Source organism: Arachnia sp. (genome assembly GCF_057238465.1).
Map to the genome: position 1 here is coordinate 201,314 of NZ_DBHHFZ010000004.1, position 55,528 is coordinate 256,841.

At 67.4% G+C, this 55,528-nt stretch carries 57 protein-coding genes and 1 pseudogene (2 of these 58 cut by a window edge); 27 read left to right on the forward strand and 31 right to left on the reverse strand.

Features of this window, described 5'->3' with window-relative positions; all coding sequences use genetic code 11:
* Together ACO6D6_RS06340 and typA are read left to right on the forward strand one after the other, a co-directional pair.
* Positions 1-629, forward strand: partial view of a hypothetical protein gene (locus ACO6D6_RS06340; RefSeq protein WP_484784187.1) — the 3' portion only. The gene continues 73 nt to the left of window position 1, outside the view; the window shows 629 of its 702 coding nt (coding positions 74-702); its start codon lies off the left edge, out of view; its stop codon occupies positions 627-629.
* Positions 630-745: 116 nt separating this feature from the next.
* Positions 746-2,596 (forward strand): translational GTPase TypA, encoded by a 1,851-nt coding sequence (typA, locus tag ACO6D6_RS06345; protein ID WP_484784188.1) that lies wholly within the window; start codon positions 746-748, stop codon positions 2,594-2,596.
* Positions 2,597-2,710: 114 nt separating this feature from the next.
* Here the strand turns inward: typA and ACO6D6_RS06350 are convergent, their stop codons facing one another.
* Both ACO6D6_RS06350 and ACO6D6_RS06355 read right to left on the reverse strand, forming a co-directional pair.
* Positions 2,711-3,604, reverse strand: coding sequence for a DUF4862 family protein (locus ACO6D6_RS06350; protein ID WP_484784189.1), 894 nt, complete (start codon positions 3,602-3,604; stop codon positions 2,711-2,713).
* Positions 3,605-3,710: 106 nt separating this feature from the next.
* Complete coding sequence (locus ACO6D6_RS06355; RefSeq protein ID WP_484784191.1) at positions 3,711-4,136, reverse strand: hypothetical protein; 426 nt, start codon at positions 4,134-4,136, stop codon at positions 3,711-3,713.
* Positions 4,137-4,265: 129 nt separating this feature from the next.
* On the opposite strand from ACO6D6_RS06355, the gene fucP reads away from it, so the two are divergent.
* Positions 4,266-5,546, forward strand: coding sequence for an L-fucose:H+ symporter permease (gene fucP / locus ACO6D6_RS06360; RefSeq protein WP_484784193.1), 1,281 nt, complete (start codon positions 4,266-4,268; stop codon positions 5,544-5,546).
* A complete protein-coding gene (locus tag ACO6D6_RS06365) occupies positions 5,543-6,538 on the forward strand; it encodes a substrate-binding domain-containing protein (RefSeq protein WP_484784195.1) in 996 nt (331 codons plus the stop codon). Before fucP ends, ACO6D6_RS06365 begins: the two co-directional genes overlap by 4 nt.
* A 325-nt stretch (positions 6,539-6,863) precedes the next feature.
* Here the strand turns inward: ACO6D6_RS06365 and ACO6D6_RS06370 are convergent, their stop codons facing one another.
* Complete coding sequence (locus tag ACO6D6_RS06370) at positions 6,864-7,046, reverse strand: hypothetical protein (protein WP_484784196.1); 183 nt, start codon at positions 7,044-7,046, stop codon at positions 6,864-6,866.
* A 76-nt stretch (positions 7,047-7,122) separates the two neighbouring features.
* Here ACO6D6_RS06370 and ACO6D6_RS06375 point away from each other — a divergent pair, with 76 nt between their 5' ends.
* Both ACO6D6_RS06375 and ACO6D6_RS06380 read left to right on the forward strand, forming a co-directional pair.
* Complete coding sequence (locus tag ACO6D6_RS06375; protein WP_484784197.1) at positions 7,123-8,028, forward strand: LysR family transcriptional regulator; 906 nt, start codon at positions 7,123-7,125, stop codon at positions 8,026-8,028.
* 24 nt (positions 8,029-8,052) lie between these two features.
* Positions 8,053-8,685 carry a SatD family protein gene (locus ACO6D6_RS06380; protein WP_484784199.1) on the forward strand — a complete coding sequence of 211 codons (633 nt, stop codon included), beginning with the start codon at positions 8,053-8,055 and terminating at the stop codon, positions 8,683-8,685.
* Positions 8,686-8,736: 51 nt separating this feature from the next.
* On the opposite strand, the gene ACO6D6_RS06385 is transcribed toward ACO6D6_RS06380, so the two are convergent.
* Complete coding sequence (locus ACO6D6_RS06385) at positions 8,737-9,366, reverse strand: hypothetical protein (protein WP_484784201.1); 630 nt, start codon at positions 9,364-9,366, stop codon at positions 8,737-8,739.
* 102 nt (positions 9,367-9,468) lie between these two features.
* Positions 9,469-10,404, reverse strand: a complete 936-nt coding sequence (gene ppk2, locus ACO6D6_RS06390) for a polyphosphate kinase 2 (protein ID WP_484784203.1) — start codon at positions 10,402-10,404, stop codon at positions 9,469-9,471.
* 87 nt (positions 10,405-10,491) lie between these two features.
* Between ppk2 and tpx the strand changes: the two genes are divergently transcribed.
* Entirely contained in the window at positions 10,492-10,986 is a 495-nt protein-coding gene (gene tpx / locus ACO6D6_RS06395) for a thiol peroxidase (RefSeq protein ID WP_484784205.1), read from the forward strand.
* A 200-nt stretch (positions 10,987-11,186) separates the two neighbouring features.
* Here the strand turns inward: tpx and ACO6D6_RS06400 are convergent, their stop codons facing one another.
* The 4 genes from ACO6D6_RS06400 to ACO6D6_RS06415 all read right to left on the reverse strand — a co-directional run bounded on the left by ACO6D6_RS06400 (position 11,187) and on the right by ACO6D6_RS06415 (position 14,643).
* On the reverse strand, positions 11,187-12,047 hold the full coding sequence (locus tag ACO6D6_RS06400; RefSeq protein WP_484784207.1) for a ribokinase: 861 nt from the start codon (positions 12,045-12,047) through the stop codon (positions 11,187-11,189).
* A gap of 140 nt (positions 12,048-12,187) precedes the next feature.
* A complete protein-coding gene (locus ACO6D6_RS06405) occupies positions 12,188-12,658 on the reverse strand; it encodes a peptidoglycan-binding protein (protein WP_484784209.1) in 471 nt (156 codons plus the stop codon).
* Between the two features lie 537 nt (positions 12,659-13,195).
* A complete protein-coding gene (gene ygfZ, locus ACO6D6_RS06410; RefSeq protein WP_484784211.1) occupies positions 13,196-14,131 on the reverse strand; it encodes a CAF17-like 4Fe-4S cluster assembly/insertion protein YgfZ in 936 nt (311 codons plus the stop codon).
* Positions 14,128-14,643, reverse strand: coding sequence for a heme-binding beta-barrel domain-containing protein (locus ACO6D6_RS06415; protein ID WP_484784212.1), 516 nt, complete (start codon positions 14,641-14,643; stop codon positions 14,128-14,130). Before ACO6D6_RS06415 ends, ygfZ begins: the two co-directional genes overlap by 4 nt.
* Positions 14,644-14,809: 166 nt before the next feature.
* Here ACO6D6_RS06415 and dtd point away from each other — a divergent pair, with 166 nt between their 5' ends.
* Positions 14,810-15,247, forward strand: coding sequence for a D-aminoacyl-tRNA deacylase (dtd, locus tag ACO6D6_RS06420; RefSeq protein ID WP_484784213.1), 438 nt, complete (start codon positions 14,810-14,812; stop codon positions 15,245-15,247).
* A gap of 196 nt (positions 15,248-15,443) precedes the next feature.
* Here dtd and ACO6D6_RS06425 read toward each other — a convergent pair whose 3' ends face one another.
* Entirely contained in the window at positions 15,444-16,157 is a 714-nt protein-coding gene (locus ACO6D6_RS06425; protein WP_484784215.1) for an NADase-type glycan-binding domain-containing protein, read from the reverse strand.
* A gap of 385 nt (positions 16,158-16,542) precedes the next feature.
* On the opposite strand from ACO6D6_RS06425, the gene ACO6D6_RS06430 reads away from it, so the two are divergent.
* The 5 genes from ACO6D6_RS06430 (at position 16,543) to ACO6D6_RS06450 (ending at position 22,382) form a co-directional block, all read left to right on the forward strand.
* The gene (locus ACO6D6_RS06430) at positions 16,543-17,199 is read left to right on the forward strand and encodes a winged helix-turn-helix transcriptional regulator (protein WP_484784217.1); all 657 of its coding nucleotides are present in this window, start codon (positions 16,543-16,545) and stop codon (positions 17,197-17,199) included.
* On the forward strand, positions 17,192-18,007 hold the full coding sequence (mshD, locus tag ACO6D6_RS06435; RefSeq protein WP_484784219.1) for a mycothiol synthase: 816 nt from the start codon (positions 17,192-17,194) through the stop codon (positions 18,005-18,007). Before ACO6D6_RS06430 ends, mshD begins: the two co-directional genes overlap by 8 nt.
* The gene (locus ACO6D6_RS06440; RefSeq protein ID WP_484784221.1) at positions 18,004-20,088 is read left to right on the forward strand and encodes an RNA degradosome polyphosphate kinase; all 2,085 of its coding nucleotides are present in this window, start codon (positions 18,004-18,006) and stop codon (positions 20,086-20,088) included. The genes mshD and ACO6D6_RS06440 overlap by 4 nt, the downstream gene beginning before the upstream one ends.
* Complete coding sequence (locus ACO6D6_RS06445) at positions 20,085-20,954, forward strand: NUDIX hydrolase (protein ID WP_484784223.1); 870 nt, start codon at positions 20,085-20,087, stop codon at positions 20,952-20,954. Before ACO6D6_RS06440 ends, ACO6D6_RS06445 begins: the two co-directional genes overlap by 4 nt.
* Positions 20,955-21,047: 93 nt before the next feature.
* Positions 21,048-22,382, forward strand: a complete 1,335-nt coding sequence (locus ACO6D6_RS06450; protein ID WP_484784225.1) for a hypothetical protein — start codon at positions 21,048-21,050, stop codon at positions 22,380-22,382.
* A gap of 277 nt (positions 22,383-22,659) precedes the next feature.
* On the opposite strand, the gene ACO6D6_RS06455 is transcribed toward ACO6D6_RS06450, so the two are convergent.
* The gene (locus tag ACO6D6_RS06455; protein ID WP_484784227.1) at positions 22,660-23,883 is read right to left on the reverse strand and encodes a cytochrome P450; all 1,224 of its coding nucleotides are present in this window, start codon (positions 23,881-23,883) and stop codon (positions 22,660-22,662) included.
* Positions 23,884-23,980: 97 nt separating this feature from the next.
* On the opposite strand from ACO6D6_RS06455, the gene ACO6D6_RS06460 reads away from it, so the two are divergent.
* Genes ACO6D6_RS06460 through ACO6D6_RS06475 form a run of 4 tightly spaced genes read left to right on the forward strand, consistent with a single transcriptional unit; the run spans position 23,981 to position 26,991 of the window.
* Positions 23,981-24,367 (forward strand): lycopene cyclase domain-containing protein, encoded by a 387-nt coding sequence (locus ACO6D6_RS06460; RefSeq protein ID WP_484784229.1) that lies wholly within the window; start codon positions 23,981-23,983, stop codon positions 24,365-24,367.
* Entirely contained in the window at positions 24,360-24,689 is a 330-nt protein-coding gene (locus ACO6D6_RS06465) for a lycopene cyclase domain-containing protein (protein WP_484784231.1), read from the forward strand. Before ACO6D6_RS06460 ends, ACO6D6_RS06465 begins: the two co-directional genes overlap by 8 nt.
* The gene (locus ACO6D6_RS06470; protein ID WP_484784232.1) at positions 24,686-25,414 is read left to right on the forward strand and encodes a class I SAM-dependent methyltransferase; all 729 of its coding nucleotides are present in this window, start codon (positions 24,686-24,688) and stop codon (positions 25,412-25,414) included. Before ACO6D6_RS06465 ends, ACO6D6_RS06470 begins: the two co-directional genes overlap by 4 nt.
* The gene (locus tag ACO6D6_RS06475; RefSeq protein WP_484784234.1) at positions 25,411-26,991 is read left to right on the forward strand and encodes an FAD-dependent oxidoreductase; all 1,581 of its coding nucleotides are present in this window, start codon (positions 25,411-25,413) and stop codon (positions 26,989-26,991) included. Before ACO6D6_RS06470 ends, ACO6D6_RS06475 begins: the two co-directional genes overlap by 4 nt.
* Before the next feature lie 15 nt (positions 26,992-27,006).
* Here ACO6D6_RS06475 and ACO6D6_RS06480 read toward each other — a convergent pair whose 3' ends face one another.
* The 6 genes and pseudogenes from ACO6D6_RS06480 to ACO6D6_RS06505 form a co-directional block, all read right to left on the reverse strand.
* Positions 27,007-27,897: a phytoene/squalene synthase family protein gene (locus tag ACO6D6_RS06480; RefSeq protein ID WP_484784236.1), complete on the reverse strand. Its 891-nt coding sequence runs from the start codon at positions 27,895-27,897 to the stop codon at positions 27,007-27,009.
* Positions 27,894-29,363: a phytoene desaturase family protein gene (gene crtI, locus ACO6D6_RS06485; protein WP_484784238.1), complete on the reverse strand. Its 1,470-nt coding sequence runs from the start codon at positions 29,361-29,363 to the stop codon at positions 27,894-27,896. The genes ACO6D6_RS06480 and crtI overlap by 4 nt, the downstream gene beginning before the upstream one ends.
* A complete protein-coding gene (locus ACO6D6_RS06490; RefSeq protein WP_484784377.1) occupies positions 29,360-30,313 on the reverse strand; it encodes a polyprenyl synthetase family protein in 954 nt (317 codons plus the stop codon). The genes crtI and ACO6D6_RS06490 overlap by 4 nt, the downstream gene beginning before the upstream one ends.
* A 138-nt stretch (positions 30,314-30,451) precedes the next feature.
* Positions 30,452-31,018: pseudogene (gene idi / locus ACO6D6_RS06495) on the reverse strand (isopentenyl-diphosphate Delta-isomerase); the annotation flags it as partial.
* A 350-nt stretch (positions 31,019-31,368) separates the two neighbouring features.
* A complete protein-coding gene (locus ACO6D6_RS06500; protein WP_484784239.1) occupies positions 31,369-31,542 on the reverse strand; it encodes a hypothetical protein in 174 nt (57 codons plus the stop codon).
* Between the two features lie 154 nt (positions 31,543-31,696).
* Complete coding sequence (locus tag ACO6D6_RS06505) at positions 31,697-31,828, reverse strand: hypothetical protein (RefSeq protein ID WP_484784241.1); 132 nt, start codon at positions 31,826-31,828, stop codon at positions 31,697-31,699.
* Between ACO6D6_RS06505 and ACO6D6_RS06510 the strand changes: the two genes are divergently transcribed.
* The 7 genes from ACO6D6_RS06510 (at position 31,827) to ACO6D6_RS06540 (ending at position 38,290) form a co-directional block, all read left to right on the forward strand.
* A complete protein-coding gene (locus ACO6D6_RS06510; protein ID WP_484784242.1) occupies positions 31,827-32,081 on the forward strand; it encodes a hypothetical protein in 255 nt (84 codons plus the stop codon). The genes ACO6D6_RS06505 and ACO6D6_RS06510 overlap by 2 nt on opposite strands.
* A 289-nt stretch (positions 32,082-32,370) precedes the next feature.
* Positions 32,371-33,474 carry a phosphate ABC transporter substrate-binding protein PstS gene (pstS, locus tag ACO6D6_RS06515; protein WP_484784244.1) on the forward strand — a complete coding sequence of 368 codons (1,104 nt, stop codon included), beginning with the start codon at positions 32,371-32,373 and terminating at the stop codon, positions 33,472-33,474.
* The gene (pstC, locus tag ACO6D6_RS06520) at positions 33,471-34,469 is read left to right on the forward strand and encodes a phosphate ABC transporter permease subunit PstC (RefSeq protein ID WP_484784246.1); all 999 of its coding nucleotides are present in this window, start codon (positions 33,471-33,473) and stop codon (positions 34,467-34,469) included. The genes pstS and pstC overlap by 4 nt, the downstream gene beginning before the upstream one ends.
* Positions 34,469-35,632, forward strand: coding sequence for a phosphate ABC transporter permease PstA (pstA, locus tag ACO6D6_RS06525; protein WP_484784248.1), 1,164 nt, complete (start codon positions 34,469-34,471; stop codon positions 35,630-35,632). The genes pstC and pstA overlap by 1 nt, the downstream gene beginning before the upstream one ends.
* Positions 35,633-35,663: 31 nt before the next feature.
* On the forward strand, positions 35,664-36,440 hold the full coding sequence (gene pstB, locus ACO6D6_RS06530) for a phosphate ABC transporter ATP-binding protein PstB (RefSeq protein WP_484784250.1): 777 nt from the start codon (positions 35,664-35,666) through the stop codon (positions 36,438-36,440).
* Between the two features lie 443 nt (positions 36,441-36,883).
* Positions 36,884-37,816, forward strand: coding sequence for a trypsin-like serine peptidase (locus tag ACO6D6_RS06535; protein WP_484784252.1), 933 nt, complete (start codon positions 36,884-36,886; stop codon positions 37,814-37,816).
* Between the two features lie 75 nt (positions 37,817-37,891).
* Entirely contained in the window at positions 37,892-38,290 is a 399-nt protein-coding gene (locus ACO6D6_RS06540) for a hypothetical protein (protein ID WP_484784254.1), read from the forward strand.
* Positions 38,291-38,635: 345 nt separating this feature from the next.
* Here the strand turns inward: ACO6D6_RS06540 and ACO6D6_RS06545 are convergent, their stop codons facing one another.
* Positions 38,636-40,045, reverse strand: a complete 1,410-nt coding sequence (locus ACO6D6_RS06545) for a mycothione reductase (protein ID WP_484784256.1) — start codon at positions 40,043-40,045, stop codon at positions 38,636-38,638.
* Between the two features lie 489 nt (positions 40,046-40,534).
* Between ACO6D6_RS06545 and ACO6D6_RS06550 the strand changes: the two genes are divergently transcribed.
* Positions 40,535-41,293, forward strand: coding sequence for an SDR family NAD(P)-dependent oxidoreductase (locus ACO6D6_RS06550; RefSeq protein ID WP_484784258.1), 759 nt, complete (start codon positions 40,535-40,537; stop codon positions 41,291-41,293).
* 30 nt (positions 41,294-41,323) lie between these two features.
* Here the strand turns inward: ACO6D6_RS06550 and ACO6D6_RS06555 are convergent, their stop codons facing one another.
* The 9 genes from ACO6D6_RS06555 to ACO6D6_RS06595 all read right to left on the reverse strand — a co-directional run bounded on the left by ACO6D6_RS06555 (position 41,324) and on the right by ACO6D6_RS06595 (position 50,049).
* Positions 41,324-42,772, reverse strand: coding sequence for a hypothetical protein (locus ACO6D6_RS06555; protein ID WP_484784260.1), 1,449 nt, complete (start codon positions 42,770-42,772; stop codon positions 41,324-41,326).
* Positions 42,773-42,918: 146 nt separating this feature from the next.
* Entirely contained in the window at positions 42,919-43,578 is a 660-nt protein-coding gene (locus ACO6D6_RS06560) for a histidine phosphatase family protein (RefSeq protein ID WP_484784262.1), read from the reverse strand.
* Complete coding sequence (locus ACO6D6_RS06565) at positions 43,578-45,158, reverse strand: uroporphyrinogen-III synthase (protein WP_484784264.1); 1,581 nt, start codon at positions 45,156-45,158, stop codon at positions 43,578-43,580. Before ACO6D6_RS06565 ends, ACO6D6_RS06560 begins: the two co-directional genes overlap by 1 nt.
* A gap of 53 nt (positions 45,159-45,211) precedes the next feature.
* The gene (locus ACO6D6_RS06570) at positions 45,212-45,313 is read right to left on the reverse strand and encodes a 30S ribosomal protein bS22 (protein WP_042842924.1); all 102 of its coding nucleotides are present in this window, start codon (positions 45,311-45,313) and stop codon (positions 45,212-45,214) included.
* 295 nt (positions 45,314-45,608) lie between these two features.
* Positions 45,609-46,391 carry a pyrroline-5-carboxylate reductase gene (proC, locus tag ACO6D6_RS06575; RefSeq protein WP_484784265.1) on the reverse strand — a complete coding sequence of 261 codons (783 nt, stop codon included), beginning with the start codon at positions 46,389-46,391 and terminating at the stop codon, positions 45,609-45,611.
* Complete coding sequence (locus tag ACO6D6_RS06580; RefSeq protein ID WP_484784267.1) at positions 46,388-47,407, reverse strand: aspartate-semialdehyde dehydrogenase; 1,020 nt, start codon at positions 47,405-47,407, stop codon at positions 46,388-46,390. The genes proC and ACO6D6_RS06580 overlap by 4 nt, the downstream gene beginning before the upstream one ends.
* Before the next feature lie 60 nt (positions 47,408-47,467).
* Positions 47,468-48,238, reverse strand: coding sequence for a CPBP family intramembrane glutamic endopeptidase (locus ACO6D6_RS06585; protein WP_484784379.1), 771 nt, complete (start codon positions 48,236-48,238; stop codon positions 47,468-47,470).
* Positions 48,239-48,331: 93 nt separating this feature from the next.
* Entirely contained in the window at positions 48,332-49,240 is a 909-nt protein-coding gene (locus tag ACO6D6_RS06590) for a proline dehydrogenase family protein (RefSeq protein WP_484784269.1), read from the reverse strand.
* The gene (locus ACO6D6_RS06595) at positions 49,240-50,049 is read right to left on the reverse strand and encodes a sugar phosphate isomerase/epimerase family protein (protein ID WP_484784271.1); all 810 of its coding nucleotides are present in this window, start codon (positions 50,047-50,049) and stop codon (positions 49,240-49,242) included. Before ACO6D6_RS06595 ends, ACO6D6_RS06590 begins: the two co-directional genes overlap by 1 nt.
* 151 nt (positions 50,050-50,200) lie before the next feature.
* Here ACO6D6_RS06595 and ACO6D6_RS06600 point away from each other — a divergent pair, with 151 nt between their 5' ends.
* Positions 50,201-50,839, forward strand: a complete 639-nt coding sequence (locus ACO6D6_RS06600; RefSeq protein ID WP_484784273.1) for a VOC family protein — start codon at positions 50,201-50,203, stop codon at positions 50,837-50,839.
* Between the two features lie 203 nt (positions 50,840-51,042).
* On the opposite strand, the gene radA is transcribed toward ACO6D6_RS06600, so the two are convergent.
* The 3 genes from radA to ACO6D6_RS06615 all read right to left on the reverse strand — a co-directional run bounded on the left by radA (position 51,043) and on the right by ACO6D6_RS06615 (position 53,656).
* Positions 51,043-52,446, reverse strand: a complete 1,404-nt coding sequence (gene radA, locus ACO6D6_RS06605; protein ID WP_484784274.1) for a DNA repair protein RadA — start codon at positions 52,444-52,446, stop codon at positions 51,043-51,045.
* Between the two features lie 458 nt (positions 52,447-52,904).
* Entirely contained in the window at positions 52,905-53,192 is a 288-nt protein-coding gene (locus ACO6D6_RS06610) for a transcriptional regulator (RefSeq protein WP_484784276.1), read from the reverse strand.
* Positions 53,189-53,656, reverse strand: a complete 468-nt coding sequence (locus tag ACO6D6_RS06615) for a hypothetical protein (protein ID WP_484784278.1) — start codon at positions 53,654-53,656, stop codon at positions 53,189-53,191. Before ACO6D6_RS06615 ends, ACO6D6_RS06610 begins: the two co-directional genes overlap by 4 nt.
* Before the next feature lie 92 nt (positions 53,657-53,748).
* Between ACO6D6_RS06615 and disA the strand changes: the two genes are divergently transcribed.
* Positions 53,749-54,810: a DNA integrity scanning diadenylate cyclase DisA gene (disA, locus tag ACO6D6_RS06620; protein WP_484784280.1), complete on the forward strand. Its 1,062-nt coding sequence runs from the start codon at positions 53,749-53,751 to the stop codon at positions 54,808-54,810.
* 352 nt (positions 54,811-55,162) lie between these two features.
* Here the strand turns inward: disA and ACO6D6_RS06625 are convergent, their stop codons facing one another.
* A protein-coding gene (locus ACO6D6_RS06625; protein WP_484784282.1) for an ATP-dependent Clp protease ATP-binding subunit crosses the window boundary here: on the reverse strand, positions 55,163-55,528 show its end. The gene runs 2,130 nt beyond the window's last position; the window shows 366 of its 2,496 coding nt (coding positions 2,131-2,496); the start codon falls outside the window, past its right edge; the stop codon is at positions 55,163-55,165.

A 55,528-nucleotide genomic window follows, 5' to 3' on the forward strand; every position in this document is an offset into this window, starting at 1 on the left:
GTTCCACACCCGCCGAGCAGCAGACAGGGTCGCAGGACTCGAAGACCTCCGAGACCACTCAGAACTCCGCCGCCCCCGCTCAGAAGAAAGAGGCTGATCCCGATCTGGCCTCCAAGATCCTGACCGGTGAGGTCGCGGGGGTGACTCTCAAGGAGATGTCCGAGATCCCGGACTTGGACAGCATTGCCAAGGGTGCCGATGCCCAAATCGAACCCGCCGAGTGCTTCAGCACGAGTATCACGCAACTCGTGGCGGGCGCCTCGGGGGTCACCCAGACCGGGGGCGCGTCGCTCCTGCTGAGCTCCGATTCCGAAGCCCCCGGCAAGTACAAAGAATACGCGCAGAAGTGCTCCTCGATCAGTGGAACCGCGGCCGGAAACCCCTTCAAGCAGAGCATCGAGATGCAGCAGGCGCCCGCAGTCGAGGGCGTGAACGACCTCGTCGCAGTGATAGTCACCTCCGATTCCACCTTCGGCGGCAAACCGGTGAAAACCAAGGGCTACCTGCTGATCGGCAGCATCAATGGCAACACCATCATTACCCAGTCGCTGAATCTCAACGACAAAGAACCCCCCTCGGAAATCATTACAGAAATTTTCAAGGCCCAGGTCGAGAAACTCAAGGGCTGATTCCTCCTCTTCCCGGCCCCGGGCGCGATCCGCCCGGGGCCGTTTCGTGCCAAAACACTGGTTCCCGGGGCGTACACTGTCCCGCGGCCCTGCCACCGAACCTCCTAGGAGCCCGTATGCCCATTCGTCATGACCTGCGCAACGTTGCGATCGTCGCCCACGTCGACCACGGGAAGACGACGCTCGTCGACGCCATGCTGTGGCAGTCGGGTGCCTTCCGGGAGGGCGCCGACGTCAACAAGCGGGTCATGGACTCCATGGACCTGGAACGCGAGAAGGGCATCACGATCCTGGCGAAGAACACCGCCGTGCGGCACCGGATGCCCGACGGCCGGGAGGTGACCGTCAACATCATCGACACCCCCGGTCACGCCGACTTCGGCGGTGAGGTGGAGCGGGGCCTGGAGATGGTCGACGGCGTGGTGCTGCTGGTCGACGCCTCCGAGGGGCCGCTGCCGCAGACCCGGTTCGTGCTGCGCAAAGCCTTGGCGAAGAAGCTGCCGCTGATCGTCGTGGTAAACAAGGTGGACCGTGCCGACGCCCGGATCTCCGCGGTGGTGGACGAGACCTACGACCTGTTCATGGATCTGCTCGACGACGACGCCTCCGACGCGCTGGACTTCCCGATCGTCTACGCCTCCGCGAAGGCGGGGCGCGCATCCCTGAACCAGCCCGCCGACTCCGAGATGCCGGACTCGCCGAACCTGGAACCGTTGTTCGAGACGATCCTGGAACACGTGCCCGCACCCTCCTACGAGGAGGGCGCCACCCTCCAGGCGCACGTGACGAACCTGGACGCCTCCCCCTACCTGGGAAGGCTGGCGCTGTGCCGGGTGGTGGCGGGTGAACTGAAACGCGGCCAGCAGGTGGCGTGGTGCCGCCACGACGGCAGCGTCCAGAACGTGAAACTCACCGAGCTGCTGGTCACCGAGGCCCTGGAACGCGTCCCGGCCGAATCCGCCGGTCCCGGCGACATCGTCGCCATCGCCGGCATCCCGGAGATCACCATCGGAGAGACCCTTTCCGATCCCGAAGACCCGAAACCGCTGCCGCTGATCCACGTCGACGAACCGTCGATCTCCATGACCATCGGCATCAACACCTCCCCGCTGGCGGGCAGGTCGGGCAAGCACCTGACCGCTCGGCTGGTGAAGGCACGGCTGGAGCAGGAACTGATCGGCAACGTCTCGATCCGGGTGAAACCGACCGACCGTCCCGACACCTGGGAGGTGCAGGGCCGCGGCGAGCTGCAGCTGGCGGTGCTGGTGGAGATGATGCGGCGCGAGGGTTTCGAATTGACCGTCGGCAAACCGCAGGTGGTGACGAAGATCATCGACGGGAAGGTGCACGAACCGATCGAGCGCCTCACGATCGACGCCCCCGAGGAGTTCGTCGGTGTGACCACACAGCTGATGGGGTTGCGGCGCGGCCGCATGGAGCAGATGGTCAACCACGGCACCGGCTGGGTGCGGATGGAGTTCCTGGTTCCGGCGCGCGGCCTGATCGGGTTCCGCACCGAGTTCCTGACCGAGACCCGCGGCACCGGGATCATGAACCACGTCGCGGAGGGCTACGAACCGTGGGCCGGGGATTTCCGCACCCGCCCGACGAGTTCCCTGGTGGCCGACCGCACCGGGGTGGTCACCTCCTACGCGCTGTTCAACCTGCAGGAGCGGGGCATCTTGTTCGTTGGCCCGGGGGCCGAGGTCTACGAGGGCATGATCGTCGGCGAGAATCCCCGCCCCGAGGACATGGACGTCAACCCCACCAAGGAGAAGAAACTCACCAACGTGCGTTCCTCCACGGGTGAGGAGCTGGAACGCCTCATCCCGCCGCGCCTGATGTCGATGGAACAGCAACTCGAGTTCTGCGCCGCCGATGAGTGCCTGGAGGTCACCCCCGCGGTGGTGCGGATCCGCAAGGTGGTGCTGGGACAGAAGGACCGCGCCCGCCTGAAGCGCGGCTGACCAGCCCCTTCCCAAGTTGGTTGAGCCAGCACCTGAGCTTCCTGTCCTGAAACTGGAAGATTTTCGAGTCTGCTCAATCCGCTTCGGGGCGGGAGGTTTCGACGCTGACCGCGGTCAGTCCTGGGGTTTCAGCAGATCGACCACGGAGGCCACGACCTTGAGCCGGGCCTCGACGTCGGCCTCGGCCGGGGCCTTGACCCTCGCCCCCAGGTAGGCGACCCGGTCCCCTGCAAGGGCCAGGCACTCGGTCACGCGCTGCGGGGTCATCAAGGATGCGGGCTCGTCGGTGGACAGGGGCAGTTGGAGGTCGGCCCACGCCCTCCCCCAGCGGGTGTCGACGGCCGCGACCCCGGAGAAGATCAGGCCGCGCAGCCGCTCGGCCTCGGCGAGGATCTCGACGTGCTGGCGCGGGCGGTTGGGGTTCTGCCATTCGAGGGCGGAACCACCCCAGTTGATCGCGAATCCGCATTCATCCGCGACGGCGAGTTCGGTGATGAGACTCAGGAATCGTTTGTCCCCGGGAAAAATCGGCGAATAGGCGTCGCAGTGCTCAATCACGATCTCCGCCAGGAATCCGTCATCGGCTTCCAGATCGGCCAGGGAACGCCGAAAGGCGTCGGCCGATGCCCTGACCCCCGGGGCCGAATGGATGTGAACAAAAGAAACGGTTTCCTCCCCGGTCAGCTGGTTCAGTTCCTCGGCTGCGCGACGCACACCGGTGACCCATTCGACCGCCGCCCGACGCCCCTCGTCGTCGTTGGATGCCAGCCCGAAGGAGGGTTCCTCCGCGAACCGTTTCATCGTGCCGGGGAGGGCCGTGACGACGCCGCGGTGGAACCGGCCACGCACTTGGGCGACGAACCAGTCCGGGTCCTCGTGAATGGAATCCGTGAAAGGAATTTCGAGAGCGGTGGCCAGGTTTCGTTCCGCCAGTTCCGCGTAGAATTTTTCCTGGTCTTCTTTTTCGAACGGCATTGCCGCGTAGGCGCCGACGATGATCTCCGGCATTGGTTCCTCCCCCTCATCATGAACAGCCCGAAGGCTACATCACCCAACTGATCGGGAGCAGCATCGGAGGGGGCGTTTCCACGCCATTTCAGCCAGCTTTGAGAGGTCAACGAAGCAGCAGCACCGCCCCCGCCCACAGGGTCGCCCACAGCAGGCTGGCAAGGGTTCCTATGATGAACCGCTCCCCCTTGGCGGCGTCGGGGGTGCGCAGCTCCGGGTAGCGACCGAACCCCTTGACCGCCATCACAACCGCAATCCCGGCGGGAAACCCGGCGACTATGCAAGCGTAGGTTGCGGCGCGTTCGAGCAACCCGAGCCAGCGTCCCCCGGGCAGCTCTTTCCCGGCCCTGACCAGCCTGAGGTCTATCAGCTCCGGACCGCCCTCCCCCGCCTCGGCGGCCTCACGCCGCAAGGCCTCGCGGCGGGTCTGCCAGTCCACCAGCCGGAACAGCCCGCGCACCACCGGCGTGCCCGCCAGTGTCGCCAGCAGGAATCCCAGCACCACCACCCCGGCCCACGAGTACGTTTCCATGACACCAGCCTCCCACCCGCCACCGACATTTGCTCCACGGATTTTCACGGACCATGGGATGATCACCCCGCTCCGGAGTTAAACTGACGGGACCCTAGAGGGCGAAGACGCCCGGAAACAGGAGGTCACATGACCGCCCCGTCACCCCAGCAACGTCCCGCGCTAGTAGCAAAGGAGTTGCGTGTCCCGTTCTTGCTGCTCCTGCTGTGCTTCGCCGCCTGGGGCACGGCCGCCAACCTGACCGATGTGCTGGTCGGCGTGTTCCGGAGCATCTTCACCATGACCATCCTCGAGTCATCACTGGTGCAGTTCGCCTATTACGGTGCCTACTTCCTGTTGGCCATCCCGGCCGCGATGATCAACCAGCGGTTCGGTTTCAAGGCCGGTCTGCTCACCGGTCTCGGCCTGGCTGCGGCCGGCGGTTTCCTGTTCATCCCGGCGGCCAAGACCCTCACCTACGCCATGTTCCTGCTGGCGTTGTTCACCCTGGCCGCAGGGTTGTCCATCCTCGAAACCTCGGCGAATCCCCTTGTCATCGCGATGGGTGAGGAATCCACCTCAACCCGGCGATTGAACCTGGCGCAGGCCTTCAACCCGATCGGCGCCAACCTGGGTGTGCTGATGGGCGCGGTGCTGATCCTGCCCCACCTGACCCCCGAGACCGCGAAATCCATCATGAGCGAGGAAGAGGCCCTCGCCGCACAGGAAGCCGATCTCGGCCTGGTGCTCGGCCCCTACCTCGGAATCGCGATGGCTCTGGTGATCATCTGGCTGCTGATCGCGTTCCGCAGGCTCCCGTTGCCCCCGCAGGAGGCCGTCGCCGAGGGCGGACACGGGCGGTTCGGGCGCCTGTGGGGAAACAAGCTGTACCGCTACGGAGTGGGTGCGCAGTTCTTCAACGTGGCCGCCCAGACCTGCACCTGGACCTACACCATCATCTACGCCCAGGACGTGGTGGGCACCTCCCCCGAGGCCGCCGGTTGGTGGCTGCAGGGCAGCCTCCTGCTGTTCCTGGTGGCCCGGTTCGTGATGGTCTTCGTGCTCGGTATCGTGCGTCCCGCGCTGCTGCTGCTCGCAATGGCGCTCTTCGGGGTGGCTTGCTGCCTGACCTCGATCTTCGTGCTTAACATCATCGGCCTGGTCGCGGTGGTGTGCATCTCGGCGGCGCTGTCGCTGATGTTCCCCACCATCTACGGCATGGCCCTCCATGGCCTCGGGGACGACGCGAAGTTCGGTTCCGCGGGCCTGGTGATGGCCATCCTCGGTGGCGCCCTGATCCCGATGGTCCAGGCCCGTGTGATGGATGTCGCGGGTTCGGCGGTCGGTTTCATCGTGCCGGCCGTGTGTTTGGCGCTCGTGGCCGCCTACGCCGCCTACGACCTGCTCCACACCAGGAAGGAAGCATCATGAAAGCCCTGTCCAAGTGGCTGGCCGCCGCCCTGACCGTCATCATCACCGCCGCCCTGGGTGCCTGCTCCGACAACCGGCCACCGGTCAGCATCGGGCTCATCACCAAACAGGAGACGAACCCCTACTGGGTGACGTTGCGCAAGGTTGCCGAGGACTCGGCCCGCAAGGCCGGTGCCACGCTCACCACCGCGACGGGCAACAGCGATGTCGACGTCGACTCGCAGCGAACCGCCCTGAAGGAGATGGTGGACAAGGGCGTCAACGGCATTCTCATCGCCCCGACGAACTCGACGGCCCTGGCCCCCGACATCCAGGCGGCACGCGACAAGGGCATCACCGTGATCGCCCTCGACACCCCCATGGAGCCGCAGGAGACCACGAACGCCTACTTCGGCACCGACAACAAGCGGGCCGGGGAGCTGATAGGGCGTTACGCCCGGGCGAAGATCGACGAGCTCGGCCTGAGCCCGCAGATCATGATGCTGAACCTGTCACCCGGCATCACCTCGGGTGAGAACCGGAGCGCCGGTTTCCAGGAGGGCTTCGGTGTCCAGTCAGGTTCGGGCTGGGTGGTGGACCAGGCCAACAGCGAGGGGGACCGGGACCTGGCGCAGCAGGCCATGGCGGAGGCCCTGACGAAGAACCCGGACATCAACGTGGTCTACGCGGTCAACGAACCCGCCGCTCAGGGTGCCGTCACGGCGTTGAAATCGGCGGGCAAGGACCTGTCGAAGGTTGTGGTGGTGACCGTCGACGGCGGTTGCGAGGCCATGAAGAACTCGGTGCGCCCCGGCGACATCGACGCAACGGCCATGCAGTTCCCGCAGAACATGGCGCGGGAGGGCGTCGAGGCGATCGTCACGAAGGTCCGGGAGGGAAGGGAACCGTCAGGCTACCTGGCCACCGGCACCGAGTTGGTCACCGGATCACCGGCACCGGGCGTCACGTCGAAGAACGTCGAGTACGGCGTGCGCACCTGCTGGGGTGGTTAGGACACATTGCGAACGCCATGACCAGCCGCGGCCCCGGGCCGAAACCGTCTCACATCAAGTTGGTTGAGCCGGCCTGCGAGCGGCAGCGAGCTGGTCGCGTCGAAACCATCGTGCGCCCGTCCGGGGTCCTGTGGTCAGGTTTGTTGTTCGGCTGCCAGATGGTTTCGACACGGGCCGCTCGTCCCTCGCGGCCCGGCTCAACCAGCTCCACACGACCCGGCTCGATTGGCTCCGGGAGGATGGCTTCGGCCCGCGAGCCTTCCGGGAAAAGGTACGGGGTCGGATCGCATTCACGATCCGACCCCGGACGGGAAAACCGAGGAGGTCAGTGGGCGGTGGCCCAGTCGCGTCCGGGCCAGCTCACCTCGGCGTGCTCGACGTTCTCGGAGGTGCGGATGATGGCGGGACGGGCAGTCAGGGTCGGCATCACCACCACGGCGCCGCGGGTGGCGGGGTAGATGCCGAACTCGGAATCGAGGAAGCGGTTGAGGAAGTCACGGATGCTCATGACTCAATGCTGCGCCGGGAGATCCCATGCGTCCAATACCTGTTTGCAAGATAATCCATGCAGCTAGGTTATGAATATGGATACGAATGTCCTCCGCTGGTTCCAGCTCGTCGCCGACGGCGCCACCGTCACCGAGGTGAGCGAGCTGGAGTGGACCTCCCAACCCGGGATCTCGCGGGCCCTGGCCAGGCTCTCCGAGGAGGTGGGCACCCCCCTGTTGCGGCGCGAGGGGCGCGTCCTGCGCCTCACCCGCGCCGGGGCGACGTTCAAGCACCACGTAGACGCGATGCTCCACCAACTCGACGACGGCCTGGCCGAGGTTGCCCAGCTGATGGACCCGGAATCGGGGTTGGTGACCCTCGCCTTCCCGCACTCGCTCGGGGAGTGGCTGGTGCCCGGGATCGTGGCCGGGTTCCTGCAGAGACATCCCGACGTGCAGCTGGATCTGAGCGCCAGGCGCGACGAGACCATCCCGGCCACCGGGACGGACTCCGATGTCGACCTGGAGCTGACCACGCTCAGACCCCACAGCCGGGCCCACCACTGGCGGGGGCTGCTGCGCGAACCGATCCGGTTGCTGCTGCCCGAGGGACATCCGCTCGCCGCCACCAGGAACCCGGTCCCCATCACCCGCCTCGGAGGGGAACGCCTCGTCGCGATGCGCCAGACATCACAGCTGCGCATCGTCACGGACTCCCTGCTGTCCCGCCACGGGGTTGAACCCGAGGTGGGGCTCGTGGCAGACGACCTGCCGACGCTCTACGGCTACGTCGCAGCCGGCCTCGGGGTGGCGCTGGCCCCCGGCCGCAGCGTCCCCGGGGTGCGGCTGCAGGTCCTGGCCGAGGACGACGCCTTCCGCGACATCGGCCTCAGCTGGGCGGCGGGCCACCGCATGCTGCCCTCGGCCACGCTGTTCCGCGACCACGTCCTGGGCCTGGCGAAATCGCGGCGACTACCGAGACCCCCCGGGAACATTGAATGAAGAGCATCCCTTAAAATCATTCATATGAAGGGTTTTCCTGAATGTGTGGCGTTGTTGGGTGACGTGGTGCGCTCCCGCAGCTCCGACCGGGCACACGTCCACAGGGCTCTGCTGGCGGCCATCGACTCCTGCAACAAAGCCCATCCGCCCCTGGATCCGCTGCGCGTGACCGTGGGCGACGAGGTCCAGGGCGTCTACGCCACCCTCGGGCAGGCGGTGGCGGTGATGCTGCGGCTGCGCGACGAGCTGCTGGGGATCGCGGAGGTGCGTTGCGGGCTGGGCGGCGGGGAGGTGCGGATCATAGACGCGAAACGCGGCATCCAGGACGGATCGGCCTGGTGGCGGGCCCGGGAGGCCATCGAACGCGCGGAGACCCTGTCCCGGCAACCCGGGAACCGCACCTCCCGCACGGCGCTGATCGACGCCCGCGCCGTCGCGAATCCCCTCGTCGACCCCGTGCTGCGCGTGATAGACGCCCAGCTGGCGGCCCTCAGCCCGGGGGCCCGGAGAAGCTGGGTGCATCTGCGGGCGGGGCTGGACAACGCCACGGCGGCAAAACTCGAGGGTGTCACCCCGTCGGCGAACTCCCAGCGCATCAACGACCACGGGCTGCGTCCACTGGCGGCGCTCATCAACGCCCTGACGGAACTTCCGTGATCCCCACGCCGACCCCGGGGCCCCCGCAACGGCCGTGTGCGGTCCGGGGGTTCACTTCCAGGCCTCGTAGAAACTCCTGCTGATCTCCGCCAGCTCGTCCAGCGTTCCGCTCGGCCCCATGGTCGTCCTCCCGACGCCACCGTGCACCTGGGCGAAGCACTCGTATCCCCCGAAATCATTGGTTCCGCAGGCGGTCTTCCCGATGGTTCTCACACCCTTCAGGCCCTTGGTGTACGAGTCGACGGAGCCACCCGACAGGTGGGCGACTATGAAGAACTTGTCCTTCTTCGGCGTCCAGTAGGTGACATAGGCGTCGCTTTTCCCCGCGCCCTTGGCCTCGAAATCACCGAACTTCCTCGGCATGGCGGGAACCGGCTGCTTGCTGCTCACCCGCGGCAGCGTGGGTGTGACCGACCCCTGGGGCCCACTGGTGACCTGCGTGGGTGTCGTCGGTTCCAGCGGCTCGCTGGCGGCCTGCGTCGGAGTGGGCTGAGGAGGCGGGGCGGATGCGCTGGCCTCGGGGCCGAGGGTCTCCTGTCCATTCCGGAGCACCCACCACACGCCGGATCCAATGCCCACCGCCAGGATCAGGAACAGGACGACGATCAGGCCGATGTTGCTCTCCCTCAATGACTGCGGAGAGGTGTCCTGGCCGGGGTCGGGCCACTGGTTCTCGCTCATCTCCTCCTCCTGCGAATCATGGTAGAGGCCGAGCCGGCCTGATTGCACTCCGGAACGGTTTCCGCCGCCCTCCGCGGGCGGCGGGGCGTCTGGTGCCCCACATCAGTCCTCGTTCTCGTCGGGCTGGACGATCTCGCCGTCGGCGTTCTTCTTCGCCCATTTCTTGCGGCCGCGTTGCACGATCAGCGGGTCGGTGGGTTTGATCGCCGACGGGTCCTTGCCGTCGTAGTCGTGGAGGTCGAGGAAGAGGCGCATGGCGTTGAGCCGGGCGCGTTTCTTGTCATTGGACTTGATCCGGTACCACGGCGCCATCTCGGTGTCGGTCTGCTTCAACATGGCGGCTTTCGCCTGGGTGTAGTCCTCCCAGCGGTCGAGGGATTCGAGGTCCATGGGCGAGAGTTTCCAACGCCTCACCGGGTCGAGCTGCCGGATCGCGAACCGGGTGCGCTGCTCCCGCTGGGTGACGGAGAACCACAGCTTCGTAACGGTGATCCCGGACTCGATGAGCATCCGTTCGAAAACCGGCGCCTGTTTCATGAAAATGCGGTACTCCTCGTCGGTGCAGAAACCCATCACCCGTTCGACACCGGCGCGGTTGTACCAGGAACGGTCGAACAGCACGATCTCCCCGGCGGTCGGGAGGTGCTCGATGTAACGCTGGAAGTACCACTGTCCGCGTTCCTTCTCGGTGGGTTTCGTCAACGCCACGACCCGCGCCCCGCGCGGGTTGAGGTGTTCGGTGAAGCGTTTGATCGCCCCACCCTTGCCGGCGGCGTCGCGTCCCTCGAACAGGATGATGTGTTTGGTGCCGTTGTCCTGGGCCGAGTACTGGAACTTCAACAGCTCGATCTGCAGCTGGCGTTTCTCCGCCTCGTACCTGTCGCGCCCGAGGAGGGTGTCGTAGGGGTATTTGTCCCGCCAGGTCTCGACGGCGTCACCGAGCGGGTCGATGAGGTACTGGTCCTCCCCGTGAACATCACCGACGGTGTACCCCTCGTTGCGCACCATGTCGATGAATTCACGCAGGTTCTGGCTCATGCACCAAGCTTGTCACGCCACAGCAACCGTTCCATCCCCGGCCGGTTTTCCTTTGATCCGGGGACGGGATCGGCAATGATTCATTACATGACTGATATCACCCTGGACGGGACCCCCGTCCACACCCACGGCTCACTGCCTGCCGTCGGCGCCAAGGCCCCGGGGTTCGCCCTGGTCGGCAACGACCTCTCTCCCGTCTCCCTCGCCGATTTCGCCGGCTCCCGGTTGATTCTCAACATCTTCCCGTCCATCGACACGGGCATCTGCGCCATGAGCGTGCGCACCTTCAACGAGCGCGCCGCCCAGCTGGAGAACACCAAGGTGCTTTGCATCTCCCGCGACCTGCCGTTCGCGCAGGCCCGTTTCTGTGGTGCCGAGGGCATCGAGAACGTGACGGTCGCCTCCGATTTCCGCACCACCTTCGGTGAGAACTACGGAGTGACCATGATCAACGGTCCCCTCGAAGGTCTCCTGGCCCGCGCCGTCGTCGTCCTCGACGAGAAGGGCAACGTGGTTCACAGCCAGCTGGTTCCCGAGATCAAGCAGGAACCCGACTACGAAGCCGCCATCGCCGCCCTCTGACCCGTTTCAGAGGGCACCGCGGGCAGCGAAACCGGTTTAGCCGACACCATTCGCCGGCGGTCCGAGAACACCTACCTCAACTCTCCGGACACCACCGCATGGTTTCGCACGTCCTGCTCGCTGACGTTCGCGGGTCGGCTCAACCAGCTTCTGGGAAATGCCCTCCCGCGAAATCCTCGCCCCGCCCGTCGGCTGCGCGTTCAGCCGGCGGGCGGGCGGGCTCCCGGCCAGGTGACGGCCTCCGCGGCGGACCCGTTCGCGGCGCAGGCCGCCGCCACCAGTTCCTCCCCCCGAGCCAGCTGGGCCGCCAGGGCACCGACGAAGGTGTCCCCGGCGCCGGTGGCATCGACCACCCGTTCCACGACCACCGGCGGGATCACGTGCACCCCGGTCCCGTCGTCGACGAGGGCCCCGCGGGCCCCCAGGGTCATCACGAGGCTCCGGGCCCCGGTGCGTTCCCGCAGCCGGCGGAGCAGTTCGGCACCGACCTCGTTCGATGCCGCCAGCTGCGCGGCCTCGTGTTCGTTGACCACGAGGGGATCCGCGTTTCCGTACCAGGATGGCGGGCTCCCGGGCGCAGGGGCGGCGTTGATCACCAGCCGCGCCCCGGTGCGGACGGCGAGTTCGCCCGCCTCCCGCTGGACGGCCGGTGGTATCTCGTTCTGCGTCACGATGACCCGGGCCTCGATGTCACCGGCCGGGAGCGACACCCGGGCGTTGGCCCCCTGGGCAACGACTATGGTGTTCTCCCCCTGGGTATCGACCTGGATGAATGCCGTGCCGGTGGGTACACCGGTCAGCCGCTGCAGCCACCGGATGTCCACGCCCGCCGCTTCGAGGGCCTCGGCCTGCCGGTGTCCCGCCTCGTCGTCGCCAACGGCACCGGCCATTGCCACCCGGACCCCGCTGCGGGCCGCGGCGACGGCCTGGTTGGCCCCCTTGCCTCCGCAGGCGATCGCGGAGCCGGAGGCCAGGAGCGTCTCCCCGGGATCCGGGAGCCGTTCCACAAAGACCACGACGTCCTCGTTCACGGACCCCACGACCAGCACATCAATGTCCATGTCCCGCCTCCCGTCTCCCTGGTGGGTGTGTGCGGGCCGCATCCCGGAATGGTGGCCCGCGCCGTTCGCGTGTTCCTAGGATGTCACGAGAACACGAAAGGGGTGGTGTCCCGACCGGGACACCACCCCTTTTCGGCATTTCAGAACCTTCCGTAGCTCAGCATCTGCTGGACGATCTTGATGGTCTGCGAACCGGCCTTGAGAACACCGGTTTGTGGTTGGCTCTCGTGCGCCTGGATGGCGCTGATGGTGGTGGGGCCGATCAGCCCGTCAACCGGGATCCTGAGGTTCTCCTGGATGGCGCGGATCACGGCCGATCCCTCCGCGTTGGCGTCCGGAACCCACTCCCAGCCTCCTGCCAGGCCGGTGTTGGGTGCCGACTGGGATGCGAGCTGGCTGGAAACCACGCCGTCCTGAACGGTTCCGAAGAGCCACTGGAACGCCGTGGTTGTCTGCGGACCCCAGTAGCCGTCGACGGTTACCGGGGGAACCGCTTTCGCCGTGGCCGCACCGAACAGGTTCGCTGCCCCCAGCAGACCCATCGCGGGCACACCGACGGCGGTGGTGGTCAGAAGGCTTCGCCGGGAAATCCCGGGTCGTTCGATGGTCATTTTCTTTCCTTTCGCTTTCGGGTGTGACTCACCTCGGGGCGACGCGGAAATCCCCGCGCCCCGGGTTTTCAGGGGGTTCTGAACAGCCGGTCCTCACCGGTTGGGGACCGCTGACCGCTCAGCGACAGGATTCACCAGGGGTCCGGACGGGGAGCCGGGAGGAAACCGACCGCCCGGATCTTCGGAACGGGAAACTGGGATCGGGAAATGAACACTGATTCACTCCTGTGGAGGTGCCCGGACCGCACCAGGGTGCTCATCGGGTTGGCCCGGTGGCGAACCGTCACCCACCCGGACCGACACCCCGGGGCGGGGCACGCGTCTTCTGGTAATTCGGTTTGTGCAGAAGCGATGGAACCCGCCCGGCTGGTTCGATCTCCGACGCTCCGAGGATGGGTTCCCCGCCGCTCTCGGCTCTTGCCGGAGGTTCCCGCGCCACGTTTCGACTTGGTTGCCACCGTAAACGGCGCGAGGGCCACTCACAAGCCCCCCCCACGGGAAGTTGGGAAAATCCTCAGGAGAGGGAACCGGTCGCGATCAGCGCAGGTTGGCGCGGAAGTGCAGGCCGACCTCCGGGTCGACGAGGATTTCCTGGGCGGCGGCGATCCCGTCAACGGTGAGGGTGACATCGACGGGGATGGCCCGTTTCACCAGTGCCAGGGCGATCGGTCCCAGTTCGTGGTGGCGGGCGGAGGAGCCGACGAAGCCCACGGCCCTGCCGCCCAGCTCCAGCGCGGACCCGGCGGCGGGCAGCGCCTCGGCGGTGCCGTCGAGGTGCAGCAGCGTCAGGCGGCGGGGCGGACGACCCAGGTTGTGGACGCGCGCCACCGTCTCCTGGCCGCGGTAACAGCCCTTGTTGAGGTGGGTACCGAACAGGCCGATCTCGTTGGGAATGGTGCGGGCGTCGGTGTCGACGAAGATCCTCGGTGTTCCCGAGGCGATCCGGTGCGCGTCGAAGGCCCAGGTCCCGGCGAGGCTGCCCGCGGGGATTGGTTCGTCGACGGGGCGGAACACCTCGCGTCCCCCCAAGGAGGGGCGTCGCGCCCAGTCGTCGGGCACCGCCACGTCGTCGCCGACCCACGCCAGGCGCAGGTCGTCGCGGGGACGCACCTCAACCCGCATCATGAAACGCATCGAGTCCAAGAAATTCACCAGCGCGGCGGCGCGTCCCGGTTCGGTCCAGGCCAGCATCCGCGTCCCGTCGTCCACCCCTGCCAGAACGTGTTCGACGTGCCCGTTCGGCGAGAGGATCAGCGCCTCGAAGGGGCTTCCCGGTTCGAGGGATTCGAGATGCTGCGAGGTCAGCGAGTGCAGCCAGCCGAGCCGGTCCGCCCCGGTGATCTCCAGGATGTCGCGGTTGGAAAGGTCCACCACCGCATCCCCGGCCTCAATGGCGCGCGCCTCCGCGACCGGGTTGCCGTGGTGCCAGACGAGGCCGGCATCCACGCCGTCCTCGACGAGGGTCGCGTTCACTGTTTCACCAGGCGCGCCCACATGTGGGGCCGCAGCTCGTGGTCGGAGGTGGAGCGGTCGAGGGCGTACATCAGGTCGCCCTCCACCTTTCCGTACAGCCGCTGTCCGGAGGCGTGGCTGACGGCGGCACCCTCGGTGCGCACGACGGCGTCGGTCAGCAGGCTGATCTGGGTGACCTGGATCTTCCCGACCAGCACCTCGGTCCAGCCGTCGGAGTTCGTGAGCGTCACCTCCAGGGAGGCGTCGCGTTTCGGTCTCCAGAAACCGGTTTCCATCCCTAGCGGCTGGTCGAACTTCCCGTCCTCTCCCACACCGAATGCCTGGGAAACGTAGAACAGGTAGTCACCGCCGTTGTGGGTGAACTCGATGCGCTGCTCGAAGGTGAAGTCGTTGCCCTCGTGGTCGGTGCCGTTGCCGGATCCCTCCCACGCACCGACGAGCCAGCCGAGAGCCACCAGCTCCGGGTTGAGACCCTCCGGCACCTCGATGTCGATGTTCTGGAAGCCCTCCACGCTCAGTCCTTTCGTCCCTTGAACCCACGCAGCAGCTTGGACGCGGCCAGCGCCAACGCGACGACCGCGATCCCGGCGGCGGCCACCACAAGCACCCACGCAGTGATCATTCCCACGAACCGCAACCCTACCCGTCGCGCACCGGACAACGTGATAGACAACACCCATGCGTGCTGTCATCACCCGGGTTTCCTCCGCCAGCGTTTCAGTCGATGGCGAGGTGGTGGGTGAACTGCCCCGGCCCGGTCTGCTGGTGCTGGTCGGGGTCGGCCACGACGATGACGCCGCGACGGCGAAAACCCTGGCCGCGAAGATCTGGGGGCTGCGGATCCTGCACGACGAACTCTCGGCCAGCGACGTGGACGCCCCAATCCTGGTGGTCAGCCAGTTCACGCTGTTCGCGAGCACCCGGAAGGGTCGCCGTCCCGGCTGGTCGAAGGCAGCCCCCGGTCCGGTCTCCGAGCCGATCGTCGAGGCTCTCGCCAGTGAACTGGAGGCCCTCGGAGCCACCGTCGAACGCGGCCGGTTCGGCGCCGACATGCAGGTGGCCTCGGTCAACGACGGCCCGATCACCATCCTCATCGACACCGCGAACTGGGAATGACCCAGCTGCCGGCCCCATCACCGGTTTGCTGGCCCTAACACCGGTTTGCTGGGCTTGTTCGTGTTCGCTGGCCTCACAGCGCAGGCAAACGTGAACAAGCCCAGCAAAACAGGAACAAGGCCAGCGAACCGACAGGTGGGCAGGTGGACAGGTGGGCAGGGAAAAGTGGGACCGGTGGAGCCGACGACGTGTTCCCTCAGCCGCGGCCCAGGAACTCCACGTGGGAGACAGCGACGGCATTGGTGTCGGCTTCCGGGCTTCCCGGCTCTGTGGTGGACAGCACCGTCATGAGGACGTCGTTGGTGGTGACGGGCGGGAATCGCACCTCCTGATCCCCCGGGTGGCTGACGTCGAGCGGCTGCACCGCCCAGGAGCCGTCGGAGAAGGTCCAGCGCACCGCCAAGATCCTGCGACCTGCCCGGTAGCCCTGACCGGTGGTGTCGCCGTTGATGATCCGCACCCCGACCAGTTCCGTGCCGGGCTGGAAGGTGAAACTCACCATCTCCCCGACCCCGGCACCGGGGCAGCGCCAAACGGTGTCGGCCCGGCCGTCCAGGAGCGCGGCGGCCCGGTCCTCCCCACCCTGGGAGCACCTCCCGGCGGCCTGGGACGCCGAAACGGGGGCCACGGCCCCGTCGTAGGGGGTCAGGTCGAGGACGCTGGTGGCGGATGGGATGGGGGTCTGCGAGGAGTTCTCGGTGTTCTGCTGCATCATCAGCCGAGTTCCCACGACCCCGACCAGCGCAGCTGCCACGCAACTGGCAATCACCAACCACAGGGAGACCCCCCGGGGCCTGCGGCCACGACCACCGGAAGGGGTCGCCAACGCGCCCTCCGGTGACGCGGTGCGCACGTCGGAGGATTCGGAGACGGTCTGCCGGAAGTACTCATCGGGCAGGCGCTTTGACATGCGGTCATGCTACGCCGTCACCCCGCACCCGGCGCGACGCCCTACGGGCAGGATCCGAACTTCGGGACCGCTTGCCCGCGCGGGAATGCCCACAGTCGTCGATCCGCGGCCGCGCCTGGACTTCGGGACCGCACTCCGGCACGGGAAAGCCATGGCCGACGGAGCATCTCCGGCCCGGAGCCCGGGGGTTCTGGGCGAAGCGGGACAGGGCGCCACCTGGTTCAGGTCCGCAACGACGCGACATCTCGTCCCGGACCGCGGTGGGAGCCGGCCGAGGTTCCCCCACCCATCGGGTTGCGCGTCTCCCGCCCACAGGAGGACTTGCCCCCCGCCCGGGGGTGAAACCTCGATACGATAGGGACTCGCAGAGACCGGGAGGTGAGTGGTGAGTTCGATTCTGCTGGTCTCCGCCGCCGGTCCGGCGCCCGACTTCCTGTCGCTGCTGAGTCACGACCTCGGCACCGCCGCGAGCGCGGAGGAGGCCCTGCGTCGCATGGACCTCGTCGACGCCGTCGTCGTCGACGCCCGCAGTGACCTCGCCTGGGCGCGCACCGCCACCACCATCATCCGGCAGACCCACCCCGACATGCCCCTGCTGCTCATGGTCGCGGGCTCGGCCCTGGGGTTGCTGAGCCACGACTGGGGGTTCTCGGATTTCGTGATCGACGGCTGCGAGGCGGCGGAGGTCGACGTCCGGTTGCGGCTGCTGCTGCACTCGGGAAGCCAGCCGCACATCCTGGTGGCCGGCCCGATCCGCATCGACGAGGACGCCTACCACGCGACCATCGCCGGCGAACCCCTCGACCTGACCTACACCGAGTTCGAGCTGCTCCGCTACCTGGTGCAGCACCAGGGCAGGGTGCTGACCCGTGAGGTGCTGCTCAGCAAGGTGTGGGGTTACGACTATTTCGGCGGCACCCGCACCGTTGACGTGCACATTCGCAGGCTGCGCGCGAAACTCGGCCAGTTCGACCATTTCATCGGGACCGTACGCAACGTCGGTTACCGGTTCGCGGCACGTTGGGAGGATCACGATGCCTGAAATCGACCCCCGTGTGACAGCTGCGGCCTGCGAGGCCCACGACGGTTTCAACCCACTCAACGACTCCGCCCTCCTGGTGCTGGACCGCGCCCGGAAGGGCGAGGTGTGGACCCGCCGGGACGGTTTCGCGATCCTCGACGACCACGACGGCACCATCCTGGTGGCGGTCTCCCCCGGAGCCAGGGGCAAGGGTCTCGGCACCTCCTTGGTGGCCGAGGCCGTCAAGGCCCGTCCCGGGTATTTCGTCTGGGCCTTCCGCACCCTGCCCGCCGCCCGCGCCATCGCGGAGAAACTGGGACTCCACCCGGTGCGTGAGCTGTTGCGGATGGGCCGCCCCTTGGCGGGCATCGTCCCCGTACCCGCGCCCACCGGATACCGCATCCTCCCCTTCGACCCCTCCGACACCGCGGGGGTGGTGGAGGTCAACCGAATGGCCTTCGCCCACCACCCGGAGCAGGGACGGCTCACCGTCGACGACTTCCAGGCGCTGGCCCGGCAGCCATGGTTCGACGCCGCCGGGCTGCTGGTGGCGCACCAAGACGACGAGGTGGCCGGTTTCCACTGGACGAAACGCCACGACGCGACCCTGGGTGAGGTCTACGTCCTGGCGGTCCATCCCGACCACGGGGGCGCCGGGCTGGGACGGGCCCTGCTGACCGCGGGACTGGCGCACCTGCACTCCGCCGGGTGCGAAAACGCCGAGCTGTACGTCGAGGCCTCCGAGGAAAGGGTGGTCGCGTTGTACACCGCCACCGGTTTCCGGACCCTGAGCGTCGACACCGCCTACCGGCCAGGAGGAACGCCATGACCAAACACGAGGACGGGCAGCTCCCGCAGCACCGCTACCTGGACCGGGAACTGGCCTGGCTGGATTTCAACAACCGGGTGCTGGATCTGGCCCGCGATGCGAAACGCATCCCCTTGCTGGAGCGCGTGAAGTTCCTGGCGATCTTCTCCAACAACCTCGACGAGTTCTTCATGGTGCGGGTCGCGGGCCTGAAACGCCGCATCCAGGCCGGGGTGGCGGTGACCACCATCACCGGTGCCCGGCCGGGTGAGCTGCACGACTCGATCCTGAAACGCACCGCCGAGCTCGTCGCCGAACAGTCCCGTCTGTTCCAGCAGGAGATCCGGCCCCAACTGCGTGCCGAGGGCATCGAGATCCTCACCTGGGAGGAACTGACCGCCGCGGAGAAGGACCGGATGCGCACCCTGTTCGGGGAACGCATCTTCCCGGTGCTGACCCCCCTCGCGGTGGATTCGTCGCACCCGTTCCCCTACATCTCCGGGCTGTCGGTGAACCTCGCGGTGCTGCTCCGCAACCCCGAGACCGGCGCCAGACAGTTCGCCCGGGTGAAGGTACCCACCAACCTGTCCCGGTTCGTGAAGCTCGCGGAGGGGCGGTTCGTGCCCCTGGAGGAGATCATCTCCCGGCACCTGGGGCAGTTGTTCGCGGGCATGGAGGTGCTGTACCACGCCACCTTCCGAGTCACCCGCAACGAGGACATCGAGGTGGAGGAGGACGATGCCGAGAACCTCCTCTACGCATTGGAGAAGGAGCTGCTGCGACGCAAGGTGGGCCGCCCGCCCGTGCGTCTGGAGGTGGAGGATGACATCGACGAGACGATGCTCGCCACCATCATCGGAGAGCTGGATGTCGCGCCCGGCGAGGTTTTCCATCTGCCAGCCCCCCTCGACCTGACCGGCCTGTTCGCCCTGGACGACTCGCGCCGCGAGGACCTCAAGTACCCGGGTTTCCTGCCGATCACCCACCCGGACCTGGCAGAAGTGGAGTCCTCCCACCCCGCCGACCTGTTCAAGGCACTCAAACGTCACGACGTGCTGGTGCAGCACCCCTACGACTCGTTCGCCACCAGCGTGCAACGTTTCATCGAGCAGGCCGCCGCCGACCCGGCGGTGCTGGCGATCAAACAGACCCTGTACCGCACATCCGGGGACTCCCCCATCGTCGACGCCCTCATCGAGGCCGCCCAGGCGGGCAAACAGGTACTCGCGGTGGTGGAGATCAAGGCCCGTTTCGACGAACAGAACAACATCTCCTGGGCCCGGCAGCTGGAGCAGGCGGGGGTGCATGTCGTCTACGGCATGGTCGGGTTGAAAACCCACTGCAAGCTGTCGCTGGTGGTGCGTGAGGAGTCGGGCGGGTTGCGTCGCTACGCCCACGTCGGCACCGGGAACTACCATCCCAAGACCGCCCGCAGCTACGAGGACATGGGGTTGCTGACCGCCAATCCCGTCATAACCGACGATGTGGCGCGCCTGTTCAACCACCTGTCCGGGATCACCCACCAGACCGAGTACCGCAGGTTGCTCGTCGCACCGCACGGCATCCGCAGCGGCCTGCTGGAACGCATCGAGACCGAGATCGCCAACCACGCCGCCGGGTTGCCGTCCGGAATCCGCATCAAGGTGAACTCCATCGTCGACGAGGCCATCATCGACGCCCTCTACCGCGCCTCCCTGGCGGGGGTGAAGGTGGACATGTGGGTGCGGGGCATCTGCACCATCCGGCCCGGCGTGAAGGGGCTGAGCGAGAACATCCGGGTGCGTTCCATCCTGGGGCGGTTCCTGGAACACTCCCGCATCTACTGGTTCGAGGCGGGCGGGAACCCGAACGTCGGGATCGGTTCGGCGGACCTGATGCACCGCAACCTGGACCGGCGCGTCGAGGCCGTCGTCGGGTTGTCCAGCCCGGAGCACATCGCCCGCATCAAGGATCTCTTCGACCGAGCCTTCGATGACCGCACCGTCCACTGGGAACTCAAGGACCGCACCTGGTCGGTCCACACCACCGACCCCGAGGGCAGGCCGCTCAGCGACATGCAGGAGGAGCTGATCCGGCTCACCCGGGGAAGGCGCAACCGATGAGCAAGAAACCGAAAATCGTCTCCGCGGGGGGTGTGGTGCTGCGCGAGCACACCAACGGCCCCCAGGTGCTGCTGATCCACCGGAAACGCTACGACGACTGGTCGCTTCCGAAGGGCAAGGGGGAAACCGACGAGCTGCTGCCGGAAACCGCTGTCCGCGAGATCCGGGAGGAGACGGGGGTGGAGGCCCGGCTGGGGTTGCGGCTGCCGAGCATCCGCTACAAGATCGACAAGAGCCCGAAGGCCGTCCACTTCTGGCGTTCCGCGGTGCTTTCACAACGGCCCCGCCGGCCCGACCACGAGGTGTCGGCGGTGAAGTGGTTTCCCGTGGAGGCGGCGCTGGAGCAGGTCACCTACCCGGATGAACGCGCCATCATCGAGGCGGCCGTCCAGACCCCACCGACGAATGCACTGCTGATCGTCCGCCACGCCAAGGCGATGCAACGCAAACACTGGTCCGGTGACGACCAGAAACGCCGGCTCTCGGGCAGGGGCCGGGCGCAGGCGGAACGCCTCATCGACGTGCTGGCGGCCTTCGGGATCGAACGTCTCGTCAGCTCGGCATCGGAACGCTGCAAGGAAACACTCAAGCCCTACGCGAAAACCCAGAAGATCGGCATCGAAACCTACGATCAACTCACCGAGGAGTCCGCGGCGAAGAACCCGAAAGCGGTGCGCAAACTCATGGCCGAGCTGCTGAAGAACCTGGACCGCCCCACCGCGGTGTGCGGACACCGCCCGGTGCTGCCGGAGATTTACGCAGGCCTCGGGATCAAGGACAAACCAATGGTGGTCTCGGAGGTGCGCGCCCTGCACTTCGGACCCGACGGTCTGGTGACCATGGAAACCTTCAAACCGACGGCGTAGGACACTCCCCCAAACTGGCCATCCGGACGACAGAACCACGCAGCCGGGGCTCGTAGAGTTGTTGACCATGCAACGAGGGATACAAGGATTGCAATGAACAGCTTCTTCCCGGACCAACCCCACATCTCACGTCGTTCGCTCGGCGTACTGGGCCTGTCAGTCGCGGCGTCGCTGGGTCTTTCCGGCGCGCTCGCCCACGCCGAAACCACGAGCCCGACCCCCACCCCCACCGGGGACCCCTCCCGTCTGGTGCTACCACCCGAGGGTGGGCTACGTCTGGACTCGGCGGAGTTCGCCCGCCTCTACGGCCCAGGCGTGTTCACCATGTCGACCCTGTACAACACCAATGTCGGCGTGTACAACAAGACCGACAGGATCGTGTCCATCCGGTTCCGTTCCGTGATCGCCGGGTTGCTGCAGAAGATCCGCCTGTACTGGCAGGCCGGCTCCGGCTATTCGAGTGGCACGGGCGGGAGGATCCGCATCACGGTGCTGCCCGACGACGGCTCCGACGAGCACCTGCCCGTCCTGAATGGCTCTCCACTGGCCCGCACCCACTTCACCCCGGGCCTGGCCCCGAAGTCATCTCAGTCGCTGCTGGATGAGCTCACCTTCGAGCAGAGCCCACTGCCCCTGGTCGCGGGCGAGCTGTACCACGTGGTGCTGGAGAACATCGATCCGAATCCGGCCGCGAATTTCATCAGCAGCAACAACGTGCTCGTCCCGAGCTCCATTGGCCGCCCCGCCAGGTGGCTCAACAACATCGACTGGGCGACGCTGGTCGGGGATCGTTCCCCGGGCTCCGGCGCGGAACGCACCTGGCTCGACCTCACGACGACAGGCTCGGATCAGAGGCTGATCGCCCCGATCATGCAGCTCACCACCGTTGATGGCGCATCACAGGGGTCCTCCGACATGGAGAGCGGCAGCGTCGACCCCGGACGCACCTACGAGGCCGACGCCGCCAGGCCGATCCGGGAACGTTTCACCCCCTCCTCCGACAAACGTGTCACGGGGTTGTCGGTGGCCACCGTCGCCACCGTCGCGGGGGGCCTGCGGTGGCGCATCCTGGAGGATTCGCAGGAACTGGCCTCCGGGGTGATCCGGGACGAGGTGAGGTACGATCCGTACCCACTCAAATCGATCAAGGTGACCAATTTCGTCTGGTACGACGTGCCCATCCCGCAGGACGTCACGATGCGAGCCGGAGCCACCTACGACCTGGAACTGCGCCCGGAGGGCAGCAGCCGGTGGAAGTTCGGGGCCCACCGCAACGGTGCCGGCCGGGGCTTCACCTGGCCCGCGGCCTTCACCGAGTCGCACGCACAGCACCTGCAGGGTAGCCAGTGGAAGGACACGAACTTCCACGACTACTCAAGTACCGCCCCGGACAACAACTGGCCCGTGGTATTGCACCTGGCGCCGTGAGTAATCGCTGGTTGGCCCAACCACCAGCCAACCTGCAGAAGCCACGCATTCACCCGGCCAGCGATCTGGCCGAGTGAATGGCCGTCCCTTCCAGCGGACCCCAACGGGAAAGTGATGGTTCACACCATGGGCCCGCTCTCACCGGGACGATCATTGGGCTCATCGCAAACGAAGGTTTATGTGGTCCGCACGTCAGGGACCCCTCGGCTGTTTCCCTGGGGCGCAGACCACGCCGATCTCCCTCGCCATTGCCGAGGCCGTGGGACGGGCTTGGCCGTCACCTCAGGTGCTGGCCCTGGGGCCCGGGTTCGGTGAGTTCCACCGTGAAGCCACGCAGCGTGTAGCCGGCCACCAGCTCGTCCCACCCGATCCTCGGCTCCGACAGGATCCTGGGCTCGCGGGGCAGCAGCGCGGTGAGCAACACGTCGGTCTCCAGCAGCGCCAGGGGCTGACCCGGGCACTTGTGCGACCCGTGGCCGAAGCTCAGCCCCGCCGCGTCGACGCCGCGTGGCAACGGCCGTCCCGGGCACAGCCCCAGCGGGAGATCCCCGATCGCTGCCGGGTCGGCGTTGGACTGGCGGATGCACAGGTCGACCAGATGCCCTGGCGGGATCCGCCACTGGGCGTCGTCGTCAGTGACGACGATCTCCTCATGGACCCGGCGGTAGAGGTGACCGACGACGGGTTCCAGCCTGATGATCTCGCTCAGCACCGCGAGGCGCCCGGCCTGATCGGCGGCCAGATAGCGATCGCGAAGGCCGGGATCCTCAAGGAGATGCCAGACCGCCATGGAGATGAACTCGCGGGTGGTGACCATCCCGGCCGTGCCATAGGTGATGCACTCCACCAGGATGTCCCGGTCGCGGTAGCCCTCGGCGATCAGGTGGCTGACCACGTCGGAGCGGGGACGCCGCCGCCGTTCCTTGATCGCCGGACGCACATCCGACCACCAGAACCGCGCGACCGGCACCAGCCCGTTGATGGCCGCCTGGGCCCACTGGCGTTTGGTCCTGCCCAGGTCCGGTTTGGTGATGTCGAAGGGCGGCTGGTCGAAGAACCGTTCCAGCCGGCGGCTCATCCCCTCGACGCTGGACTCGGTGAGACCGACCACCTCGCGGGTGACCTCGACCGCGTAGTGCAGGGCGAGCTCGTCCACGTTCAGCGGCCCCGGAGCGGCCCGGTGCAGGAGCCGGTCCGCGCTGGCTCGCATGATCCCGGTGTAGCGGCTGGCTACCACCTTCGGGGCGAAGAACCGCCCCACCTTCTGGCGTTGGGCGTCGTGGTGGGGGCCATCGGCGAACAGGACGGGCCGGCGCCCGATCACGCCGCGCGGGATGTGCTCCGCGGTGAACCCCGCCTGGGTCGTCGACGCCCTCGCCTTCAGGACTTGCCGAGCGGTCTTGAAAGCCCGGATCCGCCACACGCCCCCGGAATACTCGACCCTGGGCTCGGCAGACTCGCCCGGGGGCCACGCCCGCCGCCGGTTGGATGGGTCGGCCATAGAAGCTCCTTCCCGCCAGTGGTGCTCCTAGAATAGGCGGGAGAACTAAGGACCGAGTCGCCCCACGCCACGCGTCCCGCAGCACGGAGGGAGCCTCATGGACCAGATGCAGTACCTGACGCTAATGGCCGCGTGTCTCGTCATCACGCTGCCGCTGGAACTCCTGCTCGGGGCCAGGGTGTATCGGCGTCCGGGCCGGGTCGCGGCGGCGATGCTGCCGATGCTCCTCATCTTCGTCACGTGGGACGTGGTCGGCATCGTGCGTGACCACTGGACCTACAACCAGCGCTTCGTGACTGGGCTCAGCCTCGGCGTGCTGCCACTGGAAGAACTGGTGTTCTTCCTGGTAATCCCGCTGTGCGGCTTGCTGACCTACGAGGCGGTCGGCCGGATGTTCAACCTTGCCCGGGGCCGCGGTCCGATCCGGTTCCGCTGGCCCGACGGGCTGGTCCGCGACCGGGGTGAGGACGCTGGCCATGGGTGAGTACACCGCCCTCACGCTCATCGCGGTCGCGGCCGTCGTCATGCTGGAGGTGTCCTGGGCACGCACCGGCATCTTCTCGTCGCTGCACTATTGGCTGGCGATGGCGATCGTCTTCGGTTTCCAGGTGCTGGTGGACGGATGGCTCACCAAGCTGTCGGACCCCGTCGTGATCTACCACCCGCAACAGTTCGCAGGGATCAGGTTCCCCTGGGACATCCCGGTAGAGGACTTCGGCTTCGGGTTCGCGATGGTAACGCTCACCATCATTGCTTGGATCCGCCTGAGAGACCGCGGGGAACCCGGCCGGGAGGAGCCCGGATGAGCCGCGCGGCGGGTGCTACCCGAGCAGCCTTCGACCGGGGCGCGGGCCGCTACGACCTCATGGTGCGACTCAACCCCGGATACCACCGGCACCTCCGGTTCGCCGCCGCCGAACTGGTCCGGCGCTCAGGTGGCGGTGCGGTGCGCGCCATCGACATGGCCTGCGGGACGGGGGCCTCGACGCGCGCCCTGGTGGCGGCGGCACCCACCGGATCGGCGGTGCTCGGGCTCGATGCGTCGGCGGGGATGCTCGCCCGGGCACGGGTCAAGGACTGGCCCCCCGGCGTCCGGTTCGGCCAGGCGTGCTGCGGGCGGCTCGACCTGGCGCCGCTTCGCCCTGGCACCTGGGATGGGATCCTGGCTTGCTACCTGTTCCGCAACGTGCCCGCCGAGGAACGAGACCGCGCACTCTCCGAGGCCTTCCAACTGCTGCGTCCGGGTGGATGGCTGATCGCGCAAGACTACTCCGTCGCGGGAGACCCGGTCGCCAGCCGGGTCTGGGACGCCACCAGCTGGGGCATCATCATCCCGCTCGGCGTCGTCTTGGACCGCAACCCGGCCCTGTACCGCTATCTGTGGCGCAGCGTCCGTGAGTTCGACTCGACCCGGCGTTTCGCAGGCCGGCTCGCCGCGGCCGGTTTCAGTGACATCGCCACCCGGACGGTTCCGGGCTGGCAACGCGGCATCCTGCACACCTTTGTTGCCCGAAGACCGGAGGAATCATGATCCAGAAGCGGAACCTCTCCGCCCTCAGCCGCTCGGTGTTCCGGCGCCCGGACAGGCGACAGCCCGGTCAGCCGGGCCGGGACCGGCGGGCGGTGCGCCACCCGGGACCGGCGGGACGCTACCGGCTGACCGAGCCCCGCCAGGTGGTGGTCGTCGGTGGGGGCATCGCCGGGCTGGCGGCCGCAACGGTGCTCGCGGAACGGGGCGCGAAGGTGACGCTGCTGGAATCCGCCGACCGGCTCGGCGGCCGGGTCGCGGCGTGGCCTCTCGGCGATGGCCGGACGATGAGCCGGGGCTTCCACGCCTTCTTCCGCCAGTACTACAACCTGCGGGGGCTGCTGCGCCGCACCGACCCGGCCCTGCGGCGGCTGATCGACATCGGGGACTACCCCCTGCAACGCCCCGGTGGGTTGCGTGACTCGTTCGCCTCGCTGCCGACCACACCGCCGTGGAGCATCCTGGAGTTCGTCCGGCAGAGCCCGACCTTCACCCTGAAGTCCCTGGCCGGTGTCGATGTCAGGTCGGCGCTGGAGTTGTTGCGCGTCCGCTTCCCGCAGACCTTCAGCGACTATGACGGGGAGTCCGCCGCGGACTTCCTCGACCGGTTGCGCTTTCCCCGGGCCGCCCGAGACCTCGCGCTGGAAGTATTCGCCAGGTCGTTCTTCGCCGACCCACGGGAGTTCTCCGCGGGGGAACTGGTGTCGATGTTCCACACCTACTTCCTCGGCTCGGCCGAGGGGCTCGTCTTCGACGTACCAGACGACGACTACGACACGGTGCTGTGGCGGCCTCTGGCCACGTTCCTGAACGATCTCGGGACCGAGATCCGCACCTCCAGCAGGGCGATGATCATCAGCTTCGGCGTTGGCGGGGTGCGCGTCACGATCGACGGGGGAGCTGAGCTGGGGGCGGACGCCGTGGTGTTGGCGACCGACCCACGGGTCGCCCGGGAACTCATCGCCGGGGTGTCGCTGGCCGGTGTTCCCGAGGACCTCTCCTGGCGGGGGCGTGTCGCCGCTACCGTGAACGCCCCACCGTTCATCGTGGTGCGCCTGTGGCTGGACGGGCTCGTGGCTGCCGATCGTCCGGCTTTCCTGGCCACCTCGGGGTACGGCCCGCTGGACAACGTGTCGGTGCTGGAGCGGTTCGAGTCCGGCGCGGCCGCCTGGAGTGCCCAAAACGGCGGCTCGGTCGTGGAACTGCACGCCTACGCCTGCGACCCTGCGGTCACCGGCGACCAGGCGGCCGCCGACGCGGTCGTCGGCGACCTGGAGAGGCAGCTGCGGGCCGTGTTCCCCGAGGTGACGGGCTTGGGCGTCCGCGAACGCGAGGTGCTGGTGCGCGACGACTGCACCCTCATCGGTCCCGGCCGGTGGGCGGACCGTCCCGGCGTGGTCACCCCATGGCCGCAGCTGGTGCTCGCCGGTGACTGGGTGCGCTGCGACTACCCGGTCGCGCTGATGGAGCGGGCCGCGACCACGGGTTTCCTCGCTGCCAACAAGCTCCTGGAGGGTTGGGGCGTCGCGGGCCAAGACCTCTGGACCGCCCCGATGCGCGGCCTGCTGGCTGGCAGGTGATGCGTGGCTCCGGCGTCACGACGAGAAGTCCACCCATGGCACTCCGAGGGTGAGGCAGCGCAGCGTGACACCGAGTTTCTCCATGTCGGAGACCCGGACGCGGCCAGCGAACACGTCGTAGTCCGCAGCCTCGATGAGGCGCAGGATGCGGCTGTACAGCACCAGGGCGGCGCCGACGCAGCGGCGCGACCGCGGGGGAAGCATGGGCAGGCCGCGCTGGGCCTCGGCGTACAGGCCGCGGTTGCGGCCGATCTGCTCTGCCATCATCGCCCGCCACGCGGGCGTGACGCGCCGCAGCCACGGGTCGGCGCCGTGACGCTCCAGGTCGTCCTGGGGCAGGTAGACCCGGCCCCGGTCGAGATCCTCACCGACATCACGAAGGAAATTGGTCAGCTGGAAGGCCAGTCCGAGCGCCCGGGCCGGGCCCTTCGCCTCCGGCGTCAACGGTTCCAGCACAGGCAGCATCATCTCCCCGATGACGGCGGCTGAGCCCTCCATATAGCCGTCCCGCAGCTCCTCCCAGTTCGCCCACGTGTCGCGGACCAGGTCGGATTCCATCGCGGAGAAAAACCGCTCGAAACACTCTGGGTCGGTGCCGCGGCGATGGATGCTGTCGACGATCGCGGCCATCACGGGCTCATCGGCACCGCCATCGGCCAGCGCCGTGAAGAACTGCCGTTTGAACGCGGCCAGCCGATGGGCCGGGCTGCCATCCCGGGGCACCGCCATGTCGACGCGTTCGGGTTCATCGACGATGTCGTCGGCCAAGCGGCACAGCGCGTACACCGTGTGGACGTCCCGGCGCTGCGCGCGCGGCAGCAGCAGCGTCCCCCAGTAGTACGTGGTGCCGTGCTTGCGGGTCAGTTCCGCACAGCGGTGGTAGCCGGCCGCGAGGTCCGGGGTCATCGCCGCATCCGATCCACCCGATCCGCGGCGAGTTTGCCCGAGATCAGCACCATCGGGATGCCGACGCCCGGCGTCGTCCCGGACCCGGCGAAGACCACCCCGGGGACGCGGGGATCGATGTTGCGGGGCCGGAACGGCCCGGTCTGGGCGAAGGTGTGGGCCAGGGAGAACGGTGTCCCCGCGGCCATGCCCTGCGCGAACCAGTCCGCGGGGGTGACCAGCTTCTCGGTGACGATGTCGGTGGGGTAACCGGACCGGTCGAGGAAGCCCAGCATCCGCTCCCGCAACCGGGGCCCCTCTATCAGCCAGTCGATCGGCCCGACCTGGAGGTTGGGCACCGGTTCCAGCACGTACAGCGTGTGATGGCCCGCGGGGGCGGCGGCCGGGTCGTCCAGGGAGGGCACCGCGACGTAGCGTGAAGGGTCCGCCATCGCGCGCCCACGCACGAGCAGGTCGTCGAAGGCCTCGTCCCACTGGTGCCCGAAATGGATGTTGTGGTGCCCGGCTCCCCGGGGCAGTTCCCCGCGGACGCCGAGATGCCACACCAGCGCGCTCGGGGAGTAGCGGCCGCGCCGCACCACCCGCGGGGCCCGGAGCCCTGGCAGCAGCGTGGCATAGGCCACCGGCAGATCGCTGGTCACGACGACCGCGTCGGCCGCCACCTGGTCGCCACCGGCGAGCTCCACGCCCGTCACCCGGCCCGACCCGTCACGGCCGATCCGGCTGACCGTCGCGTCGTAGTAGAACTCGGCCCCGGCGTCGCTGGCCGCGCGGGCCATGGCGGCTGGGACCGCGTGCATGCCGCCGGTGGGGAACCACACGCCCTCCACCGAATCCATGTAGGTGATGACCGCGTACAGCGCCAGCGCCCGCACCGGCGACAGCCCGGCGTACATCGCCTGGAAGCTGAACAGGCGCCGCAGCCGGTCGTCGGCGAACCGGCGGTCGATCTCGCGGCCCAGCCTCCCGAAGCCGCGAAGACGAAGCAGGTCGATCGCGGCGCGGGGCGAGCGCAGCAGGTCCAGGGGAGAGTCGAAATTGGTGTCGATGAAGTGCGGCAGCTCGACATCGTGGAGGCGTTTGAGCCAGGCGACGAAGTCATCGAAGGCGGCGGCCTCGGCCGGACCGCATTCGGCGAGTATCTCCGCCCGCATTCCCAGGTGCCCTGGGCGGACCCGGAGCGTGCTGCCGTCGGCGAAGAACCCGTGGTAGGCCGGGTCGAGCCTGGTCAGCTCGACATAGTCGGCGCTGCTCCGCCCCACCGCGGCGAAGGCCTGCTCCAGCAGCGAGACCATCGTGAACACGACGGGGCCGGTGTCGAACCGGAAACCGTCTTGTTCCAGCGTCCCGTAGCGTCCCCCGGGGATCGGCCCGCGCTCCACCACCGTCACCCTGTGACCGCGTCCGGTCAGGTGAAGAGCGGCTGCCAGGCCGGACAGCCCCGCCCCGATCACCGCGACCCTCACTGGTGCCTCCAGGCCGCGGCGTGAGCCATCCGCTTCAGCCCGGTCACCCCGGCGGCCGCCAGGGGGCCGGACTCCAGGTGGGCGTATGCGGTGTCCAGATGCTGGGCGATCATGGCTTCGATCTCGTCCCGGATGCCAGCTGTCACCAGGGCGTCCTGGAGGAAGACGACATCGCCGGGGCGCATGGCCGGAGTGCCGAGCCGGTCGAGACGGGCGGTGGCCGCGCCGTCGAGGCGTTGCTGGGCGAGCGCGAGGATGACGGTCGCTTTCCCCTCGGCGAGGTCGTCGCCGGACGGTTTCCCCGTCTGCGCAGGGTCGCCCCAGACCCCCAGGATGTCGTCGCGGTAGGCGAAGGCCTGTCCGATCTCGTCGCCCGCGCGCTCAAGGACCTCCAGGATCTCGGGCGAAGCGGCCGCGGCCAGGGCCCCCAGCTGTAGGGGGCGGGTGACGGTGTAGCGTCCCGACTTGAGCCGCGCGACCTCGCGGGCGTGGGCCAGGTCCCGGCGGGACGCCGCGGCACCGGTGAGATCGGCCCGCTGGCCGGCGATCAGCTCCAGGCACAGGCCGTACCACGCCGATCTCATCGGTTCGGGCAGCCGGTCCGCGGTCGCGTCGGCGACCATGTGGGCCAGGTCCCCGACGAGGATCGCGAGGTTCCGGGCGAAGACCTCGGGATCGCCTACCGCCCCGGCCCGCTGGTGCCAGTCCTTCGCCTCCACGTGGGCAGAGGGACGGCCTCGGCGGGAGGCGGAGCCGTCCATGACGTCGTCGTGGATCAGCGCGAAGAGGTGCAGCAACTCCAGCGCGGACGCCGCCCGCACCATGGTGCGGTAGCCGGGGCCGCCGCCGACCCCACCCGCCGCCACGAAACCCCAGTAGGTCATCGAGACCCGGAACCTTTTGCCGTCCCGCAACTGGCTGGACACCCAAGCGGGCAAGTCGACCGGCATCACCTCCAGTCCAAGGCCGCGAGCCGACTCCTGCCACGCGTCCGTCAGCCGGTCGAGCTCGTCGCCGATGAACTCCTCCACATCGGCGAGGCACCGGCTCACGTCCGGGGGCGGGGGCTGGCTCGCCGGGAACGGAGTGGGCAGCGCGGCCCCCAGCTGGGACACCTGCTGCACGGCCCACGGGCTGTAGACCTGTGGGGTCGCACTCACCGCCGCGACCAGGTCGTCCCAGCTCACCCAGGCGACCTCCATCACCTCGCTGGGGTTGGGGTGGACCTCGGATTCCAACACCCCGGCCGACACCGGGCAGATCTCGTTCTCCACGACCCCAGAGGCGTCCACCGCCCGGTAGCGGAACCCGGGCAGGACGCGTGTCAACGGCCCCACCTCGGCCCCCAGTTCTTCGCGGATGCGTCGGCGCATCGCGTCGTCCAAGGATTCCCCCGGCCTGGGGTGACCACAGCAGGAGTTCGTCCAGACGCCCGGCCACGTGCCCTTGCCCAGGGCGCGGCGGGTGATCAGCACCTGCCCGTGCCGGTTGAACAGATAGGTCGAGAAGGCCAGGTGCAGGGGTGTCTCGGCGGTGTGGACCGCCAGCCGCGGCGCCCGCCCGATCGGATTGGCTGACGCGTCCACGAGCACCACCTGGTCGTCGGTGGGGGTGTGGGTGGAGGAATCGTGGCCGGTCGTGGGGGTGGAGTTCATGAGTGATCCCATTCGGGTCGGGAGCATGATCGTGGCGGGTGTAATCGGTGACCCTGTGCGGCCCGTCTCGCGTGGCGGGGCTGGTGGCTGCTGTGCATTTAGCAACCGGGGCGATGGTTCAGGACGGACGAAGCGATCGGGGTAAAGCGGCGCGCGAGGTGCATAGGTCCGTCCCCTCCGAGGCGCTTCGTCACGCCCCTGATCTGTCGGATCAAGGCTACCCGGTCGGGCAAGGCCACTTAGATGCTGGCGAAAAACCGCCGCGCTGATCCTGTTTGGGGACGAGGACGCCCGCAGGACAGACGTCTGCGGCCACGAAAGGGATGGGTTGGGGCCTTGTGGTCCGCGGGTCACAGGGCCTGCTGAAAGGTGTGACCGTTGTCGAGGCCGGTGATGGTGAGGGACACCACCCCGTCGCCGTCGATGGTATAGGTCTCCTCGGTCAGTGGGCCATCGGGCCGCCGGACGATCTCCATGGCGTTCAGATCGCGGCCGCGGAGCGCCGGGTCGAAGGCGAACAGCACGTCGGAGAAGGGGCGAGGGTGCCGGTGGGTTAACCGTCCGGGCCTAGGTCGCTGTATTCCACGAACCGGAACCAGCTGATGTTGTGCGCCGCCCGGTAACTAGGAGTCATGAACACTGGGACCCCTGGCGTCACCAGCTGGGTGCGGGAGAAAATCAGCTCCTCGCCCGCGCTCCGTCCCGGAACACCCCGAACCCGCGCGACAGCTTGTCGGTCAGCGCGAACCCGGCGCTGGCGGCCGCCAGCCCGGAAAGGACCCGGTCGAATATCGTCTCCGCCGAGGTCATGGATGAGAACGTGGGTGCGTTTCGAGGTGACGGTGCAGGCCTGGCGGTGGGTGTACTCGAAACCTGCGGCCGAGGTTTCGTTGAGTATCCGGCGATGTCGAACCCGGCCACCTGGAATGTCTCAAAGGACAAGAGCCGCTGGGCCGAGCGGGCATGGGCGGGTACCTCGACCACCAAGGTGAGTGGCTCGCCGGAATCCTACTTGAGGTTGGAGTCCGAAACCAGCAGCGCAGGAGGCGGCATCAATGCATAGGCGGGCGCCGTGGGCCAATCGGCTGCGATTGGCGCGGGCATCCATCGTGATACGCGATGCCTGCGATCAATGCCCCGGTTCCTCCCGGACGCCGGCCCGATCCCCGCGCGCTGGCCCTTCCGTCGTCCGCCTGCCCAACCGTCAAACGCCAGCGCTACAGCGCAGGCAGTCGTCCGGAAGACCAGCGAATCAGGGCTGGCCGGACCGGATGGCGCCTCGATCCAGCGTTCACCGGACGTTAACCCGGGTGTAGGTGTGCCGTCATCTTTCATGTCTAGCTTCGTCGAACGTGAGGTTTCGTGACCTGAAGTTGCGCCTGACCGCGACGCTGGGTTGCAGCGCCCTGCTGCTGACCGGCTGCTGGAGCGGGGGCGTCGCCGTTCACCCCGTCGCCACGGGGGAAGCAGGTTCCCACCGGCCCGACTGCCCGGGCGGGACGCTCCGGGGGGAGGGGGCCAGTTCGCAGCGAACCGCGATGGAAAAACTGATCCAGGACTACACCGCGGCCTGCCCCGGAACCGTCATCGACTACACCACATCCGGTTCCGGCGCCGGGGTGAAGGCGTTCTTCGGCGGCGCCGTCGACCTGGCCGGTTCCGACTCCCCGCTCAGCCGCAAGGAACGCGACGGGGTGATCGAGACCGACAGGGCGGAGAAACATTGCCAGGGAAACACCGCCTTGAACCTTCCCCTGGTGTTCGGCCCCGTCGCCGTCGCCCACAACGTCGACGGCGTCACGGATCTGAACCTGACCGCCGAGCTGATCGCACGGATCTTCACCGGCGACATCACCCGCTGGGACGACCCCGCGATAGCGGCGGCCAATCCCGGGGTTTCCCTTCCCGACGCCGGGATCGCGGTGTTCTACCGGGCCGACGAATCCGGCACCACCGAGAACTTCACCAAGTACTTGGCCAAGACCGCCGGTGACACCTGGGATCACGACGCGTCGAAGAAGTGGCCCGCGAACCGGGGCGAGGGCAAGGAGAAAACCGCGGGTGTCGCGGACGCCATCACCGGCACCCACAACTCCATCACCTACCTGGAGTGGGGCGCTGCGCTGGAACGCGACCTGAAGGTCGCCCGCATCGACGGGGTGGAGTTGTCGGGGGAAACGGCCAGCCGGGCCGTCGCCACGGCCGAGGCGGAGACCGGCGACGACGGCATCCGCCTGGACATCGACTACACCCCGGGTGACGACGCCTACCCACTGGTCATGGCCACCTACGAGGTCGTCTGCTCCGCTGGAGGTTCCAACCCGGAACTGCTGCGCGACTTCCTGGGGTTGTTCGCATCCGAGACCGCACAGGCCTCTCTTGAGGAGCTCGGCTACGCGCCCCTGCCCGACGAGTTGCGGAAGAAGGTGAACCGGAGCGTCTCCGGGATCCGATGAGCAACGCCAAACACACCCCGCCCAAAAACGGGAAGCCCGGCCTCTCCACCACCCCCGACGCCCTGACCAACCGGGGCCGCAGGACCGTTCACCTCGGCGATCTGCTGTTCGGCGGCTCCGCGCGGGCCTCCGGCCTGATCATCGTCGTGGTGGTGCTCATCATCGGGGCGTTCCTGCTCGGCAACGCCTGGCAGCCGTTGCTGGACAACACCGCGAACTTCTTCACCTCCACGACCTTCGACTCCTCCTCCCGGCCCCCGCACTTCGGCGTCGCGGCGCTGTTGTGGACCACGGTGCTGTCCTCGCTGATCGCGCTGCTGATCGCGGTGCCGGTGGCGGTCGGGATCGCGCTGCTGTTGACCCAGTACGTGGGGGGTCGCTTCTCCCGGTGGATCGGGTTCGTCATCGACCTGCTGGCTGCGGTTCCGTCGGTGATCTTCGGCCTGTGGGGCATCAAGGTGCTCGGCCCGGCCCTGCAACCCGTCGCACACTGGATGCAGGCCCATCTGGGCTGGTTCCCGTTGTTCGGCACCACGCAGGTGACCTCCCCCGGCACGGTGTTCACGGCGTCGTTGGTGCTGGCGTTGATGATCCTGCCGATCATCACGGCCGTCACCCGCGACGTGTTCGCGCAAACCCCCCGGGATCAGATCGAGGCGGCCCTGGCGCTCGGCGCCACCCGCTGGGAGATGATCCGCATGACGGTGCTGCCCCACGGGCGTTCCGGCGCCACCGCGGCCGCCATGCTGGGGCTGGGCCGGGCGCTGGGTGAGACGATCGCGGTGATGCTGATCCTGTCGGCCAGCTCCTTCAACGTCTCGGTCTTCAGCGGCGGCGAGACCTTCGCCTCCATCATCGCCCGCAACGCCGCCGAGTTCGACACCACCTACAAGGCCGGGATCTACATCTCCGCCGGTCTGGTCCTGTTCGTCCTGACGTTCGCGGTCAACGCCCTGGCGCGCGTCGTCGCCGAACGCGGAAAGGCGAAATCCTGATGTCCGCTCCCCTGTCCCCCGGCTCCCTGAACCTGCAACGCCCCACCGGATGGCGGGCCGTGAAGAACAACTTGGCGACGGGTTTCGTGTGGTTCTCCGTGGCCGCCGCCACGATCCCCCTGCTGTGGATCCTGATCTCGGTGGCGGTCAAGGGTGCGCCGCTGCTGTACAGCGTCGGCGCCGACTACCACGTGATCTGCATGGACCGCTCCGAGAAGGTGCGGCTCGCCGCCGACGCGTGCGGGGGCGACGTGAACACCAAACCCTCAGACGAGGCCGTCGAGTGGCGTTACGTGCCGGGTGGGCGTTACGTCGCGGTCGGTGAGAAGGTGAACACCTACCGCACCCGGACCACCGCTCCCGTCTCCCCCGACCCCGGACGGCCCTACGACATCGTCATGATCACCGACACCGGGTCGGGGGACGCCCGCGCACCGTCGTTGCAGTGGTGGACGACACCGCTCGGGTCGGCGCAGGCCACCGACGCCAAGGGCGGGGCCATCCAGGCCATCTACGGCACCCTGATGCTCGGGCTGCTGACGGCGGTGATCGCGGTGCCGCTCGGGATGCTGGGCGCGATCTTCCTCGTCGAGTACGGGCGGGGCACGAAGGCGGCCCGGGTGGTGTCGTTCATGGTCGACGTGCTCACGGGTGTGCCGTCGATCGTCGCGGCCCTGTTCATCTACGCCCTGCTGATCACCACCCTCGGGCAGCGACCCTCGCCCTTCGCGACGGTGCTGGCGCTGGCGCTGCTGATGCTTCCGATGGTGCTCAGATCCACCGAGGAAATGCTGAAGCTGGTCCCCGACTCGCTGCGGGAGGCCTCCTACGCGCTGGGGGTGCCGAAGTGGAAGACGATCCTGCGGATCGTGGTGCCGACCTCCTACAGCGGCATCCTGACCGGGGTGGTGCTGGGCATCGCCCGGGTGATGGGCGAGACGGCGCCGCTGCTGATCCTGATCGGATACACCCAGAACCTGTTCCTCGACCCGTTCGGGAACTCGATGGGGGCCCTGCCCACCATGATCAACTCGGGCATCTCCGTGCCGGATGGACAGCCGGGCGCCGACCGGGTGTGGGCGGCCGCCCTGACCCTGGTGCTGATCGTGATGGTGCTGAACCTGATCGCCCGGCGCATGGCCAGCCGCAACAGGCTCAAGTGACCGCAACGCGACCCGAAGGGATACTGGATCCATGTCGAAGCGCATCGAGGTGAAGGACCTCAACATCTACTACGGCAAGTTCCACGCCGTCTCGAACGTGAACCTGGTGGTGGAACCGCGCAGCGTAACGGCCTTCATCGGACCGTCGGGATGCGGCAAGTCGACGGTGTTGCGCACCCTCAACCGGATGCACGAGGTCATTCCCGGGGCCCACTGCACCGGTGAGGTGCTGCTGGACGGCACCGACCTGTACGGGCCCGGTGTCGACCCGGTGGCGGTGCGACGGGTGGTCGGGATGGTGTTCCAGCGACCCAACCCGTTCCCGTCGATGTCGATCTACGAGAACGTCGCCTCCGGGCTGCGACTCAACGGGGAGAAGAACCGCGCGGTGCTGGACGAGGCCGTCGAGAAGGCGTTGCGGGGAGCGAACCTGTGGAAGGAGGTCAAGGACCGCCTCGGCAAGGCGGGGGTGGGGCTCTCCGGTGGGCAGCAGCAGCGGCTGTGCATCGCCCGGGCCATCGCGGTGCATCCCGATGTGCTGCTTATGGACGAACCCTGCTCGGCCCTCGACCCGATCTCCACCCTCGCGGTGGAGGACCTCATCCACGAACTCAAGGAGCACTACACCGTCGTCATCGTCACCCACAACATGCAGCAGGCGGCGCGGGTCTCCGACGAGACGGCCTTCTTCAACCTGAAGGCCCAGGGCGAACCGGGCCATCTGGTGGAGATCGGCCCGACGGAACGCATCTTCCACAACCCGGAGAAGAAGGCCACGGAAGACTACATCACCGGTCGCTTCGGGTAAGAAATTCAACGAGGCCCATCTCACGAGCGGCCTGTCAGCCAACAATCCCCTCGGCCAGAGCGCAGCCGTAGGTGACCACGAACAGGACTCCACGAATCAGCTGGGCCGGGAGGTCGCCCCAAACCTCTCCGACAAGGAATCATGCAAAGAAATTCGATTTGTGGCGAACAACGACTTGGCGTTGAACCCAAGCATTCGAACTTGTCGCGAACGCTTTCCCCGGAAAAATGTGTGAGGCACGACCCCTGCCAGCGCGGGGACCATGTGCGAGTCTCGTCGCGGAGTTGTGAAACACACCCCAAGGAGTTACAATGCCTCACCGGGCAAGGCAACCTCTGACATCCACACTGGACACCGGAGTCTCACGGACGAGCTCCCCAGGGTCTGCGGTCGGACCGGAGGAATGCTTCTCGGTTGCTCCAAGGCATAGGAGGCTCAGAAACATGATCGCAAAACAATCCCTCCGGTTGATTCTGGCTCTGGTGGCCATTCTGAGTTTGGGAACCATGTCAGCCACCCCGGTTTTCGCCGATGAAGGTCAAGACGCTGAGGAGGCAACAGAACCGATCGGAAGGGATCTCTCACACGAGACGGGGGTGGAAGAGTACTGGACCCGAGAACGCTTGGAATCCGCCGCGCCGCTGGACATGCCAACCATGGACCCGGCCGAGGCCAAACGAGAATCCACCGCGCCTGCCGAGGAAGAAAACCAAGAGACCATCATTTCGGAACCTGTTGCCCCGGAAGGCTCCGGTGAGGGTACACTCTCGGCAACGGTGCCGAGCACCATCGGTCGGCTGTTCTTCACCACCCCGGAAGGCAACGGCAACTGTACGGCCTCGGCAACGAACGGCAAAGGAGGCGTGAAGGTCATCACCGCAGGTCATTGCGTACACGCCGGGAACGACAGAACTTGGTACAGGAACATTATTTTTATCCCCTCGTATTACAAGGGTTCGGCGCCACACGGAGCCTGGAGGGCAATACACTCGGTCACCTTCGTCGGCTGGGCCAAGAGTGGCGACTACCGCTTAGATCAAGCATTTGTCACCCTTGAACGGAAGAATGGACGCTCCATCGTACAGACCGTGGGCGGGAACGGTCTCATCGGCGGGCACGGTAACAGCTGGCCTAATAACCGCATCTGGGGATATCCAGCGAATCATCCATTCGATGGGGAAATCCCCTACTACTGCGATGGGCCAGCCAATTCGGTACTCTTCAGTTCGGATGCGGTTCAAGCGTGCAAAATGAACGAGGGCTCCTCGGGAGGTCCTTGGCTCAAGGACCGTATCGACGAAAACCTTGGTTACACATGGGCCGTGACCTCGCGATGCGCGGGCCCTCCTTTCAACCCGTACACGAAGTGCGCATGACCAATCTCTATGCGGCTCCGAATCACCCCAATATTTTTGTCCTGCTCAACTACGGACAATAGACTTGGATCCCTCATGGCCAGAATACTGGGCACGGCACTTCTGTTGTTTACGCTGGGCGTCGCCGGCTGTGCACCGCATCCGATGACGCCGGACACCAGATGCCTACCCGACGGCTCGCTGAAGCACGTTGGGAATGACTACCATCCTTGGCGGGACAACAAAGTGGTGAAGTGGGATCGATATGAAGTCTTGTCCAGCAGGTGCCTGCTGGTCCACTTCACGGGTGAAACGGATGTGGCTTTCAAATACCGTTACGCGCTGGAAGAAGATGACTCGCGAATCAGCATCACCGTGTTCCAGGGCCTCCTGCCGGAAGCACCGGAATCATGGAAGGGCCCGGAACAAGAACAAACGCTGATCGTGCTGACGGAAAAACCCATAGGATCCCGAACCATCGTCCCGGGAAACTAACCTTAGCCCAGGTGGCCCAGGCAGTCCTCCGCCCGCGCCGGATCACTCCAAAGGGCCATGGACCGGTTCCCACCTGGCTTCCTTGGGGCCCGGGTGAAGTCGTCGTGATCGGTGGATGTGCTGATCAGGATGGTGGACCTGGTCCGCCGCACCACATCCAGAAGCCCGCCTCCGAGCTGGTTTGCTGGCCTTACCTGTCTTTTGCTGGCCTTGTTCACGTTTGCCTGCGCTGTGAGGCCAGCAGACGACAATAGGCCCAGCAAACAAGGACTAGGGCCAGCAAACCAGGAACAAGGCCAGCAAACCGGATCGGTCAGGACGCGGGTTCGGTCAGGGCACGCGGTTTCAGGCGTCGAGTTCCTTCGGCCGGGGTGCCTTCAGCAGGCCGAGGAGGGCGTTCTCCAGCACCTCGGGCAGCGCGGGATGGATCCAGTACTGGCCGCGGGCCAGTTCCTGCACCGTCTGGCCGAAACTCATGGCCTGGATCATCGGCTGGATCAGGGTGGCCGCCTGGGGACCGATGATGTGGGCACCGAGGAGATGCCAGGTGCGCGGATCGGCCAGCAGTTTCACGAAATGCCCCTCGTCCTCCAGCGCCCAGCCGAACGCGACATCCGCGTAATGCTGCTTGAACTCCACGTAGGGGGTGCCCCATTCCTGCAGCTGCTCCTCGGTGGCACCGACGGCAGCGATCTGCGGTTCGGTGAACACGGCGTGAGGGACGTAGCGGTGGTCGGTGGCCACCAGTTCGCCTCCTTCGATGAGAAGGTTCGCGGCGACGGTGCGGGCCTCCGCGTTCGCCACGTGCTTGAGCAGCCAGTCCGAGGACACATCACCGAGCGCCCAGATGTGCGGCTGGCTGGTGCGTTGGTGCTTGTCGACGCGGATCTGCCCGCCCGCCCCCACCTTGATCCCGGCGGCGGCCAGGTTGAGGGAGTCGGAGTTGCGGACGCGACCCGTGGCCACCAGCACCGCGTCGGTCAGGTACTCGTACTCGACGCCGTTGCGGTCGGTGGTGATGACCAGCACCTCGCCGTCAGGACCGGTGGCGACCTCCGCGATGCTCTGGTTGAGGATCAGGTTGACCAGCTTGGCGTGTTCCCGTTTGAACGCCTCCGAGATCTCCCGGTCCTCGCCGCGCAGCACCACCTCGGATCGGTTGATCTGCGTCACCTGCGACCCGAGACCCGCGAAGATCTGCGCGAACTCGCAGGCCACGAATCCGCCACCGAGCACGACGAGCCGGCGGGGCAGCTCGTCCATGCGCATCACGTCGTCGGAGGTGTGGAACCGCGACCGCAGTCCCTCCGGGATCGCCACCGGCAGCGGCCGGGGTCGCGACCCGGTGGCGATGACGATCTGGTCAGCGCTGATCTGCTCGTCACCGACCAGGAGGGTGTGGGCGTCGACGAAGCTGGCGTGCCCCTCGAACAGGGTCACCCCACTCCCCTTGCGACGCCACTCGCGTCCGGCCTGCGAGATCGGGTCGATGCGGCCGAAGACCCGGTCGCGGATGGCTGGCCAGTCGGCTCCCTTGAACTCCAGGTCCACCCCGAGCCGGGCGGCGTGCCCGGGTATCCGGGCATTCTCGGAGGCCACCACGAACATCTTGGTGGGGATGCAGCCCCGGTTCAGGCAGGTGCCGCCGAAGACTGGGCCGTCCTCGATCAGGGCGACGTCCAGGTGGGAGAAACGCTCGTCGATGATGGAGTTGCCAGAACCGGATCCGATAACGGCAATGTCGAAATGCTGCATGGCCCCATCTTGTCATGCGTCACCCAATCCCGTCCTTGAACCAACACACGAGTGCCCCTTCCCCGAATCCGGTTGAGCCGGGTCGCGAGAAAGGAGCGCCCCGAATCAAAACCACCCCGCAACCAAAACAACCCCGAACACCCACGGCATGGTTTCGACACGACCAGCTCGCCGAGCGAGCAGGTCGGCTCAACCAACTTTCATCTCCCCAAGCCGGTTGAGCCGGGTCGCGAGGAACGAGCGACCCGAGTCGAAACCCCCGACACCCGGTAAGCAGACCCAGACCCCAGTCATCATGGTTTCGACACGACCAGCTCGCCGAGCGAGCAGGCCGGCTCAACCAACTTCAGAAAGAGAAACACAGGTCGGCTCAAGCAGCTTCGAGAGAAAGCATCCCGAGTCGGTTCAGGCAATCTCAGCAATCCGATTGTCAGTGGCGCTGCGTAGCTGAGGCACCTGCCTGGTCTCTGACCCCCTAGACTTCCCCACATGACAGGTTGGGCAGTTGTGACGGGGGCCTCGGGTGGGCTCGGGGCCGGTTTCGCGCAGGAACTCGCGCGGCAGGGAGCGAACCTGATCCTGGTGGCCCGCAGCACCGACAAACTGGAGAAGCTCGCTTCCGAACTGCGCGCCACGCATCGCGTCCAGGCGGAGACCTGGCCCTGCGACCTCACCAACCGCGGCGCCCGGGCCGTGCTGACCGCCGACCTCGCCTCCCGCGAGATCCACACCTTGGTCAACAACGCGGGTTTCGGGTCGATCGGCGACTTCACCGACCTGCTGCCGAAACGCATCGCCGACGAAGTTGAACTGAACGTGGTGGCCCTGACCGAATTGACCCGCGTCGCCCTGACGGGCATGAAGCAGCGGGGCCGCGGGGCGGTCATCAACATCGCGAGCACTGGCGCCTTCCAGCCGATCCCCGGGTTCTCCACCTACGCCGCGACGAAGGCCTACGTGCTGCGCCTGTCGATCGGGTTGTGGGCGGAGCTGCACGACAGCGGCGTGCGGGTGTTGGCCGTGTGCCCCGGCCCCACCGAGACCAGTTTCTTCTCCGCCGCCGGCAACAACCATGTGATGCGGCAGCGCCGCAGCGTCGATCAGGTGGTGGGCAGCACTTTCCGGGCGTTGCGCCGTCACCGTCCCTACGTCGTCGACGGGGTGGGCAACACGATCCTGGCGGAGGCCACCCGCTTGATGCCTGCCAGCTGGACGTCCAAGGTGGCCGGTTGGGTCACATCCCGCTGAGGAGACCGGCGCCGGAAGGCCGCGGGGCGATCACCCGACTGTGATGCTGCGGGTCTCCTGCGACGTCTGCTGGTTTCCCGAAGCATCGCTCCACTCGGTCTCCACCCGGACCAGATAGCTACCCGGCTCCAGGGTCAGCGACACCGACCACTCACGCCAGCCATCCGCGTCCGCCTCCGTCCCGGTCTGGGCGTACAGCGAGGTCAGCAGGGTGTCGTTGGAGTCGGTGACGAGCACCCGGGGTTGTCCCGCATCCGGCTGCACCACACCGGAAAAGGTCACGGTCCCGGCCGCCAGCCGCGCACCGTTTCCGGGGTTGTTGACCCACAGCTTCGCCAGCAGCGACGACTCCTGGATCCGGTGCCCGCCCGCGAACGAGGGCGGCGGGGTGGTTCCGTTCGCAGTGAACCGGACCTCCAGGTCCGGGGCGTCCAGGACCTCGTGGACGGCCTGGACGACCTGGCCAATGGCCTGCTGCGTCATTGTTTCGTTGGTGTTGTCGGGGAAGGCGTCGGCGGACAGGTTGACGGTCACCACGGATCCCTCGCGGCTGACTCCGATCACCTTCCCGGGGTTCCAGGCCGAGCTGTAGTCGGGATCCAGGGGGGCAACCGTGAGGATCGCGTTCACGACCGTCGAGACCAGGTCCCCCGACGCCGCCAGGTTGCGGAACTCCCGGTGCAGTTTCCCGTCCTGGCGGCCGACGTAGTACACCGGGACCGACTGCACCTGCGCGGGCAGGGCCCTCGACTGCGGTGGAACGGAGTGCGGCGATTCGACGAGCGTGGGCACGATCGACGACTGGTTGGCGCGCCCGAAAAGCCAGGTCGTGGAGATCACCACCAGCAGCACAAGCAGCACTGCCAGCACCGCCAACAGCAGCGGAACACCGGGGGCCCGCGCCCCCTTGAGGGATCGCAGCTCCTCCTCCAGGGTTTCGGTTCCGGGTGCCTGGACCAGTCGCGCGGCGGAACGCAGCGCAGCCGTCAACTCCTGCGACAGCGACTCGATCACCCCGGGCAGGCTGACCGGTTCAGGTTCACCGACGGCCCGGCGCAGCGCATCGAGGGCCTCCTCCAGCCGCTGGTTGCAGCCCCGCACCGTCATCCGCATGATCCCGGCCAGTTCCGGCCCGAAAACGGAGAGGTAGTGGGAGACCAGCAGGATCTCGGCCAGCCGGACGGGCAGGGCGACAATGGCGCGCCGGATCTCCTCCTGCCGCGGATCGGCGACCTCCAGCAGCTCCAACGACCCACCCGGGCCCCGCACGGAACGGGCCTGGTGCACCACCTGTTCCGCCAGGTACTCCACCCGGGCCGACGGATCGACGATCCGGTTGGAACGTTTTGCCAACCCGAGCAGGGAGGTGCGCAGAACATGACCCGACTCGGACTCGGCGCCGAGCATCACGGCCAGCCGGTGCATCGTCGGCCCCTGCTCCTCGAACAGGTTGATCAGCCACGCGGATGTGTCGGACAACGCAGGTCACTTCCCCCCGCGCCCGGCGGGATGCGTGGTGCGGGATTCCCTCACATCAGCTCCTTCCGGGTATTGGGGAAACAAACCACCATTGTGCCCTCCCGCCCTCTGGAACTGGCAAGAGGCCCCGTGTGCGGGCCACATGCTCAGGTCCCGACCCGGAACCGCCGCCCCCGTTTGGCGGGCAGCAGGTCTCGTGCGGGTTCCGCGTAGTCGACGGCGGTGACGAAACCGTCACGGAAAGTGAAGGAGGTCACGGAGACCAAGGTGCAGCGGCGGCGGCGCGGATCGTGCGCCAGCGGCCTGCCCTCGGCGGCGCGGCGGGCCATCTCGATGGGCAGCTGATGGCTGACCACCAGCGCCTGCCCGCCCGGCCCGGCCGCGGCAGCGGCGTCGGCCAGCGCGGCCCGCATCCGCGCCACGATCTCCCGGTAGGGTTCACCCCAGCTGGGGCGCAGCGGATTCAGCACGTGCCTGATCATGCGCACATCGCGCAGGGCCTTGTTGTCGGCGCCGAAAACCTTGCCCTCGAAGGCGTTGGCGGCCTCGATGACGCGCTCGTCGATGACCACCTCGAGCTGCGGGAACAGTTCGGCGGTGGGCGCGAGGGTTTCCCTGGCCCGTTGCAGCGGCGAACAGCGCAGGTGCGTCAGTGGGACACCGTCCCAGTACCCGGCGAGCCGGGCGGCCATCTCGTGGCCGAGTTCAGAGAGCCCGAAACCGGGCAGTCTCCCGTACAGCACCCCTTCGGGGTTGTGGACCTGCCCGTGCCGCATCAGGTGAACCACCGTCGGCCGCTGCTGCATCAAGACCCCCGGTTGGGGTCCCTGCGGCGTCGGCGTCGCCGCTGGGAGGGTTTCGTGTCCGGCAGTCCCTGCGCCAGCCGGTCGGCGCGGCGTTCGTCCGCGAAGCGCGCCAGGCCGACGGCCACCGATTCGAAGCTCGGGGAATCCGCCACCACATCCACCCTGAGGCCGTGCATCTCGCAGGTGGAGGCGGTTGCCTGCCCGATGGCCGCGATGATGGAGGTCGTGTGGGGTTTGCCCGCGATGCCGATCATGTTGCGCACCGCCGACGACGAGGTGAACACCACCGCGTCGAACAACCCGGTTTTGATGCGGTCCCTGACCTCGGCGGGCGGCGGGGCGGCCCGCACCGTGCGGTAGGCGGTGACCTCCTCGACCTCCCAGCCTAGGTTCGTCAGCCCCTGCACCAGATCCGTCACCGACACGTCGGCGGTCGGTACGAGCACCCGCGCCATGGGGTCGATCAGGTCGTCGTAGGCGGGGAACTCCAACGCCAGGTCGCGGGCGGTGTCGCCCTCCAACGGTGTCAGGTCGGGGGTGAGACCGACCCGGCCGAGGGCATCCACCGTGCCGCGGCCAACCGCCGCCAGGTGGATGCCGGAGAGGGCACGCGAATCCAGGCCGTACTCCGCAAGCCTCTCGACGATGGCCCGCACCGCGTGCTGGGAGGTGAAAACCACCCACAGGAAACGCCCGTCGACGATGCCGCGAACCGCCTTCTCCATGGCCTGCTCCGTGCGGGGCGGTTCGATGGACATCGTCGCCACCACCTCGGTGGAGGCCCCGAAACGGGCCAGATGGTCGGTCAGCTCCGTGACCTCGTCCTTGGTGCGCGGCACGAGAACGCTCCAGTCGAACAGCGGTTTGGATTCGAACCAGTCGACGCGGCCACGCGCGACGTCACCGATGCCGGGGCCAAAGAGCAGGAACCGCGGCCCACCGCAGGGTTCGGATCCGAGAGCACCCCACGTGGTCAGGCGGGTTTTCTGGGAGGTGCCACCGAGCCCGGTCAATTCCAGCACCTCGGCGGCCTCCCCGTAGACGGATCGGGCCTCGGCGACCACCTGGGAAATCGACTCGTCGGTGGCGCGGATCACCACGGTGCCGCGTTTGGGCCAGCCGTCCTTGCCGGGCAGCTCGATGGAGGTGTCGCAGAAACCCATCACCGAGGTGGGTGCAACGGCCCCGTAAGTCAGGGCCGCGTTCCAGGTCGTGATCCCGGGAATCAGGTGGGTGCGGATTCGTTTGCCCTCCAGGAGCCGCCGCAGAACGTCCACATGCCCGGCCTCGGTGAAGAAATCCCCCTCGACGAGCCTCACGACGGAGCGTCCGTCGGTGACGGCAGCCACCAACTGGGCCACCTCATCGGCCTCGACCTGGACGACCTCACCCAGGGGTTCGATACCAACCGAGGCGAGCTCCTCCACCATGCCCGGGGAATCGACCACGAGAAGATCGGCCCCTGCAACCTCGCGACCGCCTGCCCATGTGATGAGCCCGGGGTCCCCGGGTCCGAAGCCGACAAACGTGACCGCGCCCATGGGCGTCCCGGTCGGCTCCGTCTCCTCGGTGTGGATCACGCACAGACTCCTGCAGGGTTGGCCCGCACCGCCTCGGGCGGGCGGGGATCAGCTCACTTGCCGGCGCGGCGGCGCTGAATGCGTGTGCGCTTCAGCAGCTTGCGGTGCTTCTTCTTGGCCATGCGCTTGCGGCGCTTCTTGATGACAGAGCCCACTGTTCGCCTTTCAGTAACCGCCCCGGAAGCGGGGTACAGGGAAATGCCGGGGCGATCCCGGCAGGTTCCCTATCGTAACGTGCGACGCCGCCGGGACGCCAACCGTTGTTCACACCCGGCGAGACGCGAACCGCGGGCAGGAAGTCACGGGGCTGCTCAACCCCCCGTCGATCTTCCCGGTCGTCCTGCGGTCGTGGCGGCGCTTGTTCCAGGCATCGAAACAGTTCGGGTTCCTGGCCCTGAGGCTTCCCGCGCTGGTGCCGCGGACCACCAGCCGGGGCTGATCCCGGTTCGCTCAGAGTTCCGAGCTGCGACGGGCGCAGGCCTCGACCGCGGCGAGGAAGGCGGCCCGCACGGCCCTCTCGTCGAGGACCCGGAGGGCTGCGGCCGTGGTGCCGGCCGGGGATGTGACCCGTTCCCGCAGCTCGGTGGCCGAGGCATCCACCCCTTCCAGCATGGCCGCGGCCCCGGCGAAGGTGCCGTTCACCAGCCTCGTCGCGACCTCCCGCCCGAGACCCTGGTGGACCCCGGCCTCGATCATCGCCTCCGCGATCAGGAACAGGTAGGCCGGCCCGGAACCGGAGATCGCGGTGAGCGCATCGAACTGGCTCTCCGGCAGTTCCACACAGATGCCGACGGCCTCCATCATCGCCACCACCCTGGCGGTCTGCTCCGAGGTGACGGTGGGCCCGGACGCGAGGCCCGCGACCCCCCTGCCGACCAGGGCGGGGGTGTTGGGCATGACCCGGATCACCGGCTGCCCCTCGGGCAGCACCTCGGCCAGCCGAGCCAGGGTCACACCGGCGGCCACGGAAACGACCACGGCGTTCGGCCCCAGGTGGGGTGCGATGTCGGTGAGGGCGGCGGCGACGTGGTGGGGTTTGACGGCCACCACGACCACCTCGGCCACACTCACCGCGGACACCTCGACGGAACGCACCCCGCGGCGTTCCCGCAGCCTCGCCAGGAGGTCGGTGTCCTGGTCGACGGCGACGATCTCGTCGGGTGAGGTGCCCGCGGCGATCCAGCCCGCCATGAGCGCCTCCCCCATGGCCCCTGCCCCGATGACGGCGATCATCGGACCAGCAGCTCCGCGACCTGGATGGCGTTGAGCGCGGCTCCCTTGCGGAGGTTGTCGTTGCTGACGAACACCACCAGACCGGCCCCGTCCTCGACGCTCTGGTCCCGCCGGATGCGACCCACGTAGCTGGGATCCTTGCCCGCGGCCTCCAAGGGGGTGGGGATCTCGGACAGCTCGACGCCGGGGGCACCGGTCAGCAGGGAACGGGCCTCGTCGGGGGTGATGGGTCGGGAGAACCGGGCGTGGATGCTGAGAGAGTGTCCCGTGAAGACGGGCACGCGCACGCAGGTGCCCGCCACCAGCAGCCCGGGGATGTGAAGGATCTTGCGTGACTCGTTGCGCAGCTTTTTCTCCTCGTCGGTCTCGCCCTCGCCGTCGTCGACGAAGGAACCCGCCTGGGGCAGGGCGTTGAAGGCGATGGGTTTGACATAGGGACCGAGGTCGGAGGGCGCGAGGACGGAACCGTCGTGGGCCAGCGCCTTCGGGTCGTCGATCTGCCGGATCTGTTCCGCGAGGGTGCTCACCCCGGATATCCCGGACCCGGAGACGGCCTGGAAGGTGGTGATCTGCATGGCCTCGAGGCCCGCCGCGTCATGGAGGGGTTTCATCACGGGCATGGCAGCCATGGTGGTGCAGTTGGGGTTGGCGATGATGCCCAGTTCCGCCTTGTCGACGTCCTCCGGGTTGACCTGGGAGACGATCAACGGCACGCGCGGATCCATGCGCCAGGCCGAGGAGTTGTCGATGACGGTGGCGCCGGCCCGGGCGACCTCCGGGGCCCACTGCTTCGAGGTGCCACCGCCGGCGGAGAACAGGGCCACGTCGATGCCGTGGAAGTCGGCCTTGGCGATGTCCTCCACCACGACCTCACGATCACCCCAGGGCAGGACCTTGCCCGCGGAACGTTCGGAGGCGAAGTAGCGGATCTCGTCGACGGGGTAGTTCCGCTCCGCCAGCAGTTTGCGCATCACGCCGCCGACCTGACCGGTGGCTCCAAAAACTCCAACTCGCATGGGGCAATCCTAGAAGAACAACCGGTACCGGTCGCGCGGAGCACCCTGCCGTAGGGGCCCTCACAACCAAGGAATGTGGGGTTTGAGGAGGGCGTAGCCGACGAAGGCGAAGATGTCGAGGAGGGAGTGCACCACCACCAGCGGCATCACCCTCCTGGTCCTGAGGTAGAGCCAGCCGAACAGCAGGCCCATGACGACGTTTCCGATGAACCCCCCGAAGCCCTGATAGAGGTGGTATGCACCGCGGATCAGGGCGCTGCCGACGAGCACCGCGACGACCCCACCCCCGGACTGGCGCCAGCGGGTGAACAGGTAGCCCACCATCACCACCTCCTCCAGGACGGCGTTCTTGACGGCGAGCAGCAGCAGCATCGGCACGGTCCACCAGGCGGCCGTCAGGTTCGCGGGCGAGACGGAGGTGTTGTACCCCAACTCCCGGGAGGCGTAGTAAAGCACCAGACCACCGATCCCGATACCGACGAACACAGCCGATCCGACGCCGAGATCGAAACCGGGCCGCCGCAGGTCGAAACCCATGGAGCGCAGCGGACCGCCGTGGGGTCGCTGATACACCCACAGCAGGTACAGCACCAGGGCCACCGGAACCAGCGGGAACACCAGGTTCGCCACCTGGTAGGCCAGGTCCAGCCAAGGCCGGTCCGGGGTTTTCGATGCGTTGATGGAGGTGGTCTGCCGGTTGAGCGCCACCTCCTGGGTGAGCTTGTTGATCAGCGACAGCAGCGCGTAGACCGCCGACTGCCCCAGCGAGATCCCCAACACCACCAGCATCTCGACGCGCAGCCGCCGCCTCGCCTCCGGCCCAGGATTCATCACCGGGTCAGTCTAGGAGGTTGCGGAAACCGGATGGGCCGGCAGCGACGACGAAACTGATCGGGCCGCTCGGCGTCGGAGAAGCCCTGGTCGTCAGCGTTTGTCCAGCAGAGCGCGGGCGTAGCTGAACAGGATGCGCGGGCGGGCGGCCATGCGGGTGGCGAGATAGCCGTACCAGCCGGGGCCGAACGGGATGTAGGTGCGGCACCGCAGCCCGATGTCAGCCAGCCGTCGCTGCTCCAGGGGCCGCACCCCGTGGAACATCTGGTACTCGAAACTCTCGGGTCCGCGTCCGTTGCGCAGCGCCAGTTCCTGGGCCAGTTCGATGATGCGCGGGTCGTGGGTGGCGAGCATCGGGTAGGCCCGCGACTCCATCAGGATCCGCAGGCAGCGCACCAGGGCCAACGCCTTGTCGTGTTCGGAGACGTGGCAGACGGCCCGTCCCGCCGGGTAGGAACCGACGCACAGCCGCACCCGGGCTCCCTCGGCGCCGAGTCGTCTGCACTCCGTCTCCACCCGCAGGAGGTTCGCGGGCAGGGTGATCCCGAGCATCGGATGGTCCTCACGGACCTTTCGGTAGAGATCCATCACGTCGTCGTAGTCGGCGGGCCACTGCATCTCCAGGGTCACGTGCGCGCCGCGCTGCTCGGCCATCGCGCACAGCTCCTCCAAGGCCTCACCGGCCCGCCTGGCCGATTCCTTCAACCCGAGCGAGGACGGTTTCACCGCCACCTCGGAACCGGCCGACGCGTCTTGCAGGCGTTCCAGGAGTTCATCCATCACCGTCCGGGTGTCATCGAAGTCGTGGTCCGCCGACAGATAGGAGAAACCCAGCCTCAAACCCTGCCGGCGCAGCCGCGACGCCACCTCGATGGCGTCGCCGACCTCCTGCCCGGCCACATAGTTGCTGGCCAGTTCCCAGACCCCCGGATCCCTGGCCGCGCGGCGCGCCACCCACGACCCGAGAACGAGCCAGCGCACCCAGTCTCCTGAACGTCGCATCAGCCTCTCCTAACCGCTCTGCCCACCCCCAGCCCCAGGTTCTCCCGGGTGTTCTCCAGAGCCGAGCGCAGCAGCTCGGCCCGCTCTCCCCCTGTCCTGGCCCGCCGGGTGGAGACCTCCAGCACGATGTGCCCCTCGAAACCGCGACGCCCCAGCTCACGCACCACCGCCCAGGCCTCCTGGTCCCCCTCCCCGGGAAGCAGGTGGTCGTCCTTGAACGACCCCTTCCCGTCGGTCAGGTGAACGTGGGCCAGCCGGTCGCCCCAACGTTCCACCAGGTCGAGGGAACGCTGCTGGGCGGTGGAGGCGTGACTGAGGTCGAGGGTGAGGTGGTCGTAGTCGAGCTCCGTGGGGTCCCAGCCGGGCAGGTAGGCCGCGAACGAACCCGCGGGGGTGCGCCACGGGTACATGTTCTCGACGGCGAAGGTCACCCCCGAGGTGCGGTTCAGTTCCCGGATGCCCTGGGTGAACCCCTCACCGTAGTCACGTTGCCAACGGAACGGGGGATGCACCACGACGATGTCGGCGCCGAGCCGTTTGGCCGCCTCGGCGGAACGCCGCAGCTTCCCCCACGGGTCGCTGCCCCAGGCCCGCTGGGTGATCAGCAGCGTCGGCGCGTGCAGGGAACGCACCGGCACCCGGTACCGGTCGCTGAGTTCCGCGATGGCCTCCTCGTCCAGGCTGACCTGGTCCACCCCGGCCATCAGCTCCACCCCGTCGAAACCCACCTCGGCAGCGAAGTCGAACGCGCTGGCCGTGGAATCGGGGTAGACCGAGGTGGTTGAGAGCAATATCGCCGGGTCGGACACGGCCCCAACCCTAGCGCCGTCCACCGCACACGCCGCGGCCTTCCATCAGAATCCTGGAAATACTCGGGCTTTCACCCGCTGCACCGCGACACCGGGGCGCATCACCCAACCCGGTTGGGACATGGCACATCGCAAAAGGCAGAATGAAGACATGCACGTCGATCACGTAATCTTCGCCAGCGGACCGCGAGGCATCAAAGCCGATGTCGCGCATCTGGCCGGGCGACTGGGGGCCGATTTCAAGGAAGGCGGTTTCCATCCCAGGTTCGGAACCCGGAATTACATCATCCCCCTCGCGGATTCCCGCTACCTGGAAGTGGTGGAGGTCCTCGACCATCCCGCCGCAGCGAAGGCCCCCTTCGGGCAGGCGGTGCGGGCACGCTCCGAGATGGGCGGCGGCTGGCTGGGCTGGGCCGTCAGCGTAGACGACATCGCACCCTTCGAGGAACGTCTGGAACGTTCCGCGGTGCCCGGTTCCCGCCAGTTCCCCGACGGACGTCACCTCGAATGGCGCCAGCTCGGGATCAAGGGTTTGATGGCCGATCCCCAGCTGCCGTTCTTCCTGCAGTGGGTTTCAAACAAGCAGCTGCGCCCATCCTTCCTGACCTCCGACCTGCGCCTGAGCGGGATCCAGATCTCCGGCTCCGCCAACCGTCTCTCCGAGTGGCTCGGGGTCCTCGTCAACGACTCGCTCGACGGGATTCACCTGGACCTGATCGCCCCCAACGGGCACCCGGGAATCACCCAGGTGACCTTCGAGTCACCGTCGAAAGGCACCGTGGTCATCTGACCGAGACCGGTCGAACCGGCCTGCGGGATGCCGGCCGGTTGAGCCGAAACCATGGTGCGCGTGGCCGGGGTGTCGTGGCCGGGTCTGCTTTTGGCCGCCGGATGGTTTCGACACAGCCGTTCGCTTCGCTCACGAGCTGGCTCAACCAGCTTCGGGGAAGGGTTGCTCATATGCCGGCTCAACCAGCTTCACAGGGTTTCGGATCAGGTTGTTTCTTCATCGCGAGGGGGAGCACTGACGGGACGGCGCAGGTCCAGGATGCCCAGGGCATCAGCGAGGGTGTCCACCTCCACCACCTTCAAACCCGCCAGGCGGGGCACCTTCACGGTGACATCCCGCGACCCGCGGGGCACCAGCGCCAGTTCGAAACCGAGCCGGGCGGCCTCCGCCAGACGGCGTTCGGTACCGGGGACGCGACGCAGGTCTCCCGCCAGGCCAACCTCCCCCAGCGCCAGGAGACGTTGCGGGTGCTGCCGGTCCAATGCGGCCGAGGCCACCGCCACCGCCACCGCCAGATCCACCGAAGGGTCCGTCACCTTCGCCCCGCCCACGGTGGAGGTGTAGACGTCCGACTGGCTGAGCGGTAGCCGGGCCTTGCGCTCCAGCACGGCCAGGACCATGGCGATGCGGGATGAGTCGAGGCCGTGGGTGGCGCGTTTCGGGGAGTTTCCCGGGGTGGGGGCCACCAGCGCCTGCACCTCCGCCAGCAGCGGTCGGCGTCCCTGGAGGGTCACCGTCACGCAGGTGCCGGGCACGGGAGTGGAGCGGACGGTGGTGAACAGGCCCGAGGGATCCGGCACCTCGACGATGCCGGTCTCGCTCATCTCGAAACAACCCACCTCGTCCGCCGGGCCGAACCGGTTCTTGGTGGCCCGCACCATGCGGAACCCGGAGTGGCGGTCCCCCTCGAAGCTGAGCACCACATCGACGAGGTGTTCCATGGTGCGCGGCCCGGCGATGGAACCGTCCTTGGTGACGTGGCCGACGATCAGCACCGCCATGTTGCGGTTCTTCGCCACCCGCGCCAGAGCGGCCGTCACCTCCCGCACCTGCGCGGGCCCGCCCGGGGTGCCGTCGGCCCCGGTGGCGGAGATGGTCTGCACCGAATCCACGATCAGCAGCGACGGCGAGACCTCCTCGACGTGCCCCAGAACGGTGGCGAGGTCGTTCTCGCTGGCCAGGAAGAGATCGTCATGGACGGCCCCGGTGCGGGAGGCACGCAGCTTCACCTGCGATGCCGACTCCTCCCCGGAGATGTACAGGGTGGTTTCCCCCGTGCCCGCCCACTTGGCGGCCACATCGATCAGGAGGGTGGACTTGCCCACCCCCGGTTCACCCGCCAGCAGCACGACCGCCCCCGGCACCAGTCCGTCGCCCAGCACCCGGTCCAGTTCCTCGATGCCGGTGCGTTTGCGGCGGGCGTCGTCGGTGGGAACCTGCGAGATGCGCTGCGCCGAGCGCGACGGGGCCGCCGCGGCCACCTTCGTCAGCTTCGGGGCACCCCGCTCCACGACGCTGCCCCACGCCTGGCACTCGCCACAGCGCCCCACCCAGCGGGCCGCGGTCCAGCCACACTCGGTGCACTGGAAGGAATCCTGTTTCGCCATGCCGGGGAGTCTACGGACGACCACCGACAAAACCGTTTTACGTGACACCGCTCAGACGGTCGAACAACAAGAGGCAAGCCCCCAGCAACATCGCCCACATCCCTCCCTTGCTCCCCCTCCTCTCCCGTACACGAGCCGCCCCTGCCGCACACGAGTCGCCCTTCCCAGTGCACGCCTCGCCCTTCCCTGTGCACGACTCGCCCTTCCCCGTGCACGACTCGCCCTTCCCCGTGCACGACTCGCCCTTCCCCGTGCACGACTCGCGGAGGTTCGACGGTTCAACGTCATCACACGACGTTGAGCCGTTCGTCTCCTGCGTTTCGTGTACAGGGGGGAGGGCCGGGGAGGGCCGGGCAGGTCCGTCACGGTGCTCGGTGGGAGCCTGCGTTTCGTGCGCAGGGGTCCGGGTTTGGGAAGGAGCGCAGATCCTGCCGAAGCCGGTTGAGCCGGCTTTGGCTTCAGTCCTCCTCAATGATTTTTCGCAGGGCGGCGACGTGATTCCGGTAGGCCCTGCGACCTGCGGAAGTCAGCCCCACCCAGGTGCGAGGCCGACCGAAGGACTGGGGTTTGCGTTCCACTTTCACGTAACCGGCGTCGATCAGCACCTTGAGCTGTTTGCTCAGCAGCGACTTCGACACCCCGAGCCCCTGCTCCAGGGTGGCGAACTCCACCTGCCGCGCCGCCGAGAGGGCCGCACAGATCCGCAGCCGGTTCGGAGAGTGAATGGTTTCATCGAAGCCGGTCACCAGATGTCATACTCCTCGAACCGCCCCTCGGCGAGACGCCGGTTGCGCCAGCGCTCGTCGAGCAGAAGAGCGACGAAATACACCACGGAAGCGGTCATGCCGTAGCCGACCGCGATCCAGAACCAGTCAACCGATACATCATCCAGCAGGGCACGCAGCAGGAAGGGGAAAGGTCCCGCCAGCAGGAGCGGGAAGGCATAGAACCACGGTGATACGAGATGTTGACCGCGAGAGGTCCCCCATCGGTGGAGCAGCACGGCTACGGTTGTCATCATCGCGATCCCGATGATGACAACCACCCAGGCATTGACGATGATTCCACCGCAGAAGACCCCGGCGCTTCCAGCCACCAGCGCGAGCCGCCACCACGGCAGGGCAGCGGCATGCACGGTCGCCGCACGGGCCTCGTCGGCGAGCTCGAGGAGATGAGCCGCCGACTCGCGATCCTGCGAGTTGGTTTCCATGTGTTCAACCATACCTGCCCGGTCGCGCCTTCAGAAGACCGAGTTTCACCGGGTTTGTAAACTTGCTCGGGGATCGACGGCTCTGGAGGAAAATGAAGCGGGATCGGCTACGCCAGTACCAACGACGCCTCGCGCCCGGCACTCCGCTGCGCGCCGGGCTGGACCGTATCCTGCACGGCCGCACAGGTGCGCTGGTCGTGCTGGGGAACAACGCGAAGGTGCAGCAGGTCTCCACCGGCGGTTTCCGGCTCGACGTCGAGTTCACCCCCCAGGCCCTGCGGGAACTGGCAAAACTCGACGGCGCCATCATCCTGTCCAACGACCTCAGCCGCATCATTGCAGCAGGTGTCCATCTCGTCCCCGCGGGTAACCTGCCGACCGCCGAGACCGGCACCCGGCACCGCTCCGCCGACCGCACCGCGCAGGCCTCCGGGGTTCCCGTGGTGACGGTGTCGGCGTCGATGTCCACGATCTCACTGTTCATGGACGGGGACCGGCACGTGGTGGAGACCTCCGGGCAGATGATCAGCCGCGCCAACCAGACCTTGGCCACCCTCGCCCGTTTCGTCGACCGCCTGGGTGACATCCTCCACCAGTTCAACGCCCTGGAGGTCGGCGAGCAGGTCACCATCCGCGACCTGGTGCTCGTCGCCCAGCGCTTCGAGATGACCCGGCGCCTGTCCGCGGAGGCCCAGTTCCACATCGACACCCTCGGTGTCGAGGGCCGTCTCATAGCGCTGCAGCACGCGGAGCTGGTGGGTGAGTTCACCGGTCTCGACGAGCAGCTGAGAACCGACTACGCCCACAATCTCACCGACCCGGCCCTCTTCACCCTGGAGCCGCTGCACAACTTCTCCGCTGAGGAACTGCTGAGCTCCCAGCTCGTCGCGGAACGCATCGGCTTCGGCGAATCCCCCTACCTGGAGACCCCGATCCACACCCGCGGCACGCGTCTGCTGATCTCGGTGGGTCGCCTGTCGGAGGGGATGACGACGAAACTCATCAACCGGTTCTCGCTGCAGGAACTGTTCAGCGTCTCCGTCTCGGAACTCCAGCAGCTCGAGGGGATCGGGTCGGCGCGGGCCCGCCTGATCCGCGACGCCCTGCTGCGCATCACCGAAGCCGCCTACACCCGCCCCCAGACCCCCGTCTGAGAGATTCCGCCGGACACCCACCCCGGACGCAGCGGTCACCATGGTTTCGACACGACCAGCTCGCAGAGCGAGCAGGTCGGCTCAACCAACTTCCACTCTTCCAAGCCGGTTGAGCCGGACCGCGACTCCCTGGGCGAGCAGTCCACATCGAAACCACCCGAAACCCGGTAACCAGAACCCGACCACGAGACCCCGGACATGCGAACGATGGTTTCGACACGGGCCGCTCCTTCAGCACCGCCCGACTCAACCAACTTCGGGACGGAGAGGTTTCGTCGCGACCGGTTCAACCAGCTCGGCGCGACAACAAGGGCCCCGACCTTGTGGTCGGGGCCCCTCGTGGTTCAGCGGGTCATTCGGCGGGACCGGTTTCCGCGGGGAGAGCCGGCGGGGTCTTGGAGATTCCCGTGAACTTGAACGGCAGTTCCGCACCCTCCTCGGCGACGTCCACATGGACGATCTGCCCTGCGGCCAGGTCTCCGAAGAGGATCTTCTCGGCGAGCACGTCCTCGATGTCACGCTGCAGGGCGCGGCGCAGGGGGCGCGCCCCGAGCACCGGGTCGAAACCGCGCTTGGCGATGAGGGTCTTCGCGGCCGGGGTCAGTTCGATGCCCATGTCCCGGTCCGCCAAGCGGGATTCGATCTGCGCCACCATCAGGTCCACGATCCGTTCGATGTTGGACTGCGTGAGCTGGTGGAACACGACGATCTCGTCGAC

Coding starts and splice junctions, on each gene's coding strand:
- typA (WP_484784188.1), top strand. CDS start 746: ATGCCCATTCGTCATGACCTGCGCAACGTTGCGATCGTCGCCCACGTC.
- ACO6D6_RS06350 (WP_484784189.1), bottom strand. CDS start 3,604: ATGCCGGAGATCATCGTCGGCGCCTACGCGGCAATGCCGTTCGAAAAA.
- ACO6D6_RS06355 (WP_484784191.1), bottom strand. CDS start 4,136: ATGGAAACGTACTCGTGGGCCGGGGTGGTGGTGCTGGGATTCCTGCTG.
- fucP (WP_484784193.1), top strand. CDS start 4,266: ATGACCGCCCCGTCACCCCAGCAACGTCCCGCGCTAGTAGCAAAGGAG.
- ACO6D6_RS06365 (WP_484784195.1), top strand. CDS start 5,543: ATGAAAGCCCTGTCCAAGTGGCTGGCCGCCGCCCTGACCGTCATCATC.
- ACO6D6_RS06370 (WP_484784196.1), bottom strand. CDS start 7,046: ATGAGCATCCGTGACTTCCTCAACCGCTTCCTCGATTCCGAGTTCGGC.
- ACO6D6_RS06375 (WP_484784197.1), top strand. CDS start 7,123: ATGGATACGAATGTCCTCCGCTGGTTCCAGCTCGTCGCCGACGGCGCC.
- ACO6D6_RS06380 (WP_484784199.1), top strand. CDS start 8,053: ATGAAGGGTTTTCCTGAATGTGTGGCGTTGTTGGGTGACGTGGTGCGC.
- ACO6D6_RS06385 (WP_484784201.1), bottom strand. CDS start 9,366: ATGAGCGAGAACCAGTGGCCCGACCCCGGCCAGGACACCTCTCCGCAG.
- ppk2 (WP_484784203.1), bottom strand. CDS start 10,404: ATGAGCCAGAACCTGCGTGAATTCATCGACATGGTGCGCAACGAGGGG.
- tpx (WP_484784205.1), top strand. CDS start 10,492: ATGACTGATATCACCCTGGACGGGACCCCCGTCCACACCCACGGCTCA.
- ACO6D6_RS06400 (WP_484784207.1), bottom strand. CDS start 12,047: ATGGACATTGATGTGCTGGTCGTGGGGTCCGTGAACGAGGACGTCGTG.
- ACO6D6_RS06405 (WP_484784209.1), bottom strand. CDS start 12,658: ATGACCATCGAACGACCCGGGATTTCCCGGCGAAGCCTTCTGACCACC.
- dtd (WP_484784213.1), top strand. CDS start 14,810: ATGCGTGCTGTCATCACCCGGGTTTCCTCCGCCAGCGTTTCAGTCGAT.
- ACO6D6_RS06425 (WP_484784215.1), bottom strand. CDS start 16,157: ATGTCAAAGCGCCTGCCCGATGAGTACTTCCGGCAGACCGTCTCCGAA.
- mshD (WP_484784219.1), top strand. CDS start 17,192: ATGCCTGAAATCGACCCCCGTGTGACAGCTGCGGCCTGCGAGGCCCAC.
- ACO6D6_RS06440 (WP_484784221.1), top strand. CDS start 18,004: ATGACCAAACACGAGGACGGGCAGCTCCCGCAGCACCGCTACCTGGAC.
- ACO6D6_RS06445 (WP_484784223.1), top strand. CDS start 20,085: ATGAGCAAGAAACCGAAAATCGTCTCCGCGGGGGGTGTGGTGCTGCGC.
- ACO6D6_RS06450 (WP_484784225.1), top strand. CDS start 21,048: ATGAACAGCTTCTTCCCGGACCAACCCCACATCTCACGTCGTTCGCTC.
- ACO6D6_RS06455 (WP_484784227.1), bottom strand. CDS start 23,883: ATGGCCGACCCATCCAACCGGCGGCGGGCGTGGCCCCCGGGCGAGTCT.
- ACO6D6_RS06460 (WP_484784229.1), top strand. CDS start 23,981: ATGGACCAGATGCAGTACCTGACGCTAATGGCCGCGTGTCTCGTCATC.
- ACO6D6_RS06465 (WP_484784231.1), top strand. CDS start 24,360: ATGGGTGAGTACACCGCCCTCACGCTCATCGCGGTCGCGGCCGTCGTC.
- ACO6D6_RS06470 (WP_484784232.1), top strand. CDS start 24,686: ATGAGCCGCGCGGCGGGTGCTACCCGAGCAGCCTTCGACCGGGGCGCG.
- ACO6D6_RS06475 (WP_484784234.1), top strand. CDS start 25,411: ATGATCCAGAAGCGGAACCTCTCCGCCCTCAGCCGCTCGGTGTTCCGG.
- ACO6D6_RS06480 (WP_484784236.1), bottom strand. CDS start 27,897: ATGACCCCGGACCTCGCGGCCGGCTACCACCGCTGTGCGGAACTGACC.
- ACO6D6_RS06490 (WP_484784377.1), bottom strand. CDS start 30,313: ATGCCGGTCGACTTGCCCGCTTGGGTGTCCAGCCAGTTGCGGGACGGC.
- ACO6D6_RS06510 (WP_484784242.1), top strand. CDS start 31,827: ATGGATGAGAACGTGGGTGCGTTTCGAGGTGACGGTGCAGGCCTGGCG.
- ACO6D6_RS06505 (WP_484784241.1), bottom strand. CDS start 31,828: ATGACCTCGGCGGAGACGATATTCGACCGGGTCCTTTCCGGGCTGGCG.
- pstC (WP_484784246.1), top strand. CDS start 33,471: ATGAGCAACGCCAAACACACCCCGCCCAAAAACGGGAAGCCCGGCCTC.
- pstA (WP_484784248.1), top strand. CDS start 34,469: ATGTCCGCTCCCCTGTCCCCCGGCTCCCTGAACCTGCAACGCCCCACC.
- pstB (WP_484784250.1), top strand. CDS start 35,664: ATGTCGAAGCGCATCGAGGTGAAGGACCTCAACATCTACTACGGCAAG.
- ACO6D6_RS06535 (WP_484784252.1), top strand. CDS start 36,884: ATGATCGCAAAACAATCCCTCCGGTTGATTCTGGCTCTGGTGGCCATT.
- ACO6D6_RS06540 (WP_484784254.1), top strand. CDS start 37,892: ATGGCCAGAATACTGGGCACGGCACTTCTGTTGTTTACGCTGGGCGTC.
- ACO6D6_RS06545 (WP_484784256.1), bottom strand. CDS start 40,045: ATGCAGCATTTCGACATTGCCGTTATCGGATCCGGTTCTGGCAACTCC.
- ACO6D6_RS06550 (WP_484784258.1), top strand. CDS start 40,535: ATGACAGGTTGGGCAGTTGTGACGGGGGCCTCGGGTGGGCTCGGGGCC.
- ACO6D6_RS06560 (WP_484784262.1), bottom strand. CDS start 43,578: ATGCAGCAGCGGCCGACGGTGGTTCACCTGATGCGGCACGGGCAGGTC.
- proC (WP_484784265.1), bottom strand. CDS start 46,391: ATGATCGCCGTCATCGGGGCAGGGGCCATGGGGGAGGCGCTCATGGCG.
- ACO6D6_RS06580 (WP_484784267.1), bottom strand. CDS start 47,407: ATGCGAGTTGGAGTTTTTGGAGCCACCGGTCAGGTCGGCGGCGTGATG.
- ACO6D6_RS06585 (WP_484784379.1), bottom strand. CDS start 48,238: ATGAATCCTGGGCCGGAGGCGAGGCGGCGGCTGCGCGTCGAGATGCTG.
- ACO6D6_RS06590 (WP_484784269.1), bottom strand. CDS start 49,240: ATGCGACGTTCAGGAGACTGGGTGCGCTGGCTCGTTCTCGGGTCGTGG.
- ACO6D6_RS06600 (WP_484784273.1), top strand. CDS start 50,201: ATGCACGTCGATCACGTAATCTTCGCCAGCGGACCGCGAGGCATCAAA.
- radA (WP_484784274.1), bottom strand. CDS start 52,446: ATGGCGAAACAGGATTCCTTCCAGTGCACCGAGTGTGGCTGGACCGCG.
- ACO6D6_RS06615 (WP_484784278.1), bottom strand. CDS start 53,656: ATGGAAACCAACTCGCAGGATCGCGAGTCGGCGGCTCATCTCCTCGAG.
- disA (WP_484784280.1), top strand. CDS start 53,749: ATGAAGCGGGATCGGCTACGCCAGTACCAACGACGCCTCGCGCCCGGC.